Source organism: Streptococcus sp. 4094 (assembly GCF_013277125.1).
In the GTDB taxonomy this organism is placed as follows: domain Bacteria; phylum Bacillota; class Bacilli; order Lactobacillales; family Streptococcaceae; genus Streptococcus.
On the sequence record NZ_VMMI01000022.1, the window covers coordinates 1 to 45,636 of the forward strand.

Annotated in this window: 44 protein-coding genes and 4 pseudogenes; 18 read left to right on the top strand and 30 right to left on the bottom strand. The window is 35.8% G+C overall.

Annotated features, from left to right (window positions below):
• The first annotated feature begins 112 nt into the window (after positions 1-112).
• Genes HT721_RS05940 through HT721_RS05960 form a run of 5 tightly spaced genes read left to right on the top strand, consistent with a single transcriptional unit; the run spans position 113 to position 2,049 of the window.
• Positions 113-307 carry a helix-turn-helix transcriptional regulator gene (locus tag HT721_RS05940; protein ID WP_001082472.1) on the top strand — a complete coding sequence of 65 codons (195 nt, stop codon included), beginning with the start codon at positions 113-115 and terminating at the stop codon, positions 305-307.
• A 15-nt stretch (positions 308-322) separates the two neighbouring features.
• Complete coding sequence (locus tag HT721_RS05945) at positions 323-865, top strand: DUF3278 domain-containing protein (protein WP_173213414.1); 543 nt, start codon at positions 323-325, stop codon at positions 863-865.
• A gap of 10 nt (positions 866-875) precedes the next feature.
• Positions 876-1,106, top strand: coding sequence for a hypothetical protein (locus HT721_RS05950; RefSeq protein ID WP_088814955.1), 231 nt, complete (start codon positions 876-878; stop codon positions 1,104-1,106).
• 10 nt (positions 1,107-1,116) lie between these two features.
• Positions 1,117-1,458 carry a hypothetical protein gene (locus tag HT721_RS05955; protein ID WP_173229301.1) on the top strand — a complete coding sequence of 114 codons (342 nt, stop codon included), beginning with the start codon at positions 1,117-1,119 and terminating at the stop codon, positions 1,456-1,458.
• Between the two features lie 12 nt (positions 1,459-1,470).
• Positions 1,471-2,049: a DUF3278 domain-containing protein gene (locus tag HT721_RS05960; RefSeq protein ID WP_173229303.1), complete on the top strand. Its 579-nt coding sequence runs from the start codon at positions 1,471-1,473 to the stop codon at positions 2,047-2,049.
• Between the two features lie 270 nt (positions 2,050-2,319).
• Here HT721_RS05960 and HT721_RS05965 read toward each other — a convergent pair whose 3' ends face one another.
• Genes HT721_RS05965 through HT721_RS06000 form a run of 8 tightly spaced genes read right to left on the bottom strand, consistent with a single transcriptional unit; the run spans position 2,320 to position 9,334 of the window.
• Positions 2,320-3,321, bottom strand: coding sequence for a LacI family DNA-binding transcriptional regulator (locus tag HT721_RS05965; RefSeq protein WP_000412459.1), 1,002 nt, complete (start codon positions 3,319-3,321; stop codon positions 2,320-2,322).
• A 59-nt stretch (positions 3,322-3,380) separates the two neighbouring features.
• Positions 3,381-5,282: an alginate lyase family protein gene (locus HT721_RS05970; RefSeq protein WP_173229305.1), complete on the bottom strand. Its 1,902-nt coding sequence runs from the start codon at positions 5,280-5,282 to the stop codon at positions 3,381-3,383.
• Positions 5,283-5,303: 21 nt separating this feature from the next.
• A complete protein-coding gene (yajC, locus tag HT721_RS05975) occupies positions 5,304-5,597 on the bottom strand; it encodes a preprotein translocase subunit YajC (RefSeq protein WP_000381733.1) in 294 nt (97 codons plus the stop codon).
• A complete protein-coding gene (locus HT721_RS05980) occupies positions 5,597-6,415 on the bottom strand; it encodes a PTS system mannose/fructose/sorbose family transporter subunit IID (protein WP_000148015.1) in 819 nt (272 codons plus the stop codon). Before HT721_RS05980 ends, yajC begins: the two co-directional genes overlap by 1 nt.
• Positions 6,402-7,181 (bottom strand): PTS mannose/fructose/sorbose/N-acetylgalactosamine transporter subunit IIC, encoded by a 780-nt coding sequence (locus tag HT721_RS05985; RefSeq protein ID WP_000026611.1) that lies wholly within the window; start codon positions 7,179-7,181, stop codon positions 6,402-6,404. Before HT721_RS05985 ends, HT721_RS05980 begins: the two co-directional genes overlap by 14 nt.
• Before the next feature lie 14 nt (positions 7,182-7,195).
• On the bottom strand, positions 7,196-7,687 hold the full coding sequence (locus tag HT721_RS05990; RefSeq protein WP_173213409.1) for a PTS system mannose/fructose/N-acetylgalactosamine-transporter subunit IIB: 492 nt from the start codon (positions 7,685-7,687) through the stop codon (positions 7,196-7,198).
• Positions 7,688-7,697: 10 nt separating this feature from the next.
• On the bottom strand, positions 7,698-8,888 hold the full coding sequence (locus HT721_RS05995; RefSeq protein ID WP_173229307.1) for a glycoside hydrolase family 88 protein: 1,191 nt from the start codon (positions 8,886-8,888) through the stop codon (positions 7,698-7,700).
• 11 nt (positions 8,889-8,899) lie between these two features.
• Positions 8,900-9,334, bottom strand: coding sequence for a PTS sugar transporter subunit IIA (locus HT721_RS06000; protein WP_055348020.1), 435 nt, complete (start codon positions 9,332-9,334; stop codon positions 8,900-8,902).
• Positions 9,335-9,604: 270 nt separating this feature from the next.
• Here HT721_RS06000 and HT721_RS06005 point away from each other — a divergent pair, with 270 nt between their 5' ends.
• Genes HT721_RS06005 through HT721_RS06020 form a run of 4 tightly spaced genes read left to right on the top strand, consistent with a single transcriptional unit; the run spans position 9,605 to position 12,751 of the window.
• Positions 9,605-10,420 carry a gluconate 5-dehydrogenase gene (locus tag HT721_RS06005; RefSeq protein ID WP_000185873.1) on the top strand — a complete coding sequence of 272 codons (816 nt, stop codon included), beginning with the start codon at positions 9,605-9,607 and terminating at the stop codon, positions 10,418-10,420.
• 18 nt (positions 10,421-10,438) lie between these two features.
• The gene (locus HT721_RS06010) at positions 10,439-11,080 is read left to right on the top strand and encodes an RpiB/LacA/LacB family sugar-phosphate isomerase (RefSeq protein ID WP_000684789.1); all 642 of its coding nucleotides are present in this window, start codon (positions 10,439-10,441) and stop codon (positions 11,078-11,080) included.
• Positions 11,081-11,110: 30 nt separating this feature from the next.
• Positions 11,111-12,112, top strand: coding sequence for a sugar kinase (locus tag HT721_RS06015; RefSeq protein WP_173229309.1), 1,002 nt, complete (start codon positions 11,111-11,113; stop codon positions 12,110-12,112).
• A gap of 9 nt (positions 12,113-12,121) precedes the next feature.
• Positions 12,122-12,751 (top strand): bifunctional 4-hydroxy-2-oxoglutarate aldolase/2-dehydro-3-deoxy-phosphogluconate aldolase, encoded by a 630-nt coding sequence (locus HT721_RS06020; protein ID WP_049513598.1) that lies wholly within the window; start codon positions 12,122-12,124, stop codon positions 12,749-12,751.
• A gap of 263 nt (positions 12,752-13,014) precedes the next feature.
• Here the strand turns inward: HT721_RS06020 and HT721_RS06025 are convergent.
• Positions 13,015-16,214 (bottom strand): annotated as a pseudogene (locus tag HT721_RS06025) (LPXTG-anchored hyaluronate lyase).
• A gap of 210 nt (positions 16,215-16,424) precedes the next feature.
• Here HT721_RS06025 and HT721_RS06030 point away from each other — a divergent pair.
• Positions 16,425-16,901, top strand: a complete 477-nt coding sequence (locus HT721_RS06030) for a glutathione peroxidase (RefSeq protein ID WP_173229311.1) — start codon at positions 16,425-16,427, stop codon at positions 16,899-16,901.
• A 220-nt stretch (positions 16,902-17,121) separates the two neighbouring features.
• On the opposite strand, the gene HT721_RS06035 is transcribed toward HT721_RS06030, so the two are convergent.
• The 5 genes from HT721_RS06035 to HT721_RS06055 all read right to left on the bottom strand — a co-directional run bounded on the left by HT721_RS06035 (position 17,122) and on the right by HT721_RS06055 (position 23,587).
• On the bottom strand, positions 17,122-19,335 hold the full coding sequence (locus tag HT721_RS06035) for a TIM-barrel domain-containing protein (protein WP_173229313.1): 2,214 nt from the start codon (positions 19,333-19,335) through the stop codon (positions 17,122-17,124).
• Positions 19,332-19,976 carry a YesL family protein gene (locus tag HT721_RS06040; protein WP_173229315.1) on the bottom strand — a complete coding sequence of 215 codons (645 nt, stop codon included), beginning with the start codon at positions 19,974-19,976 and terminating at the stop codon, positions 19,332-19,334. The genes HT721_RS06035 and HT721_RS06040 overlap by 4 nt, the downstream gene beginning before the upstream one ends.
• A gap of 204 nt (positions 19,977-20,180) precedes the next feature.
• Positions 20,181-21,746, bottom strand: coding sequence for an extracellular solute-binding protein (locus HT721_RS06045; RefSeq protein WP_000792259.1), 1,566 nt, complete (start codon positions 21,744-21,746; stop codon positions 20,181-20,183).
• A gap of 9 nt (positions 21,747-21,755) precedes the next feature.
• A complete protein-coding gene (locus HT721_RS06050) occupies positions 21,756-22,652 on the bottom strand; it encodes a carbohydrate ABC transporter permease (RefSeq protein WP_001267167.1) in 897 nt (298 codons plus the stop codon).
• Between the two features lie 17 nt (positions 22,653-22,669).
• Positions 22,670-23,587 (bottom strand): ABC transporter permease subunit, encoded by a 918-nt coding sequence (locus HT721_RS06055; protein ID WP_000861540.1) that lies wholly within the window; start codon positions 23,585-23,587, stop codon positions 22,670-22,672.
• 202 nt (positions 23,588-23,789) lie between these two features.
• On the opposite strand from HT721_RS06055, the gene HT721_RS06060 reads away from it, so the two are divergent.
• The 4 genes and pseudogenes from HT721_RS06060 to HT721_RS11125 form a co-directional block, all read left to right on the top strand.
• Positions 23,790-25,460: a histidine kinase gene (locus tag HT721_RS06060; protein WP_173229317.1), complete on the top strand. Its 1,671-nt coding sequence runs from the start codon at positions 23,790-23,792 to the stop codon at positions 25,458-25,460.
• A complete protein-coding gene (locus tag HT721_RS06065; RefSeq protein WP_173213391.1) occupies positions 25,441-26,979 on the top strand; it encodes a helix-turn-helix domain-containing protein in 1,539 nt (512 codons plus the stop codon). Before HT721_RS06060 ends, HT721_RS06065 begins: the two co-directional genes overlap by 20 nt.
• A 383-nt stretch (positions 26,980-27,362) precedes the next feature.
• Positions 27,363-28,571, top strand: coding sequence for an ATP-binding protein (locus HT721_RS06070; RefSeq protein WP_173213389.1), 1,209 nt, complete (start codon positions 27,363-27,365; stop codon positions 28,569-28,571).
• A gap of 347 nt (positions 28,572-28,918) precedes the next feature.
• Positions 28,919-29,309 (top strand): annotated as a pseudogene (locus HT721_RS11125) (tyrosine-type recombinase/integrase); the annotation flags it as partial.
• A 20-nt stretch (positions 29,310-29,329) separates the two neighbouring features.
• On the opposite strand, the pseudogene HT721_RS11370 reads toward HT721_RS11125, so the two are convergent.
• From HT721_RS11370 to HT721_RS06140, 13 genes and pseudogenes are all read right to left on the bottom strand, one after another.
• Positions 29,330-29,469 (bottom strand): annotated as a pseudogene (locus tag HT721_RS11370) (ATP-dependent Clp protease ATP-binding subunit); the annotation flags it as partial.
• 58 nt (positions 29,470-29,527) lie between these two features.
• On the bottom strand, positions 29,528-30,289 hold the full coding sequence (pezT, locus tag HT721_RS06080) for a type II toxin-antitoxin system toxin PezT (protein WP_112444310.1): 762 nt from the start codon (positions 30,287-30,289) through the stop codon (positions 29,528-29,530).
• Positions 30,289-30,765 carry a type II toxin-antitoxin system antitoxin PezA gene (gene pezA, locus HT721_RS06085; protein WP_025171938.1) on the bottom strand — a complete coding sequence of 159 codons (477 nt, stop codon included), beginning with the start codon at positions 30,763-30,765 and terminating at the stop codon, positions 30,289-30,291. The genes pezT and pezA overlap by 1 nt, the downstream gene beginning before the upstream one ends.
• Before the next feature lie 395 nt (positions 30,766-31,160).
• The gene (locus HT721_RS06095) at positions 31,161-31,337 is read right to left on the bottom strand and encodes a hypothetical protein (protein WP_173213387.1); all 177 of its coding nucleotides are present in this window, start codon (positions 31,335-31,337) and stop codon (positions 31,161-31,163) included.
• 382 nt (positions 31,338-31,719) lie between these two features.
• Complete coding sequence (gene celB / locus HT721_RS06100; RefSeq protein WP_173213385.1) at positions 31,720-33,066, bottom strand: PTS cellobiose transporter subunit IIC; 1,347 nt, start codon at positions 33,064-33,066, stop codon at positions 31,720-31,722.
• A 79-nt stretch (positions 33,067-33,145) separates the two neighbouring features.
• Complete coding sequence (locus tag HT721_RS06105; RefSeq protein ID WP_049511261.1) at positions 33,146-33,652, bottom strand: hypothetical protein; 507 nt, start codon at positions 33,650-33,652, stop codon at positions 33,146-33,148.
• A gap of 18 nt (positions 33,653-33,670) precedes the next feature.
• Positions 33,671-33,985 (bottom strand): PTS cellobiose transporter subunit IIA, encoded by a 315-nt coding sequence (locus tag HT721_RS06110; RefSeq protein WP_001070943.1) that lies wholly within the window; start codon positions 33,983-33,985, stop codon positions 33,671-33,673.
• 9 nt (positions 33,986-33,994) lie between these two features.
• Positions 33,995-35,968 (bottom strand): PRD domain-containing protein, encoded by a 1,974-nt coding sequence (locus tag HT721_RS06115; RefSeq protein WP_173229319.1) that lies wholly within the window; start codon positions 35,966-35,968, stop codon positions 33,995-33,997.
• Positions 35,969-36,091: 123 nt separating this feature from the next.
• Entirely contained in the window at positions 36,092-36,406 is a 315-nt protein-coding gene (locus HT721_RS06120; RefSeq protein WP_173213378.1) for a PTS cellobiose transporter subunit IIB, read from the bottom strand.
• 129 nt (positions 36,407-36,535) lie between these two features.
• Complete coding sequence (locus tag HT721_RS06125; protein WP_000580381.1) at positions 36,536-36,775, bottom strand: SemiSWEET transporter; 240 nt, start codon at positions 36,773-36,775, stop codon at positions 36,536-36,538.
• A gap of 51 nt (positions 36,776-36,826) precedes the next feature.
• Entirely contained in the window at positions 36,827-38,263 is a 1,437-nt protein-coding gene (locus HT721_RS06130; RefSeq protein ID WP_173213376.1) for a 6-phospho-beta-glucosidase, read from the bottom strand.
• Between the two features lie 189 nt (positions 38,264-38,452).
• On the bottom strand, positions 38,453-38,791 hold the full coding sequence (locus HT721_RS06135; protein ID WP_173213374.1) for a putative quinol monooxygenase: 339 nt from the start codon (positions 38,789-38,791) through the stop codon (positions 38,453-38,455).
• Between the two features lie 76 nt (positions 38,792-38,867).
• On the bottom strand, positions 38,868-40,304 hold the full coding sequence (locus tag HT721_RS06140) for a glycoside hydrolase family 1 protein (RefSeq protein WP_173213372.1): 1,437 nt from the start codon (positions 40,302-40,304) through the stop codon (positions 38,868-38,870).
• Positions 40,305-40,411: 107 nt separating this feature from the next.
• On the opposite strand from HT721_RS06140, the gene HT721_RS06145 reads away from it, so the two are divergent.
• The 3 genes from HT721_RS06145 to HT721_RS06155 all read left to right on the top strand — a co-directional run bounded on the left by HT721_RS06145 (position 40,412) and on the right by HT721_RS06155 (position 42,841).
• Complete coding sequence (locus HT721_RS06145) at positions 40,412-41,293, top strand: AraC family transcriptional regulator (protein WP_173213370.1); 882 nt, start codon at positions 40,412-40,414, stop codon at positions 41,291-41,293.
• A 96-nt stretch (positions 41,294-41,389) separates the two neighbouring features.
• Complete coding sequence (locus HT721_RS06150) at positions 41,390-42,229, top strand: HAD family hydrolase (protein ID WP_173213368.1); 840 nt, start codon at positions 41,390-41,392, stop codon at positions 42,227-42,229.
• A 9-nt stretch (positions 42,230-42,238) separates the two neighbouring features.
• Entirely contained in the window at positions 42,239-42,841 is a 603-nt protein-coding gene (locus HT721_RS06155) for a histidine phosphatase family protein (RefSeq protein WP_173213366.1), read from the top strand.
• 199 nt (positions 42,842-43,040) lie between these two features.
• On the opposite strand, the pseudogene tnpA reads toward HT721_RS06155, so the two are convergent.
• The 3 genes and pseudogenes from tnpA to rplM form a co-directional block, all read right to left on the bottom strand.
• Positions 43,041-43,555 (bottom strand): annotated as a pseudogene (gene tnpA, locus HT721_RS06160) (IS200/IS605 family transposase).
• Positions 43,556-43,958: 403 nt separating this feature from the next.
• The gene (rpsI, locus tag HT721_RS06165) at positions 43,959-44,351 is read right to left on the bottom strand and encodes a 30S ribosomal protein S9 (RefSeq protein ID WP_000075973.1); all 393 of its coding nucleotides are present in this window, start codon (positions 44,349-44,351) and stop codon (positions 43,959-43,961) included.
• An 18-nt stretch (positions 44,352-44,369) separates the two neighbouring features.
• The gene (gene rplM / locus HT721_RS06170) at positions 44,370-44,816 is read right to left on the bottom strand and encodes a 50S ribosomal protein L13 (RefSeq protein ID WP_001044624.1); all 447 of its coding nucleotides are present in this window, start codon (positions 44,814-44,816) and stop codon (positions 44,370-44,372) included.
• Positions 44,817-45,175: 359 nt separating this feature from the next.
• Here rplM and HT721_RS06175 point away from each other — a divergent pair, with 359 nt between their 5' ends.
• Positions 45,176-45,493, top strand: a complete 318-nt coding sequence (locus HT721_RS06175) for a DUF960 domain-containing protein (RefSeq protein ID WP_061765502.1) — start codon at positions 45,176-45,178, stop codon at positions 45,491-45,493.
• The last annotated feature ends 143 nt before the right edge of the window (positions 45,494-45,636 follow it).

The following is a 45,636-nucleotide window of genomic DNA, read 5'->3' on the forward strand; positions in this document are numbered from 1 at the left end:
TTAGTTTGGGAATTTACCTCTTCAAAAAATATGTCAAAAATACTTGACACTTTATGTTTAAAAGACTATAATATAGTCAAATATATACGACATAAATCAGAAAGGAGAACAGATGAATCGTGTGAAAGAATTTCGCAAGGAACTGGGCATTTCCCAGCTCGAACTCGCCAAGGATATCGGTGTCTCGAGACAAACCATCAATATGATTGAGAATGACAAGTACAATCCAACCCTGGAACTCTGTCTCAATCTCGCCCGCAGCCTCCAAACTGACCTCAACAGTCTCTTTTGGGAGGAAGATTTTTAAAAAAGGAGCAAACTCATGAAAAAAGAAACCTTCACTGAAAAACTGATCAAACGCATTTATGGCATTTCAGGACCACTTGACGAACACAAACGACGCGAGGCTGATCGTATTGGTAATCAAGTCTTTATCATCCTCTTTTATCTGATGACATTTGGAAATCTCATCCCCGTCGTCCTCGCTTATAAATACCCACAAATTGTCGCTATCGGCTATCCTCTTGTGGTATTCGGCATTTCGATGATTTCTGCTCTCTATGTGCTCTCCCAAACCAAAAAAACAGGGATTACAGCTATTGATCCAGATATGCTGAGCGAGAAAGAAAGTAAGCAACTACACTACCCTGGTATGAAAGCAGGTCTACTCTATGGATTAATGAGTTTTTTTTCAACCCCTCTTCTCCATATACTGCTAGGTGAGAGTCAGGATTATCTTCAGTCACTTCTCGCTTTTGAAAATATTTTTTCAAGTATTCTCCAGTCTTTCTTCTTCGGAGTGGTTATACAAATTATCATCTCCCGTCGCATTGCAAAAACTAAGAAAGAGCAAGATGAGGATTAGGAGCCAACTAATGAAAAAAGAAAAGAAACAGTTACGTTATCCTGGTATGAAAGCAGGTTCGATTTATGGAACAGTGATATTTTTTATAATTCCACTAACAAGTGAAAATCCAAATTTTATCAGTTCTCTTCTAAATACAAAACATATTTTTAAAACTATACTGGGAGCTTTCTTTTTCGGAGTGATGATACATATTGTCGACTCACTTCGTATTGCAAGAGCTAAAAAAGACCAGGATTAGGAGGTGCCTTATGAAATCACTAGTAACTTTACTTACCTATCATCTTTTGTTCAGTTCTCTGCTCATCTTCATCATCATTTCAGGGGACTTGCCAATCAGAGAGATATTCCTCGTGCTAGTCTTTTTTCCAGGGCTTAATAAAGGACTAACTTATCTAAAGATTGACTCCCCAAAAACGCGCACACTTAACTTAGCACTATACTTTATGATTCTATCTTTTCCACAACTGATGCTCGTCTCAGGCAATTGGAATTATTATTTACTGCTGACTATCGCTAGCCTTTCTTCCATCACTTATCTTTATTATCTCTATCAACTCGTTAAAGAAGTCAATCAAAAACCACTCATTTAGGAGGTTACTAGCATGAAAAAAGAAGACTTCACCACTCGCCTACTTCGAAATCTCTTTCACATTCAAGGCCCTTTTGATGAATGCCGGCAAGAAATTATCTACAAGGCTTGTGCCCGTTCTATGGTTCAAATCGTTTATTCTTCCTTCTTTCTCTTCTTGTTTTATCTGTTATTTGGACGCTTCATAGAGACTGTTCGCTATGCCATGCCCTACGTATACTCTGGACTCATCTTTTTCATTACCTTAAAAACTCAAAGAGTCGTCAAAGAACTCCATCTGGAAAAAGATGACAAGTCAGAAATCATCCTCAAAACCTACAGCAAAGCCCAAATCAAATTTCGAAGCTGGGTTGTGTTTATCGGTCTTCAGATTGGCCTCTTTACCCTACTCATCTTTCATAAAGTCTTCGTTCAGCAGATGTCCCTTTCAGATTTTGGAAAGTTGCTCATGCAATTCGATAAAAGTGGTCCTTTCCTAATGTATGGTCTGATTATCGGTAGCATTTTTGGAACTCTGACCTACGGATTTCTATCATTACAGGAGGAGAAAACTCCTAAAAATACCAAACAGAAGGAGAAAAGCAAGCAATGACTTCACTATACGATTTTTCAGTCTTGAACCAAGACAATCAAGAAACTCCATCCAATGGAAATTTCCAATATTCCTAGTCGTAACCATCATCTCAAGTTTGGTCTACTTCTATAACTTTTATCAAGTAGTTAAAGAAGTAAATCAAAAACAGTTGATTTAGGAGATTACTCCCATAATTTCTCATTTTATAGACAAATAATCCCATCCAGCTCATGCTAGATGGGATTATTTTATTTCTTAACAGAGGTTGCCAGTTATTTCCCTTTCATCTTAGAAAGTCGACTCTTTCCAACTCACACTACAATCCAAGACTTGTTGCCTTTCTTCTTGATTGAGGCCTTCAATCTGGTCAATCAAAATCTTTGTAGCCTGTTGTCCTTCTTCAAAGGCGGGCTGAACCAACGTCGAAACACTTGGAGAAGAAAAGCAAGTCCACTCCGTATTGTCAAAACCAATCAACCCAACTTGTGGCAAGTTATAATTCAACTCTTTGATAACGGTAAAGACTGGAGGTAGGGCCCAACAGTTAGGGACAAATACCAGAGTTTTTTCATCGGGATTGATTTCTTTTTGTAAAAATTCCTTAATTTGTTCCAAATTCGTATGCTTATCTTCAATGGTTAGCCTAGCGTGGCGCATATTAGCATCTGTTAAAGCATCCACAAAACCACTTGCCCGCTCAATCCGAGTACTCAAACGACTCGTATCCGCTGTAATCAAGAGAAAATGCTCATAACCTTTTTCGATACAGGACTGGGTCATATCATAAACGGCATCATAGTTATTGGTTTTGACCCAGCTAGTCCGGTGTTCATAGAGCCGACTATCAAAAAAGACCATTTTCTTCTTTTTCTCATCGATGATACGAGAATATTTTCGGAAATTAGAGGTAGGCTGAATAATAAAGCCGTCTACTCCCAAGAGAAGCATGCTTTCAATATACCTGTCCTCACTCTCTTGGCTGTAGTTACTATTTCCTATCATTACCTGGTAGCCATTCTGGCTGGCGATATCCTCAATTCCCTTAACAATTTGGGTTGAGAAACTGTTGGTAATATCACCAATCAAAACACCAATTAATTTTGTTCGTTTGGAGTTTAAGCTACGCGCAACAATGCTCGGTTTGTAATTTGTTTCATGAATAACTTTTTTAATCTTTTCACGTGTCTCTTGGGACATTTTTTCATATTTCCCGTTTAGGTAAAATGACACGGTTGTTTTCGAGGTCTGAGCCATTTCTGCAATATCTTTTATGGTCAGTTTCTTCTCCAATCTAAAACACCTCCTACTAATACCCATTATAACATACTCACTATTTAAAACGTCTATTTCTAGCACTGCAAGCGAATCATTCTCTCATTTATTTTATCATATACTAGACATTTTCCACGCATTTTTGTTCCGTCAACGAGGCATAATTTTTCACCTACACAAATATCCTCGCTTAATAACAGAATCAGCTTGTCTGTTTCGTCATTTTTCACTTCAAAAGCCAGAGCATTTTCTACTTGATGACCATCTGTCTGGTAGACAGAATGACGGATGATTTCAAAACTCTCATGCGCAATGATTGTATAATCCAGCATCTGATTCTCAAAGAATTGGTGTTTGGTGAGTTTGCTACTTTTTTCAAGCTCGTTGTATTTAGGAGAAATGATCGTAGCTTCCAAATCAAAATCAACTTCACTCCATAGTTTCAACTGATTGATTTTCCCATCTTGATAGGTCACATCCTTGTCAAGGATAAACTGAGTCAACGCCTCATGCTGACCTTGACACCTGATATCATCTACCAAGAGCCATACATCCTCTGCCAACATGAGTATTTTTCTCCTGTGAAGATAAGGCAAATCAGGTTCTGCTGACAAATAAGCCCCCTCAATATAATGCACTCCCTCTCTTTCTTTGTGGTGACAGAACAGGGAGTGAGGATAGTATTCATATTCCCAGGATCCCGCGATCCTTTCTGGAGCTTTCCCATCTACCATACAGGTCGAATGACTCCAAGCACTCTTTAAGAGATAACGTTCATCTACCTCCCGATAAGAATAACGCCCAGCATCTATGAAAATCGGTTGGCCTTGATACTGTAAGCAAAAACTATTCTCGTCACTATGGCTATGGGCACTTCCCAGCGGACCGTTTTTAAAAAATAGATAACGATGTTCATCCTTAATGCAGACATGCCCAGAATCTTCAAAGCTCCTGAACTTAGGCTGCCAAGCTCTCTTTTCAAATTCCTGCAGTCGCTTGACCTTTTCTCGCCCCAGGAACAGGAGGCTAAGTAAATCGACTTTAACATCCAGACCGTTAAGAAGGTCTTCCTTGTTCAAAACCATAGCAGACAGGCTCAAAATCTCTGTCGTTTCTGTAGAATCGCTATCACCAAAAGCCAAGGTCCGTCCATCTAGACCTGTCATCATTTGAATGTAAGTCGCCATCTTTTCCAGCAGCTCTTGAAAGCTATCTTGCAAGTCCGGAAGCAAGAGGCACAAGTCCAGCAAGGCTTTATAAACCTCTACATGATAGAGAATCGACTGTTCAAACTGACTTCCATCCTCTAAAATCTGCGTCTCGATCTGCTGTTTCAACTCCTTTGAAGCAAAATGGTAAGCTTCTTCTAGGTCCATCTTATCTGAAAAGAAATGATAGGTTGCAAGTATCGGAATCGTTTGTAAAATCCCCCAGTTACTAAGGGTGTACTTGGCGCGATAATGGCTTTTCATAAAGTCAATCTGCTTTTCTAGACTGACCAAAATTTTCTCTAGTTCTTCCTCCTCTAGCAAGTCAAATTTCAAGAGGAGCAAGAGTAGTTTCAACCAAGTAAAGGAACGAATACCCGTATCCAAGGTTCTAGTCATCAAAGATTGAGGACGAAATTCTCTCACCTGCTCAATCCAGTCAAATAGAAAGAACTTGCACTTTTGGATATAGCCCTTATCTCCTTCTACCAGGTACCCTATCATAAACTGCAAGAGATATTCTTGTCGATTGAGCATATAAGCCCATTCTGGATCATCTTCAAATACTTGATTCCACACCATCGGCTGGATTTGATGGATTTTTGAACAAGGTTCCATATCCCAAGGACTATCAAACATAAAACGATTGTCCATCAAGCGTTCAAGGGAACGCTTGACTTTCTCATAGTCTTGTGAACAGTGGGACAAGATATAATCACGATATTGATCCCCATCAATTCTTTCAAAAAATTGTCTTCTTTCTTCTTTCATTATCTATTACCAGAAAAAGAACTACTTAAAAAGCAGTTCTTTTGTCTTTCCCATTACACTTTCCTTTTCTACATAGATGACCACACCTTTTGCAATCTGCAAGGAGACCAAGTCATCTTTGATAGAAATGATTTTTCCATGAATTCCAGACAATAACAACACTTCATCACCAGATGTTAAAGAAGCTAAATACTCTTTTCGTTGCTCCATCTGTTTGCGAAGCAACTTTTGCTGACGAATAGAATGAAAGCTTGACAGTAAAAGGGGGCTCACTGCCAAGACAATCACTATTCCATAAAACAATGTTGTATCCATTAAGCTAGAATCTTAAGCCAGCTTCCGATAATTCCGATGATAACTGTTAAAATAACGAGTTTATATGTTGTCCATTTCTTTTCTTTGATCAAGTAGTAAACTAAAAGTGTAAATAGGGCTGGTAGAAGAGCTGGAGCAACCTTATCAAGCATTCCCTGAATACTTACGATACTTTGTTTGGTATCTGCTTTAACTTCCCCTGCAGCAAAGGTGATTGGCACCATAATCTTCACAGATGTCGCTGCCAAACCAGCAATTACGGTTACACCGATAATATTAGCAATACGAGAAATCGTTGCCATCTGTTCACTTAGTTTATCAATCACAGTCGTTCCTAGTTTGTATCCATAGAGACCAGTTGACAATTTAATCGCTGTCAAAATCGTATTCATCGCTAGGAAGAACAAGATTGGACCGACAACCAGGCCTTCTTGAGCAAAAGAAGCTGCGATGGTTGAGAACAATGGAGCTAAACAAAATTGTGAGAGAGAATCCCCAATACCTGCCAATGGCCCCATCAAGGCCATCTTGATGCTACGTGTCTCTTTTGCCGGACGGCCATTTTCCAACATTACAAGGTGCAAACTGGTAATAAAAGGCAGGAAGTGTGGGTTGGTATTATAGAATTCACAGTTTTCTTCCAAGGCTTGGTAGAAACCTTCCTGATCCTCTCCATAGTGTTTTTTCAAAGCAGGATACATCACATTGGCATATCCCAACCCTTGATAGTTACTATAGTTAAATCCATTTTGACAAAAGAATGCCCGCAAAGACGTTTTAAGATAATCACGTTTTGTTAATTTGTTAGATCCAGTCATCGTGTGCTTCCTCCTCTACCACATGATTCGCTGTTTTTGGCTTGTTATAAAATTCAATCAAAGCAAAGATAGTACCTACAATTGCAATACCAATTGTTGGGATGTTTAGATAAGCTGCACAAACATATCCCAACAAGACAAAGGGAATCAACTCTTTCTTAGCCATCACTGACAAGATCATCGCAAAACCGATAGCTGGGAGCATTTTACCAGCAACTGTCAAACCTGTAAGCAATACTGGTGGAATGTAGTCTACGAGTTTCAACAAGGTATCCATTGAAAGGGCACCCAAGCAACCCAAGGTAAATCCAATAAAGGCAAACAACCAAATTGTTGCATTTAGAGTGAACTTGAATTTCTTCAAATTATGGTTTTTCAAGTGCTTCATCGCCGTTTCAGGCGCACCAGCACGTACAGTGTAGGCGAAAGTTTGTAAGAATTGAATCGCCACAGCAATCGGAGTAGAGAGGGCAAGAGCCGCTTCTGGACTGACTTTACCAGCACTAGTGATAGCCATCAAGGTACCAAAGATACCAGGTCCGATTGGGTTTGGTGGAACAGTACCTCCAGCACCGACACCGAATCCCATATAAGCCAATTCACCAATAGCTCCCATTGCAAGAGCAGTAGGCAAATCACCTAGAATAATTCCGACACCAAATGACAGAACAATGCATCTATTGGTGTAAATTCCTAACAGCATTCCACTAAAACAGAAAGCTGTCCATAATCCAATTAAAATCGCTTGAAATACATTAATCGACATAACGATCTCCTCTTTTAAATATAGTCCATAATGTTGACTTCAACAGCTCCATCATTTCCTGTTGGAGTTGTTTTCGTATTAAATGTTACTTGATAAGCTTGGTTCAATTCCTTGAGAGCTGCCTTGTCCTCTCCACCCAGGAAGATAGAGCGTGTCACTTGCTCTTTACCAGGGGCATTGTGAATGTTCCCAATATTGATTTCTTTGATAGGGACACCACCTTCTACCAAGGTTAAAGCGTCCTTTACATCCTTTACAACGATAAAGATCGTTTGAGCAGGATTAGCCTTGTGAATGATATCAATCACCTTTTGCAAAGGGAAGAAACGCATGGCAACTGAGTCTGGTACAACTGTTTTCATCAGAGTTTGTTGCATCTTGTCCGTGCTTACTTCATCATTGGCAACAATGACCGTATTACAACCTAGGTATTTTACCCAAAGTTGTCCTTGCCCATGAATCAACCGTTCATCGATACGGGTCATAATAATATTTGGCATTGTCATATTTCTCCTCCTACCAATATAGGTTCCAGTCTTTGTAGAAACGGATAAGGGCTTCTAGGTAATAGTAGTCACCCCAGATATTGCCTTCGTCCACTCCTTTACCTGAATGCCATGAGTACACACCGTGGAGGAGACTTGTCCCACCAGGGGTAAATTGATCATTTGCATAATGTTCGATCAAAGAACGAAGCATGGCATGCATAGCATGTTTATAAATATCTTTGTCAGCATCCACCTCTGGGAGATGTTTTAGCATTTCATGAATCCCACAGACAGCGATAGCTGTTGCTGAAGAATCTCGTGATTGATCACTACCATCATTAAAAATCAAATCCCAATAAGAAACATGATCTTTTGGCAGACGATTCAAGAAATAATTGGTTACACCCTTAAACAAGTCAAAGCAGGACTCGTCTTTCAGGTGACGATAAGTCAAAGGAATACCATAGACTCCCCATGATTGACCACGTGCCCAGCATGAATCATCACTATACCCTTGTCTCGTTACACCTTTAAGGGGTTGACCTGTCTCAGGATCAAAGTAGAAGGTGTGGAAGGACGAAGCGTCATCACGGATTACATTATTAGCTGAAACATAGAAATGGCTTTCTGCAATATCGTAGTATTTTTGATCGCCTGTTTCTTGATAAGCAAAGAATAAGAGTTGGATGTTGAGCAAGCAGTCGATAATCAAACGGTAATGCTCTTTCTTGCCCAAGTCTCCCCAAGCTTGAATAAAACCACCTTTTTCTTGATAGCGTTCAATCAACTTATCTGCAGCTTTCAAGGCTGCCTCTCTGGCCTCTCCATCTCCATTTATCTTATATTCAGCCATACAAGACGGTGTGTACAAGAAGCCGAGATCATGGTGATCCAATTCTACTCTCTTATTGACACGATCCAGGAAAGAAAGAACATTTTTATGAGCGATGTTTTTAAATTCATCCTGTTGACTGTATTCATAAGCCAACCACAGTTCTCCTGTCCAGAAACCATTGGTCCATTCCGTATTATCCATGATTGGATAGACATTATCAAAGGTAGCTGGCGCCGGGAAATCTTCCTTGAAATAGTCAAGGTTGAGTTCTAACTGCCGAATAACCTTATCGATTGCCTGGCCGACTTCTTCTTTCGTCAGAAGTGGTACTTCTAAGAAGCGCTCAGGCGATTTTATTTCTTCAATCGTAACCTTTTTTATCATTCTTTTACCCTTTAAATACCCGATTCGAAATCTTCTTCCTCTTCCTCTGCATCCGCTGAAAACAATTCTTTACCATTTACGACTCCGCCCTGGGCCGCCACTACTGATTTATTAACAACCTCATCAAAGCTATGAGACATTCTAGCAAAGACTGCTTCCATTAACATGGCTAAGTTCAAACCCGAGAGAACATTCATTGTTTTGGCTGGATTTTCTCCCATTATGGTAGAAGAAACCTTGAATGGCGATCCTCCCAAGAGATCACTTAGGATTAAAACTTCTTCTTCATTTGAAATTGCAAGTAAGATTTTTTGCTTGAGTTCATCTGCTGACATTCCTTCCACAAAGTCAATCGCCTCCACATTTTCTTGATTGCCTGCAATCAATTGTAAAGAACTATAAATCCCTGTGGCAAAATGTCCATGCCCTACAAGTACAATTTTCATCTTTTCTCCTTTATTTTTGAGTTTACCGGTTTACTCTATATTTTACATTGTAGACCTTTATTTTTATCTTGTCAATAGTTTTTTCAAAAAAATATTAGCGCTTTCATTGCTTATTTAACCATTACAATAGACAGAAACTTCAAAATCTTCCGTTTTTTTAGGAAAACAAAGATTTTCAGAAATAAAAATATTTAATTATTGACAAAACCGGTTTACTAGAATATAATTTGATTATAGAGAAGTCTTAACAAATTTGAAAGGAAGTATCAAATGACAAATACATCATTCTCAATTGAGCAGTTTTCTTTAAAAGGAAAAATTGCTCTCATCACCGGCGCTTCTTATGGAATTGGATTTGCTATTGCCAAATCCTACGCTGAGGCCGGCGCTACTATTGTCTTTAACGATATCAATCAAGACCTGGTCAATAAAGGGATTGAAGCTTATCGTGAAGTTGGCATCGAAGCCCATGGGTATGTCTGTGACGTGACAGACGAGGACGGTATCCAAGCCATGGTCAAGCAAATCGAACAAGAGGTTGGTGTCATTGACATCCTTGTTAATAACGCTGGTATTATCCGCCGCGTTCCAATGTGCGAAATGAGCGCCGCTGATTTCCGTAAGGTCATCGATATTGACTTAAACGCACCATTTATCGTTTCAAAAGCAGTCATTCCTTCTATGATAAAGAAAGGGCATGGAAAGATTATCAATATTTGCTCGATGATGAGCGAACTGGGACGTGAAACGGTTAGCGCTTATGCTGCCGCTAAAGGCGGCTTGAAAATGTTGACCCGCAACATTGCGTCTGAATACGGTGGAGCCAATATCCAATGTAACGGAATCGGGCCGGGTTATATTGCCACTCCTCAAACAGCACCTCTTCGTGAGTTGCAAGAAGATGGTTCTCGCCACCCATTTGACCAGTTCATCATTGCAAAAACACCTGCTGCACGTTGGGGAAATCCTGAAGATTTAATGGGCCCTGCTGTCTTTCTCGCTAGTGACGCTAGCGACTTTGTCAATGGCCACATCCTATATGTAGATGGCGGTATCTTAGCCTACATCGGAAAACAACCTGAGTAAAAATAGAAAGAGGATCTTATGAAAATCGCATTAATCAATGAAAATAGTCAAGCTAGTAAGAATCACATTATTTATGATAGTCTAAAAGAAGCGACAAATAAAAAAGGCTACCAATTATTTAACTATGGTATGCGTGGAGAAGAAGGTGAAAACCCATTAACATACGTACAAAACGGCCTAATGGCTGCCATCCTTTTAAATACAAAAGCAGTCGACTTTGTTGTTACCGGCTGTGGTACGGGTGTAGGAGCTATGCTTGCTTTAAACAGCTTCCCTGGTGTTGTCTGTGGTCTAGCAGTGGACCCAACTGACGCTTACCTTTATTCTCAAATCAATGGTGGTAACGCCTTGTCTATCCCTTATGCCAAAGGATTTGGCTGGGGGGCAGAACTGACCCTCAAATTGATGTTTGAACGCTTATTTGCTGAAGAAATGGGCGGTGGCTACCCAAGAGAACGTGTAATCCCTGAACAACGCAACGCTCGTATCTTAAACGAGGTAAAACAAATCACCTACAATGATTTGATGACCATCCTTAAAACAATCGACCAAGACTTCCTCAAAGACACCATCTCTGGCAAATACTTCCAAGAATACTTCTTTGAAAACTGCCAAGATGATGAAGTCGCTGCTTATTTGAAAGAAGTATTAGCCAAGTAAAGCTATTCTAAACCAGAAAGGAACTAATGGATGACGAAAATATTACTGTTTGGCGAACCATTAATTCGAATCTCACCATTAGATGCCACCAGTATCGGCGATCATGTTGCCAGTTCGACTTATTTTGGCGGATCAGAAATTAACATCGCTTGTAATTTGCAAGCCCTGGGTATCTCAACGAAAGTCTTTACCGCACTCCCTGCCAACGAGATTGGAGATCGTTTTCTCACATTCTTGAAACAGCACCAAATCGATACCAGTTCAATCTGTCGGCTTGGCGATCGAATCGGCCTCTACTTTTTGGAGAACGGCTTTGGTTGTCGTCAAAGTGAAGTTTTCTACGATCGTAAGCATACGAGTATCAGCCAGATTCGGCCAAACATGCTAGATATGGGTTCTCTCTTTCAGGGGATTAGCCATTTTCATTTTAGTGGAATCACTGTAGCTATCGGTCAAGAGGTTCGTACCCTCCTTCTCCTACTCTTGGAAGAAGCCAAGCGCCGAGGGATTATCGTTTCAATGGACCTCAATCTGAGGACAAAGATGATTTCAATCCTAGAAGCCAAGTATGAATTTTCTAAGTTTGCACGTTTCGCTGACTATTGCTTTGGTATTGATCCTCTCATGATTGATGACCAAAATCTAGAGATGTTCCCAAGAGACAGAGCCAGCCTAAAAGAGGTGGAAAATCGCATGCGACAATTAAAAGAAGCCTATGGTTTCAAGGCCATTTTCCATACCCTCCGCTCTAGTGATGAACAAGACAAAAATGTCTATCAGGCCTATGCTCTGGGAGAACGATTTGAAGAGTCTGTCCAACTAAAAACTGCAGTCTATCAACGAGTTGGTAGCGGGGATGCCTTTATATCTGGTGCCTTTTATCAACTACTCCATCATTCCTCCTTAAAAACTACCATTGACTTTGCAGTTGCGAGCGCAACTCTCAAATGTACTCTTCCAGGAGACCATCTCTCCACTTCCGAAACTAGTATTGAAAAATTACTGGCAAATGCACAAGATATCATTCGTTAGGAGAATTACATGACCAAATCAGATACGATTATTGAACTAAAAAAACAAAAAATTGTCGCTGTTATTCGAGGAAATACAAAGGAAGAAGGACTGCAAGCCTCGATTGCTTGTATCAAGGGAGGTATCAAAGCTATTGAAATCGCCTATACCAATCAGTATGCAGGGCAAATCATCAAGGAACTTGTAGACTTGTATCAGGACGATCAAAGTGTTTGTATCGGTGCAGGTACTGTGATTGATGCCGTAACTGCTAGAGATGCTATTCTAGCCGGAGCAAATTACGTTGTTTCTCCATCTTTCCATGCTGAAACTGCAAAAATGTGCAATCTCTATAGCACTCCGTACATTCCAGGCTGTATTACTCTCACAGAGATAACGACTGCACTTGAAGCCGGTAGTGAAATCATTAAACTCTTCCCAGGTAGTGCTCTCAGTCCAGCATATATCTCTGCAGTCAAGGCACCGATCCCACAAGTTTCCGTAATGGTAACCGGAGGAGTCGGCCTAAACAACATTCCTCAATGGTTCGCTGCTGGTGCAGACGCCGTTGGAATTGGTGGCGAACTCAATAAACTCGCTTCCCAAGGCGACTTTGACCGCATTAGCGAGATTGCCCAACAGTATGTTACACTCAGATAAAATGAAGTGAAAATAGTCTGGGACAAAAGTCTAACCTTAAATATAAAAAGCGAACAAAACGAGTTATCTGACACTCAGAATTCTGTATTGTTCGCTTTTTTGTCTAATCTATCGATTTTTAAAATTTATAATAAAGAATTTCTAAAATCAAAATCTTTTTGTTCCAAACTCTTTTTAAAAGAAAAATCCGAAGATGTTTGACTTTCTTCGGATTTTTTCTATTTTCCACAGTTTCATGTGATTCATCTTAGATGATGAACAAATCAGTTATTCTTTCCTCTACGGAATAGATAAGTCGCCCCAAGTAGCAAGAGCCCTAGACTTGCCAAGATTGACTGACCTTCTCCTGTCTGAGGGAGATTCTTTTGATCCGAATGGTTCTTTTCTTCTTCAGATTTTTCCTTTTCTTTTGAATCCTGAGTTTGTGGTTGAGCTGCTTGTTCTAACTTTTTAAAGACTTCCTGATCTGGAGCTGATTCCTGGGTTTCAGGATTGTAGTAGGCAACCTTATAGTCATCCCCTTCTTTTCGAATCGTATAGACCCCACGTTTCAAGACTTGGAATTGGTTGGAAATAGTAGAGACAGAATCATCATATTTCACAATGCCCCAAACTCCTTGTTTGGCATCATAAACAGACTGAAGGATCTCATTGTTATCGATGAGACTACTTTCTAACTCTTTTACCATTTGATTGAAGGTGGCACGATCCACGTTAGGGATGAGCATATAGCCATAAGAATCCCCATTTTACTTATGAGCCTGACTAATCGTAAGAAATTCATTTTCAACTTCCTTGTCTGACTGTCCTTCATTGATATCCTTCCAAGATCCCTTTTGGACAGCCTTACTCATACTGATTGAACTCTTCTTAAAGAAAAAGTAATCAATATTCTTTTTCGAATCGGACGATTCTAAGAAGACACTTTGGGTTTCAGGATAATCCTTTTCTTGTTCCGTGAGGGAGGCTTCTTTATCATTGACATAGACTTTATATGGATCACTTGATTCCAGTTTTCTCTGGTCAATTGTAGTTGCAGCAGTATCTGTTGAAGTGTTTTGGATATTGCTTCCTAAAAAGGCGATCTTATCCTTCAGCATAAACCAGCTCTTATGAGCAGTCAGTGTTTGATTCCAGTTAGTGAGATCCATGGTTGCTGTCGCATTGGCCTCATCTAGTTTGCTCGTTCCAACGAAAGCAGACGGTAGAACTTTACCTGTATCACTATCCGATCTCTTAGCATCTGTTCCTGTCGCACCAGGCATCTTATATGGATTAACTGTTGGCCAGTAGCCATCGCTATAGTGACTCAAATCGCCATTGTAAAGATAGAACATCCCATCACTCGTATACCAACCACGTTTGTTTTCCTTGTTCATGTGTTCGTAATTCAAGATACGACTGGAAAAGAGTGACAAGCCAAATCCAAACCCTTTCTCCGCATTGTACATAGCTGTTTTATCCATCTTATTAAAGGCAGATAGGTAACTGGTTCTTGGAACACTTGCGACTCCAGCATCGCTTAACAAAGATTGCACCAAACTGATATCCTTATAAGTCTTCAAATTCTTAAAGACATCATAATAACTATCCGATTGGACAATGGTCTTCACAAAACTCTGCAAACGTTGTTTGGTTTCTCCTTCAGACATATCCGCTATCCGGTGAATCCCTCTTAGCACTTCTACTACGGCCACGTGCCCCTCGCAATTTGCACGACTGATCGAGCGTCCACGACTCATATCCATCAGCTCTCCATTCACCAGCAAATGGGCAAACGATTTATCAATCCAGTGGTACATAGTTTGCATTTTATCTTTATTGATTGGGCTCTTGGTCTTTTGAATGACTGGCAACAGTTGAGACAGGCCATCAATCAAGACATCCCCATAAGCACCCGTATAGGCAACATTGGTGTGGTCGATATAGAATCCATCTTGATAAAAACCTTCACCTTGGTCTACCAACTTGAACACTTGCTCAATCGAACGAATGGTAGAAGAAATTTCTTGGTCATCCTTGCGCAGTAAACCAGCTATTACTTTTACCCTTCCCATATCCACTAAGTTTCCACCTAGGGACTTAAATGGGTTATCAGTCGTCTTTCGGAAATATTCGGGATCTGGCGCAAATTTTTCAATCACATCTGTATACTTTTTAATTTCCTCATCAGAGAAGTATTCTTTCATCAGAGACAAGGTATTGTTGATGGCACGAGGTATACTGATTTCATAATCCCGCCAACTCCCAACAATGCTTTTTTCACTATTGTAGACATGTTTATGCATCCATTCCATGGAATCCCTAACTGTTCGAATAACGGTTTCATCCTGATAATAACGAAAAGAAGGATTGGTCACTTACTTGGTCATCTCCTCCAATTTCCGATAAGTGGCAGTTAGATTCGCAGACGTTTTATAATTTGAAAATTTTTCCCACAAATAGGTGCGGCCCGCCTGACTTGAAATACTGGATAGGCTATCAGCCACCTTTCCTTCCAGTTCCTGGTTTAATTTGGCCATCTGTTCATTTTTAGAATCATAGTATTGATTCCCAGCGATGATACCATTCCAGTCATCCAAACGGGCTGTGTATGCATCCTTAACAGAGGCTAGAATCTTCAAAGGAATCTTTTTCACCTCCTTGCTATCTTTACTGACAATGACATTGGTTGTCCCTTCCTTAAGAGGTTCTAAAATTCCATTTTTGACTGAAGCAAAATCAGGATTTTCTACCTTATAAGTATAGTCTGCAAGAGCAAAGACATGTTTTTTCCCAATTGGTAAATCAATCTTTTCCTCGAGCTGTTTATCTGTTTGAGAATCCTCAGAAGGCTGGTCTGCTACCTCTACCAGCTCAATATCCTTAAAAGAAATAGTCCCAGTTCCCGTTTCATAGAATAACTCCAGCTTGATTTTATCAACATCTAAAGTCGGGCTATAGTCTGCTTCAATGGTCTTCCAGTCCTTTGTTCCTGACGTCGTTTCAAAATTCCACAATTGCTTGTCCTTACCACTTTCCTCAATGATACGAACCTTAGCAATCCCGACTTTATTATCTGTTTTAATCTTGAAACGCAGTTTATACTTTTTCTTAGCTTCAATAGGGACCATACGGTGAACCACTGCCCTTAATTTCTCATGGCTTGAGATAGTGATAGCCCCATCCTTAGCCTCAATAACTCGAGTTGAGGCATCTGCAGAACTATTCTTCTGCTCTACCCAAGCTGACCACCCCTGAGCTTTGCTTCCTGTCCACGGACTGCTTCCGTCCTCCGTCTGACCAAAATCACCATTTTCAACTAAATTTTTTGTATCCCTTTGCTGATACTGAACTTCTGGCTTTTCTGAATGGTATTCGTAGTCGTTTCTTCCGCTCCAACTGTCAGATAATGGTATAATAAAAATCCTGATAAAACAAGTGAAGACAAACTCACAATGAGTTTCTTTGTTTTTGTTTGCATGTATACACTCCAATAAATCAATAGGAACTAAATCTCAAATTAGAGATTTATAGCAACTAAGTAACCCGGTTTAATTAAACCACGCTATTTTTTAAGCTATTTGTAAACGGTTTCTATTATATCAAGAACCTATTTTTCAACAACATCTTCCATCCGACTCGACGAAAAAAGTAAAAACTGTTACAATGTAGAAAAAGAAAAGAGGCCCTCATGACTTCACTTTATGATTTTTCCGTTTTAGACCAAAACAACCAATCAACTCCCTTGGAGAGCTATCGTGGTAAGGTACTCTTGATTGTCAACACTGCTACCGGATGTGGTTTAACGCCCCAGTACCAAGGACTTCAAGAACTCTATGATCGCTATCAAGAACAAGGTTTTGAGATTTTAGACTTCCCTTGCAATCAGTTTATGGGACAAGCACCAGACAGCGCAGAGGAAATCAACGCCTTCTGTAGCCTACATTATCAAACCAGCTTCCCACGTTTTGCCAAGATCAAGGTCAACGGTAAGGAAGCAGATCCTCTCTATGTTTGGTTGAAAGAACAAAAGTCTGGCCCACTAGGAAAACGAGTCGAATGGAATTTCGCTAAGTTTCTCATCGGTCGTGATGGGCAGGTCTTTGAACGCTTCTCTTCAAAAACAGACCCAAAACAAATTGAAGAGGCCATACAAAAACTACTATAATTCACAATCTCACTATGATTAGTTCTCCTTTAGCCTAAGAATAGTGAGATTTTTTGATTGGCTTTGACTTAAATAGAAAAACACCTCACGGATCGAACCATGAAGTGTTGTAAAGTCTATGTTGTAGGTGCTTATTTCACATTTTCAATGTGACCAATGATAACAAATGCCATACCGAATCTTCATATACACTAAACAAATGACTTTCTAATTATTTCAATTAGTTTTCATTAGTAAATATCATTTCCAACAAACGCCCTCTCAATTCCTTATCCTGATGATGCAAGATATTCATTAAGTCATGAGAATTTTTGGCATTGATGAATTGATTTAACAATCTATCTTTTAATTCATATGGAAGAGAAGCCGTCTTTAGTAGTCTAAAAACTTCATCATTTAGAGATGGTGTTTTATTATCTTTCCATTCAAAATTAGCTGTATCATTCTTATTTGGCAATTCAATTATAGACACATTCGTTCCTTTAAAATGAATTCTATGTTTTCTATTGCTTGGAACGATACTAGAATCTCCTTGTAATGTTAGCTCTACCATCCCCATTTCCCAGTCGATTGACAATCTTGTTTTATATCTTTGACCATTTTGATCTTCAATCATTTCAAAAGAATGTTGTTTGCCTGGGAATACATACCAATCTACAACTTCAGGTAAATCAACACCCATATCTATCTCAGAACCAACCAAGGGAATGATTGCACCACTTTTTGCAAACACAGGTATCATCGAAATGTCTCGATAAACACTTAACTTCACACCACCTGTATATTTTTTCTCTGAAAAGAAGTCATACCATTCACCTTCAGGGAACCATACATCCACTTTTGCAGATTTGAATGCCAAGTCCATCTTTTCTACAATGGGAGCCACCATCAGTTCTGTTCCAAAAAAGTATTGATTTGGAACATTATAACTCTCATCATTCTCTGGGTAGAAATAATACATTGGGCTGATTAATGGGGCACCTTCCTCGTGTGTCTTTACATTCATGGTATATAGATATGGAATCATCTGATGTCTCAAACGAAGGTATTTCTTCATAATCTTAGATGTTGTTTCTGAAAAAAACCAAGGTTCTTTGCTATTGAAGGGACTTCTAGAACTATGTAATCGAGTAATCGGGCTAAAAACACCAAACTGTAGCCATCTAGTTTGTAGCTCTTCGTCATAATCCCCCAACATATGTCCACCGATATCATGGCTCCACCAACTATAACCGATATTTGATGCTGTCGCTGTAAAATAAGGTTGAAATCTTAACGAATTCCAACTAATAATAGTATCCCCTGAAAAACCAACAGGGTAGCGGTGACTACCAGGACCTGCATATCTTGATAAAATCAAGCCACCTTCTGAATGTTTACAACTATCCTGATAGTGATAATGGTTTAAAAGCCATAGTGGATCCAACATGCCTTGTGTCCCTTGTTGCCAGTCAATCCACCAAAAATCTACTCCTTGCTTTTCTAGCTTATAATGAACATCTTCAAAGTAGGATTCTCTAAAAGAGGGATTAAAAAAATCAAAAATAGCAGGTTCTTCTAGTTCTACATTTAACCCCAATCGTTTGGCGACTCGAGGATAAGCTTCTTCATAAGCCCGTATACCATCAGCAGGATGGACATTTAAGGAGAGTTTTAACTTTCTATCATGAAGTTGTTGCAATAACTGTTCTGGATTTGGTATTAAGTTTTTATTCCAACTATATCCTGTCCAGCCACTTCCAAAACGAGCTGGAATGTCAGTTATATGCCAATCCATATCTAAAACACCGATAGATAATGGAATTTTCTCTGTTTCAAATCTGTCTATTAAATCCAAGTATTCATCCGACGTATAAGGCCAATACCTACTCCACCAATTGCCTAAAGCATATCTTGGCAGCAAGGGTGTTGAGCCAGTCAAATGGTAAAAGTCTCTGATTGCTCCTCTATAATCATGCCCATAGGCAAAGAAATAGAGGTCAATTTGATTTTCTCTCTCAATATAACCAGACTGTTCATCCCAAATAAATCCTTGAGAATCATCCAATAAGGCTATACCATTTCGGCTAATAATTCCATCTTCTAACGAGATTGCTCCATCTGCCTTATCCAGAGTCCGAGCTGTTCCTTTTAACGTTTCAATAGATTCACCAAAATACCAGCGACTACCATATACGGCAAAATTTCCTTTTAATTCTATAAATAAATTTTCGGCGTTAAATTCTCCTTTATTAAAATGCAAATGAAAATAGTCCGTCATAATATCTAGTACGTTTGATGTCTCGATATAATCTAACGAAACTTGGCCAAAATCTCTATTATAGATAAGTTGTGTCGTTCTATCCTCAAAACTTCCAGTTTGAGAGTATTCTAACCTTACTAGCTTGTCTGTTAATACAGAGATTCGATAAAACTCTCCCTTAAAAATTTTCACTTTGTTTTCCTCCTTTTAGTAAATTTCTTTACCTTATCAAACATTTTATTTGTTATCGTTACATTCATCAATCCGCAAAAAGCAAATCCCCCAAATGTAAATACGTAAATAGCTGTTAAAACTCGTTCTGGACTACTAAAACTCATATACAGTACAGACATATTAAATAAAACCAACATGATAGCTTGTATTGGATTTAACATACAAATTAATACGCTATTTACAATACTATTTTTTAGATTATCTTTAAATAGACCAATATAGGGAAAAATAACACTCATCAAAAGTATTATAACAAATAAAAAGGGCAACACTAACAATAAACTATACTCTGAAAGTAAACTTGAATAGCCCCAAAGACAATAGTTCACATATAAAAGTAATTCTATTAGGAGGATAAACAACCAAATAAAAGTTGATTGTTTAAAATTTTGTCTAAAGATCCGAAAATAATGATAAGCAATATCGGTATCTTTACCTTTTAAAATACGATACCACATTGTCGTAAGAGAAGTTAATGATGCCCCAATTGTAACTATTGGAATACAACTAACAATAAATAGAGTATTTAAAATAATTAAATCTGTCAAAAAAGTTAAAATTCTAACCACTTTTCCATCTAATGAAAATAATTTTTGCATAATATATTCTCCATAAAATCAATCGTCTTAACTCTATATTTTAGAATGTCAGTTGCACAAAAATATTACCTAAATTATTTAAAAAACATTTCCAAATTTCTTTAAAAATTAGAATAAAGGAAGCGAGATAATTTGATGTTATCAGTCTCGCTTCCTGTAATTAGCTAGTCCCTTGTTTATACAACCAAGAGTTCATATAAAGTATTACTCTTTGACTTCTTTTTGGTAACGATTATATGCTTCCTGTTGAATCTTCATAAATTCGTCCAATCCCATATTCTTAAGAGTTTCTTTGTATGAGTCCCATTCTTTTTCTATGCCACCTTCAACTACCCATTTAGATGCTTGTTGTTTGACATAGGATTCAATGCTAACATAGATTGATGATAATTTGTTAAGCTCTTCTTGTGAATAAATCACATTAGGGTAAGCTGGCAACGCAAATTGTTTCAAATCTTGGTCCATCTTCAATTTCAATCCATCACCTTGTGTTTGATCGATTTCTACGCGACTATTGATATCATCGCTTACGTATTTAGGACCAAAATCTCGAAGTGAATTAATCCATGCCCATTCATCAGCTGATTTACCATCTTTAGGAGGTAACACTTTAAACTTATCACCATTCTTTTCAGTAGCTATTCCAAATGATCCATAGAAATTCTGAATACTTGCTTCATCTGTATATAATTTATCCAACCATTTCAATAATTTAGCAGGGTTTTTGCTCTTATTTGTAATCAAAATTTCATTTCGACCATAGTTGTAATGATCTGGATCAGAAAAGACATATTGTTTACCATCCATACCTTTTAAAGCAGGTAGAGCAATATACTCACTTGAATGTAATCCAAACGTTGCATCTGCTGTCCAACCACTAGAAACACCTACTCTAGATACTCCCTTATCCATACGTTTCGCAACACTCATAGAGGTATCTTCTGTAAAGATTTCCGGATCAATCAAACCTTTTTTATAAGATTCGTGCATTGCTGCAATCCCTTGTTTATAACTTTCCTCTGTACGAAGGTAGACTGGTTTTCCATCTTTTACAGACATTTCATATGTATTATCTGCCCCTAAACGATTATTGAACGGAAGAATATATGAGAATGTTGGATCAAAGTTTCCTGCTCCGAATGGAATTTCATCAGAAGCGTCTCCATTTCCGTTCGCATCTTTATCCTTAAATTCTTGTAGTACTTTTACTAAATCATCATAAGTTTCTGGAACCTTTAATCCTAAATTATCCAGCCACTTTTTATTAATAAATAGCTGATTAGCTACAGTAGGACGCATCGGTAATTTTTTAGGTAGACTGTAAATATGACCATCTGGTGAAGTAATCATAGCTTTAATCTTAGGTTCTTTCTCCATAGCCTTAGTTAAATTAGGCATGTTTTCCTTGATTAAATCTTCCAATGGAATAAACAAAGATTGGTTCTGAGCAATTTCTGAATCTGTAAATGCATTTGAACCCAAAAATGCATCTGGTAAATCTCCGCTAGCAACCAAAACAGATTTCTTATCTGCCCAATCTGCAGCTACAAGTGTATCCCATTTAACATCAATACCTGCTTCCTTGGCAGAATCTGTTAGAAAACCTTTATGATAATCTTCTCCCCAGTCAGACCAACGAACAGTTGTGATTTTATAAGAATCTTCTCCAGACTTATCGTCCTTATTCGCATTATTGGAATTTGCACAGGCTGTTAAGCCAGCAAGTGTAACTGTTCCTAAGAACAAATATGTAAATGATTTATTTTTCATGTTTTTCTCCTATTCTTTCAAGGCGCCAATCATTACGCCTTGATTAAAATATTTTTGAACAAAGGGATATAGCAACATAATCGGAGCGGTTGAAATAACAATTGCTGCATATTTCATCATATCGGCTTTAATACGAAGATCTGATGCCACTTCTCCTGTTGCTTGCGATTGTAACATTTGATTACTAATTAGTAAACGTCGTAAAATTAATTGCAATGGTTGTAAATTTTCATTCGTTAAATAAATTAAAGCATTAAACCACGAATTCCAGATACCAACTGCAGTCCAAAGTCCAATAACTGCTATAATAGCTTTTGATAAAGGAACAACTATCTTAATAAAATAACGAATTGTACCACAGCCATCAATTTGCGCAGCCTCCCACATCCCGTCTGGAATACTATTATTAAAGAAAGTTCTAGCAACAATAATATTGTATGATGAAACTGCAAAAGGTATTACCATTACCCAAAATGTATCAATCAAGCCTACATTCTTTACTGTTAAGTAGGTAGGAATCAAGCCACCTGATACAAACATAGGGATTATGTATAGAATACTCATCCACTTTCTACCAACTAATTCTTTTCTAGATAAAGCATAACCAGCTGGAATATTGACTACTAAAGCAACTAAGGTACCAACAACAGTATATAAAATGGTATTTAGATAGCTACGTAAGAATAAAGGTTGTTGAATAAGACGTAAATATCCATCTAATTTCCATTCTCTAGGAATAAACCATACCTTTCCATTTGCAACATCTGAAGGATTACTAAAAGATGCAATCACTACAAACCATAACGGATAAACAATTAACAGGATGAGGAAAATTGCTAAACCATAGGTAACTATATCAAATAATAATTCAGAGTTTGTTTTTCTTGATTTATGAAACCATCTCACTTTAAGCACTCCTTCCTTTAAAAAAGACCCGTTCTAGTATATCTTTTTGAGAACCAGTTAACAGATAACAAAATTATTAGATTGACTACGGTGTTAAATAACCCTATAGCTGTCGAATAACTATACTGAAAATTCACCATACCAACTTTATAAACATAGGTCGAAATTATCTCACTTCCTGCTAAATTAAGTGGATTCTGTAGTAGTAACACTTTCTCAAACCCTACACTTAATAAACTACCTGCTCTTAATATTAATAAAATCATAGCAGTCGGCAAAAGCAATGGTAATTCTATATGCCGAATTTTTTGTAACCTAGAGGCACCATCCATAGTTGCAGCCTCATAATATGTAGGATCAATTGCAGAAAGCGCCGCCAGATAAATAATACTATCCCAACCAATATGTTGCCATACATCACTCCAAACATAAACACCTGCAAAATGACTAGGTTTTGATAAAAAATCTGGAATAGTGATTCCAACAGACTTAAATACATTCGCTAACAAACCACTAGTAGGAGATAAAAATAAGATAATCATCCCACACATAACCATTGTAGAGATAAAATGAGGTAAGTAAGTTGTCACTTGAAATATTTTTCTAAATTTCCCAACTCTTAACTGATTACTAATGATAGCTAGTATAATAGGTAAGGGAAATCCTACTACAATACTATAAAGTGAAATTTTTAATGTATTGAACATAGTTGTCCCGAATTGGAATGATGAGAAAAATTGAGTAAAATACTTAAATCCTACCCACTGACTAGCAAAGATACCATTGGCTGGTGAATAGTCTTTAAATGCAATAATTAGTCCCAACATGGGAATATAGGAAAATAAAATCAATAGCAATATTGAAGGAAAAAGTAATATATATAACGGAATACTATGCTTTAATTTTATTTTATGAAGTTGAGATGCTACTTTCATGTTTTTCCCCCCATCTGATTTTCTACGATTATTTTACACCATATAGAATTCCCTTAATAGAACTTTTTGGACTAGGTTTATCAATTTTTCAGTTTTTTAATTTTAAAAACTATTACTTTTCCGACATCTTGATAAAACATATCTGTTTTGTTACATGATATCGTATTTTCAAAGTGCTATAATTTTAAGAGGAGAATAGTATATGAAATTAAATCACGACTTATCAAAAAAACATTCCATTCATTTTTTCTTTAAACTCCTACTTGTACTACTATTGATAAATATTTTAATCAATATTGCTATGAGTAACATAACCAGAAATTTTATTAAAAACCAAAATATAGTACACCTACGTAGTTCAATTGAAATTTATGCTGACTCTGTTAATGAGAAATTGCATTCTGTAGAACGCTTTATGTACTCAACAATAACGCATAATGAATCTTTAGAGAAATTAAATCATGTACAAACGTTTCTTGACTATCAAGAAGATCTCAAAAAAGTTCAAACTAGCTTTACAGAGTTTGAATATCAAAATGAAACTCATATGACATTCTTATTAGAAACCGATAGTACTGATCATTTTATAAATGTCTCCAATCTTTATATTCCATATGAAGATTATCTACTGTTAAAATCAAATCTAAAATCATTGCGTAGTGATATAAGTGACCGTAAATGGAAAAATGTAACTACTAAAAACAGCGAATACTTAGTTAAATCTGTTCATTACGAAGGAAAAATCATTTATGCCGTCATATCTTCAGAAGATATCCTAAAACCTCTAAGAAAACTTAATATTGGAAATAATGGTAAACTTTCTCTAAAAGAGCCTAACAATATACCCTCCGAAAACTACCTGATTCATGCTCAAAATGAAAAAACGCATTTACCTTTCGATATTTATGTTTTAGTCGATTATGCCGAAGTCTTTAGAAATATCACACTCTTAGAAGTATTTTTATCAGCTGTTCCTATCATTATCACCATTTTATCAATCATCATTATCCTGTATATTCGTCAATGGATGATTAAACCAATAACAAGACTCACTGAACGGCTCTCTCAACTTGGGGACTCCATCCCCCCTTCTGAATTTTTTATATCTGAAGGTATACTAGAAATTGATAAGGCAAATGATAAACTTAATAAAGTAATATTTGACATGCAAGAATTAAAAATACGAGAATACCATTCACAACTAGAACTTAAGAAGATTGAGCTTAATTATCTTAAGAACCAAATTCGTCCGCATTTCTACTTAAATATGTTATCAATGATTCATAGTATGCTTCAAACAAAAAACTATAAAGAAATTGAAGAGTTAACTATCCTAACTTCAAATTATCTCCGTCATTTATTTATGGCTAATCAAGATTTTTCAGAACTTAAAGATGAAGTTCAGCATATTAAAGATTATTTAGAAATACAACGAATTCGATATGGAAATAGCATCTACTTTTCATTAAACTACAATGATGACCTACAAAATACTCTTGTCCCATCATTACTTTTACAAACATTTATTGAAAACACAATCAAACACGGTTTTTCATTTCAGGATTTATTTACAATTTTACTATCAATAAAAAAAGTAAAAACTGAGGACTCAGATTATATTCAGATTTGTATCGAAGATAATGGTCCAGGTTTCTCTGAAGAAATTTTATCAAAACTAAATCAGAAACAGTCTCTAATAACAGAAGATGGACATCATATCGGGATCACAAACACCATCGAACGTTTAAATCTTCTCTATCCCAACGACTATAGTATTGCATTTGAAAATAGTGAAGAAGGTGGGGCTAAAATTCTTTTACTTATTCCATACAAGATTATAGATGGAGGTTATAATGAACATCTTATTAGTTGATGACGATCGTTTTATCATTGAAGCTTTACGAGAGAAAATAAATTGGGCTAAACTACACATTGACACTGTTTATGTTGCCTATAGCCTCACTCAAGCTCAAAATATTATTAGAGAACATCCTATTGATCTCATGATAAGCGATATAGAAATGCCTCAAGGTAGTGGCCTCGATCTCTTATCGTGGATTAGAAATGAAAAATATGATATAAAAACAGTTTTTTTAACCAATTACGCCGACTTCAACTATGCTCAAAAAGCAATTGAATTACAAAGCTTCGAATACTATCTAAAACCCATTAACTTCGAAAAATTAGAATTTATTATTCAAAAAGCCATTAGTAAAATTGAGAATCATAACTTAAACGGAAAAAATGATGCACTTTTACAAATAGAAGATAACTTCTGGTATGATTACCTTAGAAAACCTCAAATTTCTCGCATTGATGAGCTAGAAAATATAGCAAGCAAACAAGATTTTATTCTTCAAAAACACCAGTATTTTTTTCTTGCAGTTTTAACAATCAATCTTAATGAAGAAGATTATTCTGCAGAAACTCCATCATGGACTTCTCAACTAAAAAGAGAACTTCAAAGAATTTCACAACCTTCTTATAAACTGATAAGTCTATTCAAAATGGAAAGCCAGGTTGATCAATATGTTTGTCTCTTTAGAGTAGACTCATCCAAACGTAGTGACAAATTGGCATATGAGATTCATTCTCAAATTTCTAATAACTTTAGTAAATACTCAAACATTATATATAAGAGTTGCCATAAAATATCCGATATTTTATTTCATACCAAAGAACTCTACACTTATAATGAACAATATGTTTCTTATTGGAATACTATTACATGTGTTCCACATAGTTTCCCAACTTCTTTCAAAACAGAAACTCTTTCAATTACTTTTTTAGATAGCTTAAGCGAATATGAATTAAGAGAAAAAATTGATTCACTTGCTTACAATTCTCAAATTCCTACTTTCACACTACAACAAATTTTACTAGATTGGACTCAACAAATAGGAATATATCTAGATCAAAATGGAATCTCGGCACATAAATTATTCCAAAACAGCACTCATGATTTCCTATTCCAACGACGCTTTCATTCAATTGAATCTTTTCAGGATTACTTTGATTATTACTGGTCACATGCTAAGAAATTTGCAACAAACATTGAAAATCAAAAAAATAGTATTCAACGCATCGTCGAATACATAGATCATCACTACTATGAAGATATAAATCGTTCTATATTAGCAGATATGGTTTATCTCAGCGCAGATCATTTAGCTAGAATTTTTAAAAAAGAAACTGGAGAAACTCTTGTTAAATATATAACGGATAAACGCATTAATGCTGCTAAATCTCTCCTATCTCAAACAAATATCTCAATATCACAAGTATCTTGTCAAGTAGGGTATGATAATTATTCTTACTTTACTAAAATTTTTAAACAAAGGACTGGACTTTCTCCTGGAGATTACCGTAAAACTTATCAAAACAAAACGTAAGCAATGTAAATTATTGAAATGCTAAAGACTGTGGTAAGCTTTGACACTCTACAATTTTTCCAAAGATAGCTCCATAAACTTATTTGAAATTGCTGATAAGGTAACTTCTTAAAAAGTCAGTTTGAGAAAAACATCCAGTAAATATTTCTAGGATAAAACGTATACTATCAAGCTTTTACGCCTGATAGTATGCGCTTTTTATTTGAATACTTGCTATAACACCTTATAAGGTTTACTATCATGCCATACCAAAATGGACTATTTTTTAATTACAGAAAAACACTATTTCTAAATACTTAGAAATAATAAAATAAATTCCATTTTATTTCTAAATATTTGAAAATAATATCTATTTGTATTATACTATCTTTGAGGTATCTATTATGAACTATATTAAAAGACCACATTATTTAGATTTTTTAAGAAGACATCGTGACCGTCAAATCATTAAGGTTGTGAGTGGAGTTAGACGAGCTGGTAAATCTGTGCTTTTTCAACTCTATAAAGAGGAGTTACTAGCAACTGGGGTAGACGAGGATCAAATCATATCCATCAATTTTGAGGATCTGAGTTATTATGACCTCCGACATTTTCAAACATTATACGCTTATATAAAAGAGCAATTAGTTAGCGAGAAAACATACTATATCTTTTTAGATGAAATTCAACATGTTGAAAAATTTGAACTGGTAGCAGATAGTCTATTCATCTTGCCAAATGTTGACCTCTATTTGACTGGATCAAACGCTTACTTTATGAGTAGCCAATTAGCTACAAACTTGACTGGTCGGTATGTTGAGATAGAGGTCCTTCCTTTGTCATTTGAAGAATACCTATCAGGTCAATCTCTCTCAGAGAATCTGAATACAACAGAAATTTTTAACAATTATCTCTTTAGTGCTTTCCCTTACTTATTGCAAACATCATCTTACGCTGAAAAAATTGATTATCTAAGAGGAATATATAACTCAATACTGTTAAATGATATTGTCACTAGATTGGGAAATCCAAATCCTACTATTATTGAGCGCATTGTCCGAACCCTTCTCAGTAGTACAGGTAGCTTAATATCAACAAATAAGATTCGTAATACCCTAGTCAGCCAAAACGTTTCAATATCCCATAATACTTTAGAAAATTATTTGACGACTTTGACAGACAGTTTACTTTTTTATTCCGTCCCACGTTTTGATGTCAAAGGTCGAGCATTATTGCAACGCTTAGAAAAATATTATCCCGTTGATTTAGGTTTACGACACCTCTTATTGCCAGACCACAAAGAAGACATTGGGCATATCTTGGAAAATATGGTATATTTGGAATTGAGACGTAGATATTCACAAGTATATGTTGGTAATTTAGATAAATATGAGGTTGATTTTGTTGTTGTAACTGATCTTGGTCACTACGCTTATTATCAAGTCAGTGAAACAACACTTGCTCCTGAGACACTAGAAAGAGAACTTAGACCACTAGAAGCCATTAAAGATCAATTTCCTAAATATCTATTAACAATGGATACGATTCAGCCAACAGCCAATTACAATGGTATTGAGAAGAAAAACATTATAGATTGGTTACTAGAAAAATAGATAATCATAAATCATACATCTAACTAGATTTGCAACAGTCTGTTATCAATGATTCTACCAAAACCCTAACAAGATATAGCGAATTTAGAACACTGATACTTGAAAGATAACATGGGATCTATAACTTTTGGAAGTACTATCATCATAGTCTTGTTAAAGAAAAGCATCACCCACTTTTTCAAATAAGATTAAATTATAACTAAATTATAATGAAAAAGAGACTGAGCAATCAGGCTTTAAAATCCTAAAAACGCATACTATCAGGTATTGAAAAAACTTGATAGTATGCGTTTTATTATGGAAATATTTCCTTCATTTTCTCCTGAAATAGGTTTTTTGGTCTTATTTTCTCTATTTCTAATGACTTACTTCAGCTTCTTACCTCTTGGGAAAAATAACAAAAATACGAACTATCAAAGTTTGGCACCCTCAGTAATCCAGAACAATTTATTTACATATATCGACACCAAAGGAAACATCAACAAACCTTTACATGCCGACTATCTAAACAATAAAATGAAAAGCATCAGAAAGTGACATAAAGAGCCGGCACATGCTACACCTCATAAACTGCGACATACAGGAGCGACACTTGCCAAACAAGCAGGAATGAGCTTAGAAGCTATTTCTGAAGCTCTAACACACAGTGACACAGGAACAACACAGGTTTATGTAAATACTTCTAATGTAGTTCCTATGACAGTTGGAGATATTGCTTATCGCAATCTTAAAAAGTAATGGTGTGAATTTTACCCTATGGAAACATCTACCAAGTAATTTATATCTTCCAACTTTCCCTTATCAAACATTTGATACTAACATTGTATAAAGCAGTATTTACTTTATCAAAGTCATCAATCAATACAATATTTGTTCCCCTGGACAATAAATATTTAGCTTCTATAAAAAAACTATTACTGTCGATTCATCGAAATAAATTACCCCTGCATCACATATCAATTATCACCTAACTCCCTCAACCTTTCCTGTCCTATCTTCAACATCTCTTCTTCCACCGTGTTCCATTTTCCAAAGAGGCATTCTTGTAGAACTTCTGCTGCTGAGGTTTGATCTACTTGCGAATCATAAACACACGATTGATCTCTTTGATAAATTTGAATTTGTCTAAAAAGTTCTTCCTTTTCCAACTCCCGTAAGTTACCAACCAAATGTCCTACAATTCCATCATGGTGTGTTTTAGGAGTCGCTCTAGCTTGACTAGGATCTATAGCGTAGAGCTCCTCATAACGTATCAAAGTACTGAGATAGGACAATTCTGGCTTAGTCGCAATCAGTGCAAGTGAGACTTGATAGCCTCTAGCTGTCAATAATTGTGCTGTTTTACGAGGAACTTCGGTCGTTCTCAAGGTACCTTCGATTAATAAATGATAACCTTGTTTACTCAATTCATCTACAAGATATTCAACCATTTGGCCTGCAAATACTTTGGTATAATCCACACTATCTTTACCATACTTTTCCTGTAGACCAAGGTAGTTCGGATGAAAAGAGCGATAACTATCTCCATCAATGATAATAATATTTCCTTGAAATTCCCTTTGTTTAATACGATGAATCGTTGTCTTACCAGCACCACTCTGTCCACCAAGCAAAATAGCCTTAGGCTGAGATGAAGTTGTTTTTCCACGAGTTAAAGAACGAATGAGTCGATTAGAGGCTTTAATAAAGTCATCCTGGCTAAATTTATCTAATTTCATTAAGCCACCACTAGATGACTAGCTTGTTCTAGCACACGTTCAATGCCATCCAAATAGCCATTATATCGCTCTACATCCTCAAAAGTTGCAACAAGATAAATCTTCGTGTTAATCAAATCAGAAAGATCATCGCTCATTAGAACCCAAGGATTAGAACTATCATCAAATTTAATTCCTTGTTCATCTTGAAAACGATAAAGTTGCGCTAAGATATTTGCTCCTCTTTCCTTTATCAATTCTATTTTTAATGTTAACTGATAATCTTCTACTGGTGTGAGCATTTTTTCCTCCCCTACGATATCGATATAGGAAACATTAAATTTTTTGCAGATACGATCTACTAATTCTGTCGAAACTGAACTTGTCCCATTCTCATAACGACTCAGGCTATTTCGAGAGATGCCAATAATCTTTGCGAATTCAGGTTGGGTGAGATCATGTGTTTTACGTAATGTTTTTATATTTTCTCCAATCATGAGAGTCCTCCTTTTATTTATTTCTATTATAGCAAAAAAAATAGAAACGCACCATTTTTGGTGCGTTATAAAAAACTTTATTGCTGTATCGAAAGACTGAATCGGCATAAAAGCATTACCACTTTTTGAAATATTGACTTTTCTAAATTCACCTGCCCAATGATACATATCTTCAAACAAAAATTGATGAATTTTCAATATATCTTCTACACTATAAACTGGGATAGGATTGATAAATAATTTCAAACTCTTACTAGCAACCATACGATATTCAAGCTCACGTGCTTTTTGTTCATCTCGTTCTTCCTGCTTATTTCTTAGAACTGAAGAATCTGGATAGGTATATAAATTATCTGGATCAATATAGTCATAAGAATTATAACATTTACGCTTCATTAAGCCATCCCCAGACCAAGAGCTTCATCTCGTAATTTTTCAACATCACTAACCGTAGGTCGCCATCCTTCAATCATATTTGTACTTAAAGCATACCAAACACTCTTAAAAACGGAGCGGTTTTCAAAAGCTACTCCCATGATTGTCATCTTTTCTTTATCTATATCTAAGGACATATGCTACCTCCTTTAGTTACATTATACCATGTTTCTATGTAGCTTTTAAATATTTTATTTTGTCTGTAATCTCTAAATTTCAGCACATTTAGCCTATTTTATAAACTTCAAACTCAAAGATGAAAACGCGTTCTTTTTGCTTTTTTACTATTGTATCGTATTCTACGATAACATACTTTACTGTATTGTTTTTTTAAAGTAACAGCAGTTCCCTGTTTATCAACTATTCGAACTACTTTCTATTTTGCTTCATACCCTACATAGCAAAAAAATAAAATGAAAAAGCAGAGAAGAATAACTTAAAAAGATTTCTTCACTGCTAATGTTAACATTCATTATTTAAACTATATGGATTCTATCATCGAATATACTTTTTTTCTTATTAAATGCCTTGCTCTTCTTTCACTAGTTTTTGATCATATACACGGATGAATGGGAGATAAACTAAGAATGCTGCAAATGCACAAACGAGAGCAACTAATACAGCTCGAAGATCTGCTGTCCCTAAGAAAGCTCCAATCCCTACTGGAGTTGGCCATGGAACCTGTGCGATAATTGGCTTAATAAAGTTTAGAGAATTCGCTACGTAATAAATAGTAGCAGTAACCATTGGTGCTAAAATAAATGGTATAGCCAAGGCTGGATTATAGATAATAGGTAATCCAAAAATTAATGGTTCATTAATATTAAATAAGGCTGGAACTACAGATGCTCGTCCTATTGCTTTAAGCTGTTCAGATTTAGAGGCAAAAGCAATATATAAACATAGGCCTAAAGTTGCACCAGAACCACCTGCAATTACAAACATATTAGAAAATTCACCTGCAACAGCGAAGTGCCCGCCAGCAGCATTTTCAGCCATATTAGCAAGAGCAATTGGACTAACAAATGCAAAAACAATGTTAGCACCGTGGATACCTACAATCCAAAGTAGTTGAGTCAATAGATAAATAATCATTAAACCAATCCATGAATTAGTCAGATTGGATACAAAACCAAATGGAATTGCAATGACTTTAAAAATATCTGTTCCCATTGCTACAAGAAGACCATTGATAAAGATAACAACAAATGCAACAACAAATCCCGGAACCAAAGCGGTAAATCCACGAGAAACTCCTTCTGGAACAGCTTCAGGCATTTTAATAACCCAATTATGTTTAACACACATACGATAAATAAGAACAGTCACAATTGCCATAATGATTGCGGTAAAAATCCCTGTTGTCCCAAAACGTGTGACTCCATTTCCCATTGCCCATCCATCTGCAATTACTGCACCTTCTTTTAGACTTGTCACAGTCTTCATCATTCCACCATCAAAAATGATTTGAGGTACTGTCATGACAAAAGCCATCAAGGCGAGCAAGGCACCATTAAGAGGATTCATATTGAGTTCTTCTTCCTCTGCATAAATTTTTGTCAATTCATATGCAAGTGAAAGAACAAAATAAAGAGATAGAGAACCCATAGTCGCATAATTTGCAACCATGTAAAGTGATGTGAATTTATCAAATGAAGCAGAGAAAATATCTGCCACAATTGGCCAAAATGAGAAAGCTTGTGGCAAAATACTGAATACCAAAAACATTGATCCTACAATAGTAAATGGTACAGCTGCCATACCAGCAGCCGTGATAGCACGTACTACTTTAAACTGGGCAAGTTTGCCCATTGGTTCCATAACATGGTTTTCAAGGAAACCAAACAACCCGTTTTGTTGATCCATAAATAGACCTCCTTAATAAAACATAATAATTTTTACTTTTTGAAGACTAGTTTCAAATACAAATGATACTAGATCAGGATTATAAACTAAGTGAGTTCTTTTCCAATTGGACAAATTGTTGATAAGCCTTATCTGTTCGTTTATAAATTTTTTTAATTCTTCTAATGTCTAACAAACTCAGAACTAAACCTAATAGAAGAACTACAAAAACAAATAAACGTGCTACTTGGTTATTTTCAAAAATCGGAAAAAGATTCGTAAACCAACTTGTCCAAGTTAAAACAAGTAATCCTATTGAAATAAGCATTTGTATTCTAACAAACATTAGTGTTATTCCCAACTTTTCTTTCCTATTTCCATAAAGTTTAAATTGTTCAACAGTTGCTAAAATAGAAAATACTATGAGCATAATGGGGAAAATAATAATAAGCGAGGGACTAATAAACTGATTCAAAAGCCAATAAACATTTCCAAAAAAGAAGAGTGCTATTGAATAACGTAGAAGAAGATATCGATTGAAAAAAGTATTAGTTAGAGCCATCTCTCGACGTTGTTGTTCAATTTTTTGTCGTTCTTTTCTATCCATATCATTCCCTCCTTATATTTAGTTAACTTTCTTATAAAGAGCTAACATTTCCTTTGCTACTTCTAATAATGTCATAGTGGTCATTAAATGATCTTGAGCATGTACCATGATAATTTCAATTTTAATTTCCACTCCACTTGCGTATTCTTGCAAGAGTTTGGTTTGTGCATGATGCGCTTCAAGAATTATCTCATTTGATTGATTTAATTTACTTTCTGCATCATCAAAACTACCTTCTCTCATTTTTGCAAATGCTTCATGTATTTCTGACCTTGCATTTCCCGAATGCAGGATAATTTCAAATGCTGCAACCTGCAGTTCCTCTTGATTCATATGAACCTCCTATTTTATCTTCTCAAATATGTTAATAAAATCTTCAAAGTTATTGCAAGATATTAGCTGATTTTGCAATTCATCATTCTCTGTCAGAGAGACTATCTTTTTAGTCACAGTTGCCAAACCTTCGTTCCCATATATTGATGGAGATAGAAGAAATACTAGCTGGACATGTGAACTTTGATTATCCCAGAGTAACGAATCTTTACAAATTGCAATCGAAACCTTTCCCTCTGTACCAAAGGGTTGAATAGGATGCGGAACTGCAATTTTTTCAGAAAAAACAACTGAACTTAATTCTTCTCGCTGTTTAATTCCATAAAGTAAAGATTGTTCAAACTCACTTGATTCACCAACAGATAAACCCTCAACCATCTTTTCAAGTAAATTTACCTTGTCTGATTCAGTACATATTAAAAAATTTTCTTTACTGAAATACTGTCTAAAGCTAGTATTTTCAAACTTGTTAATCTTTGATGATTGTACATGACTAGAAACTTGCATCTGATTCATAGATTTTCGAATCATTTCTATCTCATCACTCTTAAGAAATACACTAACTTTAAAAACTGGAATTTGAAAATATAGATTCGATAAATCAACAGCTGATACTATAAAATCTATTCCTCTAAGTTTTTCTTGATTCAATTCATAATAGCCTATTACATCAACAACTTCTACTCGGTTCCCAAACTCCGTTTCCAAACGATTTCTTAACATTTGGGCTGCACCAAATCCCGTTGCACAAATAGCAAGAATATTAAACTTAGTACTCTCTTTGCTACGTTCCATAGCAGCTAAAAAGTGAAGACTTACATATGCTATTTCATCATCTGATATTGACCACTCTATGAACATATCCATATTTGCAAGAATTTCTCTAGTCATAAAGAATATATCACTATAATTCTGTTTAATTTCATCTACCAAAGGGTTATTTAAGATGATCCGACTTTCTAAACGTACTTGTAGTGTCATTAGATGAGTTATCAATCCTTCAATTAGTTGGAAATCTGAAGAAAAGTTATACATATCATCTAATCCTAAATCCTGAAATGTTTTAAATAAAGATTTTTTTAAAACTTCTTCAGAAATATTCTTCTGATTTTTTTGACATTGTTGACTCTTAGCTAACAAATGCAAAGTAATGTAGTCTATTTCCTGAACTGGAAATTCCTGATTTGTTACTTGACTTACTTTAGAAAGAATTCTTTGGGCAACCTTTCTCTCTATTGCATCATCAGTCATCTGACAGTCTATATTTTTTATTTCAAATCCGGATTTTAAACGAATCATAGACAATGCTATGTGAACTACTAAGTTCTGTAGTACAAAATCAGATAGTTTTAGGTTGGCCTCTTGGCATTCATCCAAAACAATTCTAGCAAATTCTTCTAATGGTACAGTTTGATCAAAAAAGTTAAATTTTACATAGCAATGTATTGTTTTAAAAAATTGATTCTCTAGGAAATAATGCATGATAAAACGTCGTTTATCACGTTCCTCACCTGAGACATAGACTCCTTTATTCGCCCTACTCTCAATAGACAAATTACACTCTGATAACATCACTCGTATCTTTTTGAAATCATGAGATAATGTTGAACGACTAACGTAAAGTTCATCAGCTAAATCATCAAAAAGAACTGGAACTTGCTCAAATAATAATTTATTTAAGATAAATACTAAACGATCATCACCTTTTGAAACCGCAGTTTTCGTATAGTCTTCTTCCAGTTCATAAGTTTGTCTAAACTCCTGGTAAGCGCCTTGATTTTCAAAAAATATTTGATACCCTTGACCTTGTTTTGAAATCAACTGGACGCCTTGAATTATCATGGTCTTCTCAATTAGTTTCAGTGCATTACGAACAGTTCTATCTGAACAGGATAAATATTCTGCCAGTTCTTTGCTTGTAACAAAACGCTCCTTATTTTTTATTAAAAATTGAAGGATATCTTTCTCCTTAATGTTTAACACATTTATTCCCTCCTAAAACGTAGGTTTTCATATATTAAAGCATATTATACACTTAAATCAGTTTATATCAAACTCAAAACAATTTAGCTTAACTTAAATATTTAATGGCATTTTATATGTTTATTAAATATTCTCAAGAATCAAATTGGTCATTTTTTCAATACCAATTGGAATAGGAATATATGCTTGAGGAGGTATTTGTACAACTGGTTTTCCTGCTTTAGAACCAGCCTCTTCAAATTGCTTAAAGTACATTTTTGTTTGAGGACTAACAAGATATAAATCAAAATCCGCTGCTGCGATAGCTTTCCCTCCTTCAGTAGCACTAATAGCATCAACCACAATATCTTTCCCTTTTCCTTTTAGAAATTCTGTGGTTTTTTTTGCCATAAGTGATGAAGACATTCCTGCTGCACAAATAATTAAAGCTTTTGCCATAATATTTTCTCCTTTTCTTAAATCCAATCAAAGCTGTGCTAAGTTGGCTTATTTGTTATCTAATCTCATTATAAGATAAAGCGTTTTCAATGACAATTCCCTCATTTTCCTAAATGATATGGAAAAAAATTATTTATACTTCAATTTATAAAATAAAATTATTCCTGAAAATAGAAATGAAACACTATTTGCTAAAATCAAAGGTAAGTCACCTATACGAATACCATGAGCAAGCCACAATGCAATACCAATAACTTGCATAACATACATACCTAGAGCAATAGATTCCGTATCCTTTGTCTTAACTACACGAAAAACTTGTGGTAAAAATGCAAATGTTGTTAAAATTGCTGCAATACTTCCAATCATATGTTACCCCAATTTACTAAACAAACTGAGAATAACCTCAGTTTGTTTACACTATTCTACTGATTCGCCATTAGATGAAATAACTTCCTTATACCAGCCAAAAGATTTTTTCGGGGAACGATTATAACTTCCCTTCCCATTATCATCTTTATCTACATAAATAAAGCCATAACGTTTCCGCATTTCACCGGTACCAGCTGAAACCAAATCAATACATCCCCATGGAGTATAACCCATTAAATCAACACCATCTTCAACTACAGCCTTTTTCATTTCACGAATATGGGCACCTAGATATTCAATTCTATAATCATCATGTACCATACCATCTGCTGCAACTTGATCTATAGCTCCAAAACCATTTTCAACAATAAAGAGTGGTAAGTGATAGTGGTCTGTAAACCAATTTAACGCATAACGCAAACCTTCTGGATCAATTTGCCACTCCCATTCAGAAGCCTTAACATAATTATTTTTTACTAAATCCTCTGTTTCAAGATAATCAAAATAAGGATTATTTTCACGATGAGAATCGATAGCAAAGGACATGTAGTAACTGAAACCAATGTAATCTACAGTCCCACCAAGTAAATCTTCTTTATCCTGCTCTGTAAAATCAACTGAAATACCTTTTCGTTCCCAATACTTAAAAATATGTTCAGGATATTTACCTAAAACATGCACATCAGCAAAATAATAACGTTTCTGCATAGCTTTCATTGCCATTAAGATATCCTTAGGATTGCAAGTAGCTGGATAAATTGGACACATCGCAATCATACAACCTATTTGAAAATCTGGATTAATCTCATGACCAATTTTTACAGCTCGTGCAGAAGCAACTAATTCGTAATGTGCTGCTTGATACATAATTGCTTCTCTATTATCACCTTCCTCATATACAATACCTGAGTTAGTAAATGGTGCAAAATCTTCCTGATAATTCGCTTGATTATTGATTTCATTGAAAGTCATCCAATATTTAACCTTATCTTTGTAACGTTTAAATACGACTTCTGCAAAACGAGCAAAGAAATCAATCAATTTCCTATTTTTCCAACCACCATATTCGGTCACTAAGTGGTAAGGCATTTCAAAATGAGATAGAGTGATGACAGGTTCAATACCATTCTTTAAGCATTCATCAAAAAGATTATCATAAAACTGTAATCCTTCCTCATTCGGCTCTAACTCATCACCTTTTGGAAAGATACGTGTCCATGCAATAGAGGTACGGAAGCACTTAAATCCCATTTCAGCAAAAAGTGCTATGTCTTCTTTATAACGATGATAAAAATCTATCGCCTCATGATTTGGATAATATTTACCCTCTAAAACTCCCGAAGTAATTTCACGAGCTACTCCATGGCGACCAGCAGTCATAACATCAGCAACACTAATTCCCTTGCCACCTTCTTGCCATCCGCCTTCAAGTTGATGAGCAGCAACAGCTCCACCCCATAAAAATCCATCTTTAAAAGTAGTCATCTTTTTTCCTCCTGACTTTGATACTCTTATTATAAACCTCAAACCAAAAGATGAGAACGCATTCTTTTTCCTTATTGTTAAGGAAAGAAGTAATTTCAAATGGAAATAGAACAATATCTTCTTGTATTCTCGTAATGATATCTTTACGATTTGCAATACTTTCAAACTACAAAAACTCTCACAATAATTCTAATCCCCCATGTCTATAAACGACTTATCGCTTTCTGGTATCCCAGAATCATCTTCTATATAACGTTCAACTTGCATCTGCAAGTGATATTTTGTTCTTAAATCTAAGATTTTCTGCATTGTCTTTGATTGATGATGTTCATCTAAAGCTTCTTGATTTGTCCACTGATCAATAAGAAGAATAGTTCCTTCTTTTTCAATTGGTAAAAAATATTCGTATTTCAAGTTGCCTTTTTGATTTCTAATTTCTGCAACAATCCCTGATTCAAGCATTTCTCTTGCAAACTTTATTGCGTTTTCTCCATCTCCTTTATAATATACATGAATAGTCAATGTCATCTCATATCCTCCAAAATCATCCTTCAAATTTTTAAAAAACAAGTTTAGATGAGGATCTAAACTTGTTTTTTATGAACTAATTATCTAACGTTTCGCCATTACTTTCAATCACTTCTTTATACCAATAAAATGATTTTTTCTTATAGCGATTTAATGTTCCAGATCCATCATCATTTCTATCAACATAAATAAATCCATAACGCTTACTCATCTGGGCCGTTGAAGCTGATACTAAATCAATACATCCCCATGTAGTATAACCTAACAATTCTACTCCATCCTCAATAGCTTCACCTACTTGTTGTAGATGTTTTTTGAGATAATCAATTCTATAGTCATCATCAACAGTAGGTCCATCCGCACCTTCAATTAGAACGTCTTTAGCACCCAAACCATTTTCAACAATAAACAACGGCAACTGATAACGATCATAAAGATTATTCAACACTATACGTAAACCAATAGGGTCAACTTGCCAACCCCATTCTGAACTTCCCAAATAAGGATTAGCAATTCCTCCCAATAAATTTCCAATGCCTGATTGATAATTTTCAGGATCATGTGCTTGAACCGAACTCATATAATAAGAGAAAGAAATAAAATCCACAGTATTTTCAGCTAATAACTCCTTATCCCCTGATTCAAATTTGATATTGATATCATTTTCTTTAAAGAATCTTTGAATATATTTAGGATATTTACCGCGAGCATGAATATCTGAAAATAGATAATTCTGATTCTCAAATTCACGCGCAGCCAGCACATCTTCTGGCTTCGGTGTCATAGGATATGTTGGCATAGCCAAAACCATGCATCCAATTTTAAATTCTGGATTGATTTCATGTCCAACTTTCGTTGCCAAAGCGGATGCAACTAACTCATGATGAACCGCTTGATAAAGATCTTGTTTATATAATTTCTCGACTGGAGTTGCAATACCACCACTTATAAAAGGAACATGTAAAACAGAGTTGATTTCGTTAAAAGTCAACCAATATTTGACTTTATTTTTATAACGATTGAAAACAGTTCTTACATAGCGCTCATAAAAACCAATCAAATTACGATTAACCCATCCATTATATTTTCTAGCCAAGTGAAGTGGAGTTTCATAATGGGATAATGTTACTAAAGGTTCGATACCATATTTAGCTAATTCGTCAAAAAGATTATCATAAAACTGTAAACCTTCTTCATTTGGTTCCAATTCGTCACCATTTGGAAAAATACGAGACCATGCAATCGATGTTCTAAATACCTTAAATCCCATTTCTGCAAATAATGCAACATCTTCTTTATAACGGTGATAAAAATCAATTCCTTCCAATTTGAGATTATCTTCTGTAGGTAGTTCTGTAATGAATGGATTTAGATCATTATCACTTACTGGAATTCCACCCCTAGGTGTCACATCCTGAACCGATAAACCTTTACCACCTACATTATAAGCACCCTCATACTGATTAGCTGCTGTAGCTCCACCCCATAAAAATTCTTTAGGAAATTTACTCATTTATTTTCTCCTTTGTTTTTTTCTATACTTATATTATAATTAAATAAAAGTGACAAATCTTGCACAATAATAGCAAAAAACGATACTATCCTATTAAGAGGAAACCTATGATTGATCTTGGACAACTACATAAAAACACGCCTTATAAAAATGAATTAATTCCCTATTCTCTTACCCGGACTATTATGGAAGATGGTCTACCTGATATTCTTTTTCACTGGCATACAGATATGGAAATCATATATGTACACGAAGGACAAGCAAGATTCCATATAGATACAGACTATTTTAACAGTGAGAAAGGATATATTATTTTAATTCGTCCTAATGCCTTACATTCTATACATCCAATTGAACATACTTATCACTACATGGATGCAATCAACTTTCAATTAGACTTAATTGGTTATTCTACAAAAGATTTTGCAGCAATTCATTACTTACACCCCCTATATAATGGACAACTAGACTTTAAACGTGTGATTAAACCTAATCAACCTGGTTATACAGAAATTAGACAAACACTAATTAATTCAATGGAAATAGGATACTATAGAAAGACATTTTTTGAACTAGAATTAAAAAGTGAGTTACTAAAACTTCTTCATCTTCTCTTTCAATATAATTACGTTTATTCAAGTAAACAATCAATAGATGGTTATCGTAGAGAAGAAAAAATTAGAACAATTATCGATTATATAAGCGAACACTATCAGGAAGATTTATCAATTAATCTTCTAGCAAAACTATGTGGGTATAGTCCAACACACTTTATGAATTTCTTTAAAAAAAATTTAGGAGTTAGTTGTATGGACTATCTCATCCACTTCCGTTTACGTAAAGCTACTGAACTTCTTCAACACTCTACTCTCTCTGTTCTAGAAATTGCCTCAGAGGTAGGTTTTAAAAACTTATCAAACTTTAATCGCCAATTCAAAAAAATTTATAAAACTACTCCTCGAAAATATAGAGAAGAAATGGAAAAATAGATATTTTACCATAGAAAAGTATTACAATTGGCTAGAATAGCAGTAGAAAGATTCATTATCATACTGTAAAATCAAACTAAAAAATGGAGTAAAAGTATGAAAAAAATTATCTTCCTTGATGTTGACGGGACCATTGTTGACTACGATAACCACATACCCGATTCAGCTAAAATAGCTATCCAACAATCACGTAAAAATGGACATCTAGTATTCCTTTGCACTGGACGAAGTAAAGCTGAGATGCCAAACAAAATTTTAGATATTGGCTTCGATGGTATCATTGGAGGAAATGGTTCCTACATAGAGTACAAAAATCAAGTTCTCATGCATCAACTGATTCCGTATGAGACTGCCAAACAAGTTGTTGATTGGCTTGAATCAAGAGGATTAGAGTTCTATCTTGAAAGTAATAACGGATTATTTGCGAGCCGTAATTTTCGTGATGCTGCAAGACAGATACTCCGCATCTATGCCTTAGGTAAAGGAGCTAGTGAAGACCAAATTTTAAACATGGATCCAGAAGATGCGCTACATGGATTAGTTTATGGTGGAGAACTATACCGAGACGATCTTAATAAAATTAGTTTTATTCTCCATTCCTACCAAAATCACTTAGATTCTAAAAAAGCTTTCCCGCAACTAAAAGCTGGTACTTGGGGAGGCCGAGGAGAATCAGCTCTATTTGGTGACTTAGGGGTAAAGGATATTAATAAAGCCCATGCTGTTAACATCATTCTTAAGCATTTAGGAGCGAATCATACTGATACAATTGCTTTCGGTGATGCTAAAGTTGATATTCCAATGCTCGAAACCTGCCATATTGGTGTGGCTATGGGTAATGGGGGTCCTGAAATACTAGCTATGGCTGATATTATAACAGATGATGTTAGACAAGATGGACTTTATAATGCCTTTAAAAAACTTAATCTACTGTAGGATATTAAAATGAAGAAAACTCTCTATTTAATGCGTCATGGACAAACTCTTTTCAACAAACGTCATCTTATACAAGGTTGGTGTGATTCTCCGCTAACAGACTTTGGGATATACCAAGCTCAAGTAGCAAGTGAATATTTCAAAGAACATGGAATTATCTTTGACAGTGCTTTTAGTTCAACATCTGAGCGCGCGTGCGACACTTTAGAAATTGTAACCGATGGAAAAATGCCTTATAAACGAATTAAAGGTCTAAAAGAATGGAATTTTGGTGTTTTTGAAGGAGAAAGTGAAGAACTTAATCCATCTATTCCTTACGAAAACTTTTTCGTCTATTATGGTGGAGAATCTCAATTAGAATTACAAGAGCGAATAAATAACACTATTTGTTCGCTTATGAAGGAAGCTAAGGGCAACTCTATCCTTATTGTGTCCCATGGAGCAGCTATTCGAAATTTTGCTACAGTCTGGGAAAATTACGAAAAAACAACTATTAACAATAGAATGACAAATTGTTGTATTCTCAAATTCACATACTCTAACGATATTTTTTATCTGGAAGAAGTTATCAATCATGATTTTAGCAACTGGAATAATAATTCTATTCAATAAAAATTAGATAATTTAATTTATTACATCCGTTAGTTTTAACCATTATCATCTACGACAATCATAACCACCCGTCAAACGGGTGGTTTGTCACAGGGCTATAAGCCCAAATTACCAGCCAGCGCCTAAAAACGCTGGCTTTCACATTGTTCAAGCCTCATTGCTCTTGACTCGTCACTTGTCTCTTAAAGAGGCTTTAGTATTACTTACCACTATCCCTAAAGGGATCCTCATATTCTTTTACACTCAATTTATCTAGTGCTATATCATGCTTTACTCGTTCTCAAATTTTTATACTCGTGAAGAAATCATCCACTGGATAATTTCTTTAATCTTGAATATATTTCTTAATTGTGGCTTCATTGAGTCCAACCGTACTCACATAATAACCTTCCGCCCAAAAATGCCGATTCCCAAACTTGTATTTGAGATTGGCATGTTTGTCAAATATCATGAGTGCACTTTTACCTTTTAAATACCCCATAAAACTTGAAACACTTATCCTCGACGGAATACTTACTAACATATGTACATGATCAGGCATTAAGTGACCCTCGATAATTTCAACACCTTTATAACTACATAAGTGGCGGAATATTTCTCCCAAACTGCTTCGATAGTGATTATAAATGACTTTTCATCTATACTTAGGAGTGAGCACAATGTGATAGAACACATCCACTTTGTGTGTGATAAACTATGAGCCTTTTGTGCCATATTTTTCTCCTTTCGCTTTACAATTGGCTTGAACACCTTTATTGTATCGCGTTCGGAGTTTTTGGGGTATAACCTTCGACGCGCACCCGCATAGCGGGTGGTTTTTTTGTCTCGCACCTAACGGAGCGAGACGGACTGAAAGTCACATAATAAGGTAAACTTTAAGGTAAACTTTTCAAAAAAACACGAAAAAAGCACCCATAAGATAAACTTTTGAGTGCTTTGAAACGTTGATATAATCGTATTGATTAACGTTTTGAGGCAACTGACCTTGTCAGGTTGTAGCCACATTTGTAAGCGACTAAAGTCGCAACAACTGTGTCAATTGCACCAATTTAGTAAGAAAGTATAAAAAAAGAACACCCCGAAAGGTGCTCTGTATAAGTATAGTAATTCTTTCGAATTAACGTTTACTAAATTGTGATGCTTTACGAGCTTTCTTAAGACCTGGTTTCTTACGTTCAACTTTACGTGAGTCACGTGTAAGAAGTCCTGCGCGTTTCAATGAATCGCGGAAGTCTGGGTCTACTTGAAGAAGGGCACGAGCGATACCGTGACGGATAGCTCCTGATTGACCAGCGTATCCACCACCTACAACGTTAACGAAAACGTCGTATGAACCTACAGTTGAAGTAACTGCAAATGGTTGGTTGATGACAAGACGAAGGTCAGCGTGTGGGATGTACTCTTCAACATCTTTTTTGTTAACAGTGATTTTACCAGTTCCTGGAACAAGGCGAACGCGTGCAACAGCGTTTTTACGACGTCCAGTACCTGCATATTGTGCTTGTGACATACTTTATTGTTCCTTTCCTTAGATAAGTCCTGAAATGTCAAGAACTTCTGGTTGTTGTGCAGCGTGAGTGTGCTCAGCTCCAACAAATACTTTCAACTTCATACCTTGAGCGCGTCCAAGTGTATTGTGCGGAAGCATACCTTTAACTGATTTCTCGATCAAACGTACTGCATTTTTAGAACGAAGTTCACCTGCAGAGATTTGTTTCAATCCACCTGGGTGGTTTGAGTGAGTGTAGTAGATTTTATCAGTTGCTTTTTTACCAGTCAATTTAACTTTTTCAGCATTGATAACAATCACAAAGTCACCTGTATCAGTGTGTGGTGTAAATGTTGGTTTGTTTTTTCCGCGAAGTACGCTAGCAACTACTGCAGAAAGACGTCCAAGTGGTACATCAGTTGCGTCAACTACGTACCATTTACGTTCAACTTGGCCTGGTTTAGCCATAAATGTTGTTTTGTTCATGATTTCTCCTATATATAGTTCGATTTTTGTTTACGGTGATGGGTGTTCCTTCCCATCGAAAAGTATTTGGAAGGTTCCGGGGCCTTTCAAATGGGGTAAACAATACCGCCTACTATAATACCAAATTTCACCCCTAAAAGTCAATAGATATGAAAAATATTTTTCCAAACCGTAACTTCTCAAAATAACTGAAAGTTATATAATCAAGTTAATTTGAGAATTTACCTATTAATTTCGATAGATTTTTGGGAATTTTTTCCCTATTTCTCCCTGTAACTAAAATCCTTTTCAAAAATCACCTTTTCTTGATTTTTAATCCTATTTGCTGTATGATAAGGGAAAAGAAAGGGGGCAAAAATATGGCTTTTACCAATACCCAGATGCGGTCGGCTAGTTTTGGCATTGTTACCAGCTTGCCTGATGACGTCATTGACTCTTTTTGGTATATCATCGACCATTTCTTAAAAAATGTCTTTGAATTGGAAGAAGAACTTGAGTTTCAATTGCTTAATAACCATGGAAAAATTACCTTCCACTTTTCAAGTCAACATCTCCCTACAGCTATTGATTTTGACTTTAATCATCCTTTCGACCCTCTTTATCCACCGAGAGTACTGGTTTTAGATCTGGATGGTAGAGAGACTATCCTCCTCCCAGAAGAAAATGACCTATTTTAATACTCAATGAAAATCAAAGAGCAAACTAGGAAGCTAGCCGCAGGTTGCTCAAAGCACTGCTTTGAGGTTGTGGATAGAACTGACGAAGTCAGTACCCATACCTACGGCAAGGCGAAGCTGACGTGGTTTGAAGAGATTTTCGA

Excerpts from the sequence above, each read along its gene's own strand:
- HT721_RS06015 (WP_173229309.1), top strand. The coding sequence starts at position 11,111 with ATGACGAAAATATTACTGTTTGGCGAACCATTAATTCGAATCTCACCA.
- HT721_RS05950 (WP_088814955.1), top strand. The coding sequence starts at position 876 with ATGAAAAAAGAAAAGAAACAGTTACGTTATCCTGGTATGAAAGCAGGT.
- HT721_RS06030 (WP_173229311.1), top strand. The coding sequence starts at position 16,425 with ATGACTTCACTTTATGATTTTTCCGTTTTAGACCAAAACAACCAATCA.
- HT721_RS06010 (WP_000684789.1), top strand. The coding sequence starts at position 10,439 with ATGAAAATCGCATTAATCAATGAAAATAGTCAAGCTAGTAAGAATCAC.
- HT721_RS06040 (WP_173229315.1), bottom strand. The coding sequence starts at position 19,976 with ATGCAAAAATTATTTTCATTAGATGGAAAAGTGGTTAGAATTTTAACT.
- HT721_RS05940 (WP_001082472.1), top strand. The coding sequence starts at position 113 with ATGAATCGTGTGAAAGAATTTCGCAAGGAACTGGGCATTTCCCAGCTC.
- HT721_RS06140 (WP_173213372.1), bottom strand. The coding sequence starts at position 40,304 with ATGAGTAAATTTCCTAAAGAATTTTTATGGGGTGGAGCTACAGCAGCT.
- HT721_RS06095 (WP_173213387.1), bottom strand. The coding sequence starts at position 31,337 with ATGTCCTTAGATATAGATAAAGAAAAGATGACAATCATGGGAGTAGCT.
- yajC (WP_000381733.1), bottom strand. The coding sequence starts at position 5,597 with ATGGATACAACATTGTTTTATGGAATAGTGATTGTCTTGGCAGTGAGC.
- HT721_RS06105 (WP_049511261.1), bottom strand. The coding sequence starts at position 33,652 with ATGGATAGAAAAGAACGACAAAAAATTGAACAACAACGTCGAGAGATG.
- pezT (WP_112444310.1), bottom strand. The coding sequence starts at position 30,289 with ATGAAATTAGATAAATTTAGCCAGGATGACTTTATTAAAGCCTCTAAT.
- HT721_RS06020 (WP_049513598.1), top strand. The coding sequence starts at position 12,122 with ATGACCAAATCAGATACGATTATTGAACTAAAAAAACAAAAAATTGTC.
- HT721_RS06065 (WP_173213391.1), top strand. The coding sequence starts at position 25,441 with ATGAACATCTTATTAGTTGATGACGATCGTTTTATCATTGAAGCTTTA.
- HT721_RS05980 (WP_000148015.1), bottom strand. The coding sequence starts at position 6,415 with ATGACTGGATCTAACAAATTAACAAAACGTGATTATCTTAAAACGTCT.
- HT721_RS06135 (WP_173213374.1), bottom strand. The coding sequence starts at position 38,791 with ATGACATTGACTATTCATGTATATTATAAAGGAGATGGAGAAAACGCA.
- HT721_RS06155 (WP_173213366.1), top strand. The coding sequence starts at position 42,239 with ATGAAGAAAACTCTCTATTTAATGCGTCATGGACAAACTCTTTTCAAC.
- HT721_RS05945 (WP_173213414.1), top strand. The coding sequence starts at position 323 with ATGAAAAAAGAAACCTTCACTGAAAAACTGATCAAACGCATTTATGGC.
- HT721_RS06175 (WP_061765502.1), top strand. The coding sequence starts at position 45,176 with ATGGCTTTTACCAATACCCAGATGCGGTCGGCTAGTTTTGGCATTGTT.
- HT721_RS06070 (WP_173213389.1), top strand. The coding sequence starts at position 27,363 with ATGAACTATATTAAAAGACCACATTATTTAGATTTTTTAAGAAGACAT.
- HT721_RS06145 (WP_173213370.1), top strand. The coding sequence starts at position 40,412 with ATGATTGATCTTGGACAACTACATAAAAACACGCCTTATAAAAATGAA.
- HT721_RS05960 (WP_173229303.1), top strand. The coding sequence starts at position 1,471 with ATGAAAAAAGAAGACTTCACCACTCGCCTACTTCGAAATCTCTTTCAC.
- HT721_RS06125 (WP_000580381.1), bottom strand. The coding sequence starts at position 36,775 with ATGATTGGAAGTATTGCAGCAATTTTAACAACATTTGCATTTTTACCA.
- pezA (WP_025171938.1), bottom strand. The coding sequence starts at position 30,765 with ATGATTGGAGAAAATATAAAAACATTACGTAAAACACATGATCTCACC.
- HT721_RS06120 (WP_173213378.1), bottom strand. The coding sequence starts at position 36,406 with ATGGCAAAAGCTTTAATTATTTGTGCAGCAGGAATGTCTTCATCACTT.
- HT721_RS06055 (WP_000861540.1), bottom strand. The coding sequence starts at position 23,587 with ATGAAAGTAGCATCTCAACTTCATAAAATAAAATTAAAGCATAGTATT.
- rplM (WP_001044624.1), bottom strand. The coding sequence starts at position 44,816 with ATGAACAAAACAACATTTATGGCTAAACCAGGCCAAGTTGAACGTAAA.
- HT721_RS06060 (WP_173229317.1), top strand. The coding sequence starts at position 23,790 with ATGAAATTAAATCACGACTTATCAAAAAAACATTCCATTCATTTTTTC.
- rpsI (WP_000075973.1), bottom strand. The coding sequence starts at position 44,351 with ATGTCACAAGCACAATATGCAGGTACTGGACGTCGTAAAAACGCTGTT.
- HT721_RS06110 (WP_001070943.1), bottom strand. The coding sequence starts at position 33,985 with ATGAATCAAGAGGAACTGCAGGTTGCAGCATTTGAAATTATCCTGCAT.
- HT721_RS05990 (WP_173213409.1), bottom strand. The coding sequence starts at position 7,687 with ATGACAATGCCAAATATTATTATGACCCGTATCGATGAACGGTTGATT.
- HT721_RS05970 (WP_173229305.1), bottom strand. The coding sequence starts at position 5,282 with ATGAAAGAAGAAAGAAGACAATTTTTTGAAAGAATTGATGGGGATCAA.
- HT721_RS05955 (WP_173229301.1), top strand. The coding sequence starts at position 1,117 with ATGAAATCACTAGTAACTTTACTTACCTATCATCTTTTGTTCAGTTCT.
- HT721_RS05985 (WP_000026611.1), bottom strand. The coding sequence starts at position 7,181 with ATGTCGATTAATGTATTTCAAGCGATTTTAATTGGATTATGGACAGCT.
- HT721_RS06000 (WP_055348020.1), bottom strand. The coding sequence starts at position 9,334 with ATGAAAATTGTACTTGTAGGGCATGGACATTTTGCCACAGGGATTTAT.
- HT721_RS06005 (WP_000185873.1), top strand. The coding sequence starts at position 9,605 with ATGACAAATACATCATTCTCAATTGAGCAGTTTTCTTTAAAAGGAAAA.
- HT721_RS06130 (WP_173213376.1), bottom strand. The coding sequence starts at position 38,263 with ATGACTACTTTTAAAGATGGATTTTTATGGGGTGGAGCTGTTGCTGCT.
- HT721_RS06045 (WP_000792259.1), bottom strand. The coding sequence starts at position 21,746 with ATGAAAAATAAATCATTTACATATTTGTTCTTAGGAACAGTTACACTT.
- HT721_RS06150 (WP_173213368.1), top strand. The coding sequence starts at position 41,390 with ATGAAAAAAATTATCTTCCTTGATGTTGACGGGACCATTGTTGACTAC.
- HT721_RS05995 (WP_173229307.1), bottom strand. The coding sequence starts at position 8,888 with ATGATAAAAAAGGTTACGATTGAAGAAATAAAATCGCCTGAGCGCTTC.
- celB (WP_173213385.1), bottom strand. The coding sequence starts at position 33,066 with ATGGATCAACAAAACGGGTTGTTTGGTTTCCTTGAAAACCATGTTATG.